At 67.4% G+C, this 55,535-nt stretch carries 53 protein-coding genes and 1 riboswitch (1 of these 54 running past the window's edge); of the genes, 19 read left to right on the top strand and 34 right to left on the bottom strand.

All coding sequences use genetic code 11. The annotated features are described in order from the left end of the window. The 3 genes in view from IEX25_RS08980 to IEX25_RS08970 are tightly spaced (at most 5 nt apart) and all read left to right on the top strand, a layout consistent with a single transcriptional unit that may run on beyond the window. Positions 1–1,229 carry the 3' portion of a nitric oxide reductase activation protein NorD gene (locus IEX25_RS08980; RefSeq protein ID WP_188714787.1) on the top strand. The gene continues 694 nt to the left of window position 1, outside the view, so only the last 1,229 of its 1,923 coding nucleotides appear in the window; its start codon lies beyond the left edge, outside the window; it ends in the stop codon at positions 1,227–1,229. Further along, complete coding sequence (locus IEX25_RS08975) at positions 1,229–1,765, top strand: cytochrome c oxidase subunit 3 (protein WP_188714785.1); 537 nt, start codon at positions 1,229–1,231, stop codon at positions 1,763–1,765. Before IEX25_RS08980 ends, IEX25_RS08975 begins: the two co-directional genes overlap by 1 nt. 5 nt (positions 1,766–1,770) lie before the next feature. After that, positions 1,771–2,010 (top strand): cytochrome C oxidase subunit IV family protein, encoded by a 240-nt coding sequence (locus IEX25_RS08970; protein ID WP_188714784.1) that lies wholly within the window; start codon positions 1,771–1,773, stop codon positions 2,008–2,010. On the opposite strand, the gene IEX25_RS08965 is transcribed toward IEX25_RS08970, so the two are convergent. The 5 genes from IEX25_RS08965 to nirK all read right to left on the bottom strand — a co-directional run bounded on the left by IEX25_RS08965 (position 2,003) and on the right by nirK (position 6,144). Further along, on the bottom strand, positions 2,003–2,719 hold the full coding sequence (locus IEX25_RS08965) for a Crp/Fnr family transcriptional regulator (protein ID WP_103172431.1): 717 nt from the start codon (positions 2,717–2,719) through the stop codon (positions 2,003–2,005). The genes IEX25_RS08970 and IEX25_RS08965 overlap by 8 nt on opposite strands. A 100-nt stretch (positions 2,720–2,819) precedes the next feature. Next, on the bottom strand, positions 2,820–3,257 hold the full coding sequence (locus tag IEX25_RS08960; RefSeq protein ID WP_188714782.1) for a pseudoazurin: 438 nt from the start codon (positions 3,255–3,257) through the stop codon (positions 2,820–2,822). 101 nt (positions 3,258–3,358) lie between these two features. Continuing rightward, the gene (locus IEX25_RS08955) at positions 3,359–4,069 is read right to left on the bottom strand and encodes a Crp/Fnr family transcriptional regulator (protein ID WP_229665117.1); all 711 of its coding nucleotides are present in this window, start codon (positions 4,067–4,069) and stop codon (positions 3,359–3,361) included. Positions 4,070–4,127: 58 nt separating this feature from the next. Further along, the gene (locus tag IEX25_RS08950; RefSeq protein WP_188714776.1) at positions 4,128–4,940 is read right to left on the bottom strand and encodes an SUMF1/EgtB/PvdO family nonheme iron enzyme; all 813 of its coding nucleotides are present in this window, start codon (positions 4,938–4,940) and stop codon (positions 4,128–4,130) included. Positions 4,941–5,004: 64 nt separating this feature from the next. Further along, positions 5,005–6,144: a copper-containing nitrite reductase gene (gene nirK, locus IEX25_RS08945; protein WP_188714769.1), complete on the bottom strand. Its 1,140-nt coding sequence runs from the start codon at positions 6,142–6,144 to the stop codon at positions 5,005–5,007. A gap of 196 nt (positions 6,145–6,340) precedes the next feature. Here nirK and IEX25_RS08940 point away from each other — a divergent pair, with 196 nt between their 5' ends. Continuing rightward, on the top strand, positions 6,341–7,555 hold the full coding sequence (locus tag IEX25_RS08940; protein ID WP_188714767.1) for an NnrS family protein: 1,215 nt from the start codon (positions 6,341–6,343) through the stop codon (positions 7,553–7,555). A gap of 7 nt (positions 7,556–7,562) precedes the next feature. On the opposite strand, the gene IEX25_RS08935 is transcribed toward IEX25_RS08940, so the two are convergent. Genes IEX25_RS08935 through IEX25_RS08925 form a run of 3 tightly spaced genes read right to left on the bottom strand, consistent with a single transcriptional unit; the run spans position 7,563 to position 9,713 of the window. Beyond that, complete coding sequence (locus IEX25_RS08935) at positions 7,563–7,853, bottom strand: metal-sulfur cluster assembly factor (RefSeq protein WP_188714766.1); 291 nt, start codon at positions 7,851–7,853, stop codon at positions 7,563–7,565. Positions 7,854–7,867: 14 nt separating this feature from the next. Further along, on the bottom strand, positions 7,868–8,386 hold the full coding sequence (locus tag IEX25_RS08930) for a DUF2249 domain-containing protein (RefSeq protein WP_188714764.1): 519 nt from the start codon (positions 8,384–8,386) through the stop codon (positions 7,868–7,870). Then, positions 8,358–9,713 (bottom strand): hypothetical protein, encoded by a 1,356-nt coding sequence (locus IEX25_RS08925; protein WP_188714762.1) that lies wholly within the window; start codon positions 9,711–9,713, stop codon positions 8,358–8,360. The genes IEX25_RS08930 and IEX25_RS08925 overlap by 29 nt, the downstream gene beginning before the upstream one ends. 205 nt (positions 9,714–9,918) lie before the next feature. Between IEX25_RS08925 and IEX25_RS08920 the strand changes: the two genes are divergently transcribed. Further along, the gene (locus IEX25_RS08920) at positions 9,919–10,488 is read left to right on the top strand and encodes a PRC-barrel domain-containing protein (protein WP_188714760.1); all 570 of its coding nucleotides are present in this window, start codon (positions 9,919–9,921) and stop codon (positions 10,486–10,488) included. Between the two features lie 51 nt (positions 10,489–10,539). Here the strand turns inward: IEX25_RS08920 and ggt are convergent, their stop codons facing one another. After that, entirely contained in the window at positions 10,540–12,342 is a 1,803-nt protein-coding gene (ggt, locus tag IEX25_RS08915; protein WP_188714758.1) for a gamma-glutamyltransferase, read from the bottom strand. Between the two features lie 112 nt (positions 12,343–12,454). Beyond that, positions 12,455–12,561, top strand: a riboswitch (TPP riboswitch). A gap of 82 nt (positions 12,562–12,643) precedes the next feature. Between ggt and thiD the strand changes: the two genes are divergently transcribed. Genes thiD through IEX25_RS08885 form a run of 6 tightly spaced genes read left to right on the top strand, consistent with a single transcriptional unit; the run spans position 12,644 to position 16,875 of the window. After that, positions 12,644–13,462 carry a bifunctional hydroxymethylpyrimidine kinase/phosphomethylpyrimidine kinase gene (gene thiD / locus IEX25_RS08910; RefSeq protein ID WP_188714756.1) on the top strand — a complete coding sequence of 273 codons (819 nt, stop codon included), beginning with the start codon at positions 12,644–12,646 and terminating at the stop codon, positions 13,460–13,462. Then, entirely contained in the window at positions 13,459–14,406 is a 948-nt protein-coding gene (locus tag IEX25_RS08905) for an FAD-dependent oxidoreductase (protein ID WP_188714754.1), read from the top strand. Before thiD ends, IEX25_RS08905 begins: the two co-directional genes overlap by 4 nt. Next, positions 14,390–14,584: a sulfur carrier protein ThiS gene (gene thiS / locus IEX25_RS08900; RefSeq protein ID WP_188714752.1), complete on the top strand. Its 195-nt coding sequence runs from the start codon at positions 14,390–14,392 to the stop codon at positions 14,582–14,584. Before IEX25_RS08905 ends, thiS begins: the two co-directional genes overlap by 17 nt. A gap of 1 nt (position 14,585) precedes the next feature. Further along, positions 14,586–15,347, top strand: a complete 762-nt coding sequence (locus IEX25_RS08895; RefSeq protein WP_188714750.1) for a thiazole synthase — start codon at positions 14,586–14,588, stop codon at positions 15,345–15,347. Further along, positions 15,344–15,940, top strand: a complete 597-nt coding sequence (locus IEX25_RS08890; protein ID WP_188714748.1) for a thiamine phosphate synthase — start codon at positions 15,344–15,346, stop codon at positions 15,938–15,940. The genes IEX25_RS08895 and IEX25_RS08890 overlap by 4 nt, the downstream gene beginning before the upstream one ends. Continuing rightward, a complete protein-coding gene (locus IEX25_RS08885) occupies positions 15,937–16,875 on the top strand; it encodes a HesA/MoeB/ThiF family protein (protein ID WP_229665116.1) in 939 nt (312 codons plus the stop codon). Before IEX25_RS08890 ends, IEX25_RS08885 begins: the two co-directional genes overlap by 4 nt. A 160-nt stretch (positions 16,876–17,035) precedes the next feature. On the opposite strand, the gene IEX25_RS08880 is transcribed toward IEX25_RS08885, so the two are convergent. Then, entirely contained in the window at positions 17,036–17,509 is a 474-nt protein-coding gene (locus IEX25_RS08880; protein WP_188714745.1) for a 6,7-dimethyl-8-ribityllumazine synthase, read from the bottom strand. Positions 17,510–17,513: 4 nt separating this feature from the next. Then, positions 17,514–18,629 carry a 3,4-dihydroxy-2-butanone-4-phosphate synthase gene (ribB, locus tag IEX25_RS08875; RefSeq protein WP_188714743.1) on the bottom strand — a complete coding sequence of 372 codons (1,116 nt, stop codon included), beginning with the start codon at positions 18,627–18,629 and terminating at the stop codon, positions 17,514–17,516. A 327-nt stretch (positions 18,630–18,956) separates the two neighbouring features. Between ribB and IEX25_RS08870 the strand changes: the two genes are divergently transcribed. Then, positions 18,957–20,642: a thiamine pyrophosphate-binding protein gene (locus tag IEX25_RS08870; RefSeq protein WP_188714741.1), complete on the top strand. Its 1,686-nt coding sequence runs from the start codon at positions 18,957–18,959 to the stop codon at positions 20,640–20,642. Positions 20,643–21,602: 960 nt separating this feature from the next. Here IEX25_RS08870 and IEX25_RS08865 read toward each other — a convergent pair. From IEX25_RS08865 to IEX25_RS08830, 8 genes are all read right to left on the bottom strand, one after another. Next, positions 21,603–22,409 carry a CatB-related O-acetyltransferase gene (locus tag IEX25_RS08865; RefSeq protein ID WP_188714739.1) on the bottom strand — a complete coding sequence of 269 codons (807 nt, stop codon included), beginning with the start codon at positions 22,407–22,409 and terminating at the stop codon, positions 21,603–21,605. Positions 22,410–22,460: 51 nt separating this feature from the next. After that, positions 22,461–23,750 (bottom strand): HlyD family type I secretion periplasmic adaptor subunit, encoded by a 1,290-nt coding sequence (locus IEX25_RS08860; RefSeq protein ID WP_229665115.1) that lies wholly within the window; start codon positions 23,748–23,750, stop codon positions 22,461–22,463. Continuing rightward, the gene (locus IEX25_RS08855; protein ID WP_188714735.1) at positions 23,747–25,468 is read right to left on the bottom strand and encodes a type I secretion system permease/ATPase; all 1,722 of its coding nucleotides are present in this window, start codon (positions 25,466–25,468) and stop codon (positions 23,747–23,749) included. Before IEX25_RS08855 ends, IEX25_RS08860 begins: the two co-directional genes overlap by 4 nt. Further along, a complete protein-coding gene (locus IEX25_RS08850; protein ID WP_188714734.1) occupies positions 25,461–26,741 on the bottom strand; it encodes a glycosyltransferase family 4 protein in 1,281 nt (426 codons plus the stop codon). The genes IEX25_RS08855 and IEX25_RS08850 overlap by 8 nt, the downstream gene beginning before the upstream one ends. Next, positions 26,738–28,876, bottom strand: coding sequence for a hypothetical protein (locus tag IEX25_RS08845; protein ID WP_188714732.1), 2,139 nt, complete (start codon positions 28,874–28,876; stop codon positions 26,738–26,740). The genes IEX25_RS08850 and IEX25_RS08845 overlap by 4 nt, the downstream gene beginning before the upstream one ends. Next, a complete protein-coding gene (locus IEX25_RS08840; protein WP_188714730.1) occupies positions 28,873–30,114 on the bottom strand; it encodes a glycosyltransferase in 1,242 nt (413 codons plus the stop codon). Before IEX25_RS08840 ends, IEX25_RS08845 begins: the two co-directional genes overlap by 4 nt. Next, complete coding sequence (locus tag IEX25_RS08835) at positions 30,111–32,078, bottom strand: hypothetical protein (protein ID WP_188714729.1); 1,968 nt, start codon at positions 32,076–32,078, stop codon at positions 30,111–30,113. The genes IEX25_RS08840 and IEX25_RS08835 overlap by 4 nt, the downstream gene beginning before the upstream one ends. Before the next feature lie 78 nt (positions 32,079–32,156). Further along, positions 32,157–32,999 carry a calcium-binding protein gene (locus IEX25_RS08830; RefSeq protein WP_188714727.1) on the bottom strand — a complete coding sequence of 281 codons (843 nt, stop codon included), beginning with the start codon at positions 32,997–32,999 and terminating at the stop codon, positions 32,157–32,159. Positions 33,000–33,198: 199 nt separating this feature from the next. On the opposite strand from IEX25_RS08830, the gene IEX25_RS08825 reads away from it, so the two are divergent. Together IEX25_RS08825 and IEX25_RS08815 are read left to right on the top strand one after the other, a co-directional pair. Further along, on the top strand, positions 33,199–34,395 hold the full coding sequence (locus IEX25_RS08825; RefSeq protein WP_229665114.1) for a calcium-binding protein: 1,197 nt from the start codon (positions 33,199–33,201) through the stop codon (positions 34,393–34,395). A gap of 328 nt (positions 34,396–34,723) precedes the next feature. Then, the gene (locus IEX25_RS08815; RefSeq protein ID WP_188714721.1) at positions 34,724–35,206 is read left to right on the top strand and encodes a hypothetical protein; all 483 of its coding nucleotides are present in this window, start codon (positions 34,724–34,726) and stop codon (positions 35,204–35,206) included. A 53-nt stretch (positions 35,207–35,259) separates the two neighbouring features. Here the strand turns inward: IEX25_RS08815 and IEX25_RS08810 are convergent, their stop codons facing one another. From IEX25_RS08810 to IEX25_RS08780, 7 genes are all read right to left on the bottom strand, one after another. After that, a complete protein-coding gene (locus tag IEX25_RS08810; RefSeq protein WP_188714719.1) occupies positions 35,260–36,171 on the bottom strand; it encodes a diguanylate cyclase in 912 nt (303 codons plus the stop codon). Then, positions 36,168–38,969, bottom strand: coding sequence for a response regulator (locus IEX25_RS08805; protein ID WP_188714717.1), 2,802 nt, complete (start codon positions 38,967–38,969; stop codon positions 36,168–36,170). Before IEX25_RS08805 ends, IEX25_RS08810 begins: the two co-directional genes overlap by 4 nt. Further along, the gene (locus tag IEX25_RS08800) at positions 38,966–39,349 is read right to left on the bottom strand and encodes a hypothetical protein (RefSeq protein WP_188714715.1); all 384 of its coding nucleotides are present in this window, start codon (positions 39,347–39,349) and stop codon (positions 38,966–38,968) included. The genes IEX25_RS08805 and IEX25_RS08800 overlap by 4 nt, the downstream gene beginning before the upstream one ends. A gap of 63 nt (positions 39,350–39,412) precedes the next feature. Then, positions 39,413–39,562, bottom strand: coding sequence for a hypothetical protein (locus IEX25_RS08795; protein WP_188714713.1), 150 nt, complete (start codon positions 39,560–39,562; stop codon positions 39,413–39,415). Next, positions 39,562–40,647, bottom strand: a complete 1,086-nt coding sequence (locus IEX25_RS08790; RefSeq protein WP_188714712.1) for a DUF475 domain-containing protein — start codon at positions 40,645–40,647, stop codon at positions 39,562–39,564. The genes IEX25_RS08795 and IEX25_RS08790 overlap by 1 nt, the downstream gene beginning before the upstream one ends. A 255-nt stretch (positions 40,648–40,902) precedes the next feature. Further along, on the bottom strand, positions 40,903–41,430 hold the full coding sequence (locus tag IEX25_RS08785; RefSeq protein WP_188714711.1) for a hypothetical protein: 528 nt from the start codon (positions 41,428–41,430) through the stop codon (positions 40,903–40,905). Between the two features lie 13 nt (positions 41,431–41,443). Next, entirely contained in the window at positions 41,444–42,595 is a 1,152-nt protein-coding gene (locus IEX25_RS08780; RefSeq protein ID WP_103172463.1) for a zinc-dependent alcohol dehydrogenase, read from the bottom strand. A gap of 342 nt (positions 42,596–42,937) precedes the next feature. On the opposite strand from IEX25_RS08780, the gene IEX25_RS08775 reads away from it, so the two are divergent. Then, a complete protein-coding gene (locus IEX25_RS08775) occupies positions 42,938–43,435 on the top strand; it encodes a response regulator (protein ID WP_188714710.1) in 498 nt (165 codons plus the stop codon). 38 nt (positions 43,436–43,473) lie between these two features. Then, positions 43,474–43,677, top strand: coding sequence for a hypothetical protein (locus tag IEX25_RS08770; protein ID WP_188714709.1), 204 nt, complete (start codon positions 43,474–43,476; stop codon positions 43,675–43,677). Between the two features lie 224 nt (positions 43,678–43,901). On the opposite strand, the gene IEX25_RS08765 is transcribed toward IEX25_RS08770, so the two are convergent. Beyond that, positions 43,902–44,492, bottom strand: coding sequence for a helix-turn-helix domain-containing protein (locus tag IEX25_RS08765; RefSeq protein ID WP_229665113.1), 591 nt, complete (start codon positions 44,490–44,492; stop codon positions 43,902–43,904). A 150-nt stretch (positions 44,493–44,642) separates the two neighbouring features. On the opposite strand from IEX25_RS08765, the gene IEX25_RS08760 reads away from it, so the two are divergent. Beyond that, positions 44,643–45,125 carry a fasciclin domain-containing protein gene (locus tag IEX25_RS08760; RefSeq protein ID WP_188714707.1) on the top strand — a complete coding sequence of 161 codons (483 nt, stop codon included), beginning with the start codon at positions 44,643–44,645 and terminating at the stop codon, positions 45,123–45,125. A gap of 187 nt (positions 45,126–45,312) precedes the next feature. Here IEX25_RS08760 and IEX25_RS08755 read toward each other — a convergent pair whose 3' ends face one another. After that, positions 45,313–45,942, bottom strand: a complete 630-nt coding sequence (locus IEX25_RS08755; RefSeq protein WP_188714706.1) for a hypothetical protein — start codon at positions 45,940–45,942, stop codon at positions 45,313–45,315. Between the two features lie 189 nt (positions 45,943–46,131). Between IEX25_RS08755 and IEX25_RS08750 the strand changes: the two genes are divergently transcribed. Continuing rightward, positions 46,132–46,314, top strand: a complete 183-nt coding sequence (locus IEX25_RS08750; RefSeq protein ID WP_103172469.1) for a hypothetical protein — start codon at positions 46,132–46,134, stop codon at positions 46,312–46,314. Positions 46,315–46,359: 45 nt separating this feature from the next. Here IEX25_RS08750 and IEX25_RS08745 read toward each other — a convergent pair whose 3' ends face one another. Beyond that, positions 46,360–48,870 (bottom strand): ABC transporter permease, encoded by a 2,511-nt coding sequence (locus tag IEX25_RS08745; RefSeq protein WP_188714705.1) that lies wholly within the window; start codon positions 48,868–48,870, stop codon positions 46,360–46,362. Then, positions 48,867–49,565, bottom strand: coding sequence for an ABC transporter ATP-binding protein (locus IEX25_RS08740; RefSeq protein ID WP_188714704.1), 699 nt, complete (start codon positions 49,563–49,565; stop codon positions 48,867–48,869). Before IEX25_RS08740 ends, IEX25_RS08745 begins: the two co-directional genes overlap by 4 nt. On the opposite strand from IEX25_RS08740, the gene IEX25_RS08735 reads away from it, so the two are divergent. Then, entirely contained in the window at positions 49,564–50,274 is a 711-nt protein-coding gene (locus IEX25_RS08735) for an arylesterase (protein ID WP_188714703.1), read from the top strand. The genes IEX25_RS08740 and IEX25_RS08735 overlap by 2 nt on opposite strands. Before the next feature lie 62 nt (positions 50,275–50,336). Here IEX25_RS08735 and IEX25_RS08730 read toward each other — a convergent pair whose 3' ends face one another. The 4 genes from IEX25_RS08730 to IEX25_RS08715 form a co-directional block, all read right to left on the bottom strand. Continuing rightward, positions 50,337–51,995, bottom strand: a complete 1,659-nt coding sequence (locus tag IEX25_RS08730; RefSeq protein WP_229665130.1) for an ABC transporter permease — start codon at positions 51,993–51,995, stop codon at positions 50,337–50,339. 40 nt (positions 51,996–52,035) lie between these two features. Next, positions 52,036–53,061 carry a Fe(3+) ABC transporter substrate-binding protein gene (locus tag IEX25_RS08725; RefSeq protein WP_188714702.1) on the bottom strand — a complete coding sequence of 342 codons (1,026 nt, stop codon included), beginning with the start codon at positions 53,059–53,061 and terminating at the stop codon, positions 52,036–52,038. Between the two features lie 75 nt (positions 53,062–53,136). Continuing rightward, positions 53,137–53,736, bottom strand: a complete 600-nt coding sequence (locus IEX25_RS08720) for a TOBE domain-containing protein (RefSeq protein WP_188714701.1) — start codon at positions 53,734–53,736, stop codon at positions 53,137–53,139. Next, positions 53,736–54,203 carry an ATP-binding cassette domain-containing protein gene (locus IEX25_RS08715; protein WP_188714700.1) on the bottom strand — a complete coding sequence of 156 codons (468 nt, stop codon included), beginning with the start codon at positions 54,201–54,203 and terminating at the stop codon, positions 53,736–53,738. The genes IEX25_RS08720 and IEX25_RS08715 overlap by 1 nt, the downstream gene beginning before the upstream one ends. Between the last annotated feature and the right edge of the window lie 1,332 nt (positions 54,204–55,535).

Raw genomic sequence — 55,535 nt, 5'->3', positions numbered from 1 at the left:
ACCTGCGCGGGTTGACCAGCGGCATCGCCTCCGACGTGGCAAGCCTGCCCACCGACGGCACGCCCGAGGAATCCGGCGACGGCACCGCCCGCAAGACGCGGCGGATCAAGGCCGACCAGGCCGAACGCAAGGACAGCCTGATCCTTTACAAGTTCGAGGCCATGCTGACCTGGGCCGAGATGCTGAACATCAACCGCCGGGTGGAAGACGACGACCTGGACAATGCCAAGAAGGCCGCCGACGACCACGAGGAGATCGTGCTGGGCCAGATCAGCAAGGCGCCGGCCACCAAGCTGAAGCTGCACCTGGATCTCGCGCCCGAGGATGTGGACCGCGAACGGGTCGCGGGCAAGCACACCTATCCCGAATGGGAGGCGCGGGGCGGCGTCTGGATGCCCGATCATTGCCGCGTGCTGGCAGCCCCCGTCGAACCCGCGCCCGATTACGCGGGCATCGCCGACCCTGCCGCCCGCCGCCGGATCGACGCGGTGCGCCGCCAGTTCCAGGCCCTCCGCCCGGCCCGGCTGATCCGCCATGCCCAGCCGGATGGCGACGACCTGGATCTGGACGCCACGCTGCGGTCCGTCACCGACCTGCGCGCATCGGGTCGCGGCAGCGACCGCATCTGGCGCCAAGCCCGGCCGGAAGACCGCGACCTTGCCGTGTCGATCCTGCTGGACGTCTCGCGTTCGACCGAAAGCGCCGTGACCGGACGCCCCGTCATCGACATCGCGCGCGAGGCGCTGACCGCGCTTGCCTGGGGCCTGGACGCCTGCGGCGACCGCTTCGCGATCCAGGGGTTCTCCTCGCTCAAGCGCGACAGGGTCTGGATCCATGACTGCAAGTCCTTCGACGAACCCATGGCCCAGCGGATCGAGGCCCGCATCCATGCCCTGCGCCCCGGCTTCTATACAAGGCTGGGCGCGGCGATCCGCCATGCCTCGGCAGGTCTTGCCAAGGAAGGCCGGTCGCGGCGGCTGATGATCGTCATCACCGACGGCAAGCCCAACGACCTGGACCATTACGAAGGCCGCCACGGCATCGAGGACAGCGCCATGGCCGTGCGCGAGGCGCGGCGGGCGGGCCATTCGGTCTTCGGCATCACCATCGACAAGGGCGCGCAAAGCTGGTTCCCGCGCATCTTCGGCCAGGGCGGCTTTTCCGTGATCCGCGACCCCGACCGGCTGATCGGCACCCTGCCCCAGATCTATCGCCAGCTGGTGATGTGATGGACCTGGAGGACCTGCCGGGCGAGTTGATCATGTGGATCCTGATCGGGTCCGAGATCCTGGTCTTCGCGGCTGGCATCACTGCCATGTCGGCCATGCGCCTGACCGATCCGACGGGCTTTGCGGATGCGCAGGCCATGCTGGACGGGCGGATGGCGGCGCTGAACACGGTCGTGCTGGTCACGTCCGGGCTGTTCGCCGCCCGCGCCGAACGCGCGGCGGCAGGGGGCGACCGGCGCGGGGCGCGGCGGGGGCTGATGCTGGCGGCGCTTGGCGGCGCGGTCTTCCTGGCCGTGAAGGGCGTGGAATACGCCCATGACCTGTCGGCGGGGATCGGCATCGACGCCCATCCCTTCTTCACCTTCTATTTCCTGCTGACGGGCTTTCACGCGGCCCATGTGGCGGCGGGCGTGGTCTTGCTGGCGATGGTCGCCATCCGCGCCAGGCCCGATGCGGTGCAGGCGGGGGCGATGTTCTGGCACATGGTCGATCTGGTCTGGGTGCTGATCCTGCCGCCCATCTATCTGCTGGGGTGACGATGATGGACCGGCTGACCCGCAACTGGCTGGTGCTGATCGCCCTGATCCTGGCGACCACCGCGCTTGCCGCCGCCGACGGGCGCATCGCCGCAGCCGGGCTGCTGGCCCTGGCCTGGGCCAAGTCGCGCGCGATCCTGGGCGGGTTCCTGCACCTGGACCGCGCGCCGGGATGGCTGTCGGCCTTCCTGGTGCCGCTGGGATTGTGGCTGTGCCTGGTCTGGGCTTTGACTGCGGTCAGATGACCTTGCTCATGGCCCCGAACGCATCGGCCTGGGCCAGATCCTGAAGGCGCGACACGGACGAGATCGCGGCGCTCGATTGGTTCACCTTGACACCTAACTCGCGCAGCTTGGCAAAGGCACGGGACAGGCTTTCGGGCTTCATGCCCAAGCGGCCCGCGATCAGCGCCTTGTCATAGGGCAGGACCACCGTGGCGCTTTCCGCGCCCTCGGGGCAGAGTTCCAGGAGGAATTCCGCCACCCGCTGCGCGCCGGACCGGGCCTTCAGCTGCTCGATCTGCTCGACCAGGCCCTGCAGGTGCATGAAGGTCGCCGACAGGATGGAAATCGCCGCCTCGGGTCGGGTCTGCAGCATGTCGAGAAAGGCCCGCGCGGGCACCGCGACCAGGTCGCAGGCCGTCGTTGCCTCGGCCGATACCGGATAGGCGGCGCGGCGCAGCGCGATCGGCTCGCCAAAGCTTTGGCCGCGCGTCATCACGCCCACCACCGCCTCGGCCCCGTTGGGGGCGATGCGGTAAAGCTTCATCCAGCCATCCGCGACGATATGGATCGCCTGGGCGTCGTCGCCATGCTGGAACAGGACCTGCCCGCGCCGCAACTGCACCAGATGGGCCGCGTCCAGCAGCCCGTCGCGCAGTTCCGGCGGCAGGGTTGCGAAAAGCCGCGACTGGCAGGCGATCTGGCGCTGCGCGGCGGACAGTTTCAGGCTCATCGGAACGGTCCTTCCTGAAAAAGGGAAACCGGGGTGCGGTGGCAGCCGCCGCCCCGGATCGGCCCTGGGGCGGCAAGCGCCGCCCCATCGGGATAAACGGTCACTGGACCTGGGCGATTTCCGCGTCCATGCGCTCGCGCGCCTTTTTCGACATCTTGGCGGTCTTGGCGGCGTCCAGGTTCGCGGGCGCATCGCCCACCTGGATCAGCCCCACCATGCCCATCGCGTAATGCGGGGTGCATTTGACGCCGTAAAGGCCGGGCTCGGTCACGGTCAGCGCATATTCCTCGTTGATCTTGCTTTTGAAGGTCTCGACGCCCTCGGGCAGGATCTCCTTGATCGCTTCGACGTTGTGGCTCTTGTCGGTGGGCACGAAGCGGATCACGTCGCCCGGCTCGGCCTTCACATAGGCGGGTTCGAACACCATCATTCCGGCCTCGCCCTTGTTCAGCATGTGGACCTCGTGTTCGGCCGCGAAGGCGGTGCCTGCGAGGGCCAGGACAAGGGCGGGGGCTGCAAGGAAGAATGCGCGTTTCATCTGTTATCTCCTGAGTCTGCGGGTCGATTGTTGAACCCGCTGGTCAGGAATTAGCCCCCCGGTCCCCCTTCTACTTTGACATAACGCAAAGAGCAGGGCGTTTACTCCGAAGGATCGGCGATGCGCGCCAAACCCTCGGCATCGACGACGGTCAGCTTCTGTCGCCCGCCCTCGACCAGGCCCTGCGCCTCCCATGAGGACAGCAGGCGCGACACGGTGTGCAGCGTTGTGCCCGTCATCTCGGCAATGTCCTGGCGGGTGATGGGAAAGTCGATGCGGGTGCCCGCGGCCTCGATCCGGCCGGCCTTTTCGGCCAGGCGCAGGACGGCATGCGCCACGCGGCGCTCGACCTCTTGGGTGGACATCTCGCGCAGGCGGGTATGGGCCTCGTCCAGGCGCTGCCCGATGGTCTGCATGGCGTTGATGGCCAGGCGGGGGTTGTTTTCCACCACCGCGTCCCAGTCGGCCATGGGCCAGCCGACCACGATGGATTCGACGGCGGCGCGCGCGGTGCCCGGATAGTCGGGCCGGGCCAGGGCGCGGGCAAAGCCGAACAGGTCGCCCGGATGGACGACGCGGACCATGACCTGCTGGCCGTCGGGCGTGACCTGCGTCACCTTCAGCCGCCCGTGCAGCAGCAGATAGAAGGCCACCGCCTGCGCGCCCTGTTCGAAGACAAGGCCGCCCGGCAGAACCCGGCGCGGCGTGGCGCGGGCCATCAGCCGCGACAGGGCGGCGGGCTCCATCTGCCGGAACAAGGGCAGGTTGCGGACCTGGGATATGTCAACGGCCACGTCTTGCGCCTTCACCATGGGTTTCTCCGTGTGTGCCGCAAAACGACAAGGGACGCAAAGCTTTCGGGAATATCGGTCAGCCTGCCACCTCTCGGACAAGGCGGAAGCCCAGGTTGGCGGGCGGCACGCCCACGGAACAGCCGCCCGATTTCGGATCGCGGACGAAATCGGCCACGGCGGCGCGATGCAGCCCCTCGACGATGAAGATGCCGCAGGTCTCGTCCTGCCGCTGGATCCGGCCTTCGGCGTCCAGATCGACCCGGCGCAGGCAGGTCGAGGTCCATTCCCAGACCGCGCCCCCGATGTCGCGGATGCCGCGCGAATTGACGTTCAGGCTGCCCACCGGGCGGATCTCCCGGTCCAGGTCGCGGCTGCGGGCCGCGTCGGCCGCGTATTCCGCCAGCCAAAGCACGGCCGGGTTGTCGGGATCGGCTTCCACGCCAAGCGCGTCGTCGCGAAACATCTCGGCCGCGGCAAAGGCCCATTCGGCGTCGGAAGGCAGCCGCCAGGTCTGGCCGGTCCGTTCAGACAGCCATTCGGCAAAGGCCACCGCGTCCAGCCAGCTGATCCCCGTCACCGGCAGGTCGGGCCGATCGGTGGGACCGCCGGGGGGCAGGCAGGCGCCTGCCGCCACGCAATCCAGCCACTGCCCGGTGCTGACGGGGGTTTCCATGATCTCGACCGGGGCGGGAAGCTGCGTGGTTCGGATGGGGGCGTCGGTGGACCGGCCCGCCTGCCGCCAGTCGCCGTCCAGGCGGTGTTCGAAAGGCCGGGGATCAAGGCGCACCATCCGGGGCAGGTCGGGCAGGTCGCGACGGTCCTGCGGCCACAGGGTCAGGCCCAAGGCGCCGGCAACGGCCCCGGCCAGCATGAAGGCGGTCGCGTGCATGGTCTTCGCCCTGCGTCAGGAAAAGGTGCCGCCCGCGCGGGATGCGCGGGCGGCGGTGTCGCAGTCAGGCGCCGGCGGCGGTGGGGGCCACGACCTGCTTCATCAGATCGTCGTTCCAGTCGCCCTTGACGACCACATGGGCTGCCGCGCCAAGCTCGAAGGCCTCGATCAGGTTGTGGTTCACATAGGCGTAAACGCCCGGCTGTTCGAAGGTATAGACCATCAGGCCCGCCGTGCCGCCCGGGATGAACCAGGTTTCAAGGCCGGTTTCGGGGGGGTTGTTGAACTTGCCCGTGGCCCAGACGTAATCGCCATGCCCGCCGATCAGGTGGGGCCGGGTGTCGCGATTGGCCTGGCTGTGGACGAAGGCCACCGTTTCCCCGACATTCGCGGTCAACGCATTGTCGCCGGTCAGGGCGCCCACGCCGCCGTTGAAGACCACATGGGTCGGCGTCAGGGTCTTCATGACGGTCACGACATCTTCGTAGCTTTCGCCGGGGCTGTCATAGGTCTTCCAGTTGCCCGCCTCGTCGCGCGGCACATAGAAGTCCTGCTCGCCGATGTAATAGACCTTGTCATAGCTGACCAGCTTGCCGTCGCGGTCCTTCAGCCCGTCGCGCGGCAGCACCATGATGGCGCCGTTCATGCCCGACACGACGTGCCAGGCCACCATGCCCGGAGGAGCGCAGTGATAGACAAAGACGCCCGGCTTGGTGGCCTTGAAGCGCAGCACGCAGCGTTCGCCGGGGTTCACCTGGGTCAGCGCGCCCCCGCCCAGGGCGCCGGTCGCGCTGTGGAAGTCGATGTTGTGCATCAGCTCGTTCGAGGGCGGGTTGATCAGGGTCAGTTCGACATAATCGCCTTCGTGGACCACCATCAGCGGGCCGGGCACGGTGCCGTTGAAGGTGGATGCCCAGTATTCGGCGCCATTGTCGTCCAGGGCGATCTTCTTCTCGATGATGTTCATCGTGAACTCGACCACCTTCGGGCCGCCGGTCGCGACCTGGTCATGGGCGTGGACGAAGGGCGGATCGACCAGGTCCACCTTGACGCGCGGCAGGCTGTCCACGTCCAGGGCGGTGGCGGGGGTCAGCACCTTGGCGGCCTCGGCGGTTTCGGCGGCGGCGACGCGCACCTGGCTCAGCGCGCCAGCGATGGCGGCGCCTGCAAGGATCGTGCGGCGGCTGACGGACAGGTTGGTCATGGCTGGTTTCCCTTGTACTCGATGACTGATCGAACCCGGTTCATCCCGGTTGAGTGAAGATTGCCACGCCACGTCCCGCCAAACGTTGTGCTGGATCAACCAAGTGCCGCCCATTCGTCCCGATGCTTGCGGCAACGCAAAGATCGGGCGCTTTTCCGGCCTATCGGTCAGGTGAGAGCGACGAAAGGAATGCGCCATGACCGATGCGAAACGTCCCCGAATCCCCCGAGGCCTGCGGCCCGACGGCGCCGCGCTGTGGTCATACGGGTTCCGGCCCTTCTTTCTGGGCGGCGCCGTCTGGGCGGTCGTCGCCATGGTGCTGTGGATCGCGGCCTTGATCCACGGCTTGCCCCTGGGCGGGGGTTACGGCGCCCCCCTGTGGCACGCGCATGAGATGGTCTTCGGCTTTGCCCCCGCGGTGCTGGCGGGCTTCCTGCTGACCGCGATCCCGAACTGGACCGGCAGCCTGCCGGTGTCGGGCCGTGCGCTGATCGGGCTGTTCTCGGTCTGGGCGGCGGGCCGCGTGGCGATGGCTGCGGCGGCGCTGACCGGGACTTGGGTCGCGGCGCTGATCGACGCCGCCTTCCTGCCCCTGCTGCTGGCCATCGCCGCCCGAGAGATCGTGGCGGGCCGCAAGTGGAACGACCTCAAGGTCCTGGGGGGCGTCGCGGCGATCATGGCGGGCAACCTGGGCTTTCACGCGGCGGCGCTTCTGGGCGGCGATCCGGCGCTGTGGATGCGCGCGGCGGTGGCGGGATATGTGATGCTGGTGCTGATCATCGGCGGACGCATCATCCCCAGCTTCACCCGCAACTGGCTGAACCGGCAGGGGGCCAAGGCGATGCCCGTGCCCCATGACCGCTTCGACATGGGGGTGATCATCGCCTCCGCCCTGGCGCTTGGCACCTGGACGGTTGCCCCCGAAACCTCGCCCGCCGCCCTGGGCTGCGCCCTGGCCGCCGGGCTGAACGCCGCCCGGCTGGCCCGGTGGCGGGGGCTTGCCACCCGCCCGGAGCCGCTGCTGTGGGTGCTGCATCTGTCCTATGCCTTCGTGCCGCTGGGCTTCCTGGCCGTCACGGCATCGGCCCTGGGGATCGTGCAGGCGGCATCGGCGCTGCATGTGCTGACGGTGGGGGTGATCGGCACCATGATGCTGGCCGTGATGACGCGCGCCACGCGCGGGCATACCGGGCGCGACCTGACCGCCTCGCGCGTGACCACGCTGTCCTATCTGTGCCTGTTCGCAGCCGCCCTGGCGCGCCCCCTGGCCGACCTGACCGGATCGGCGGGCCTGATGGAGGCCGCGGGCCTGTTGTGGATCCTGTCCTTCGGGCTGTTCGTCGCGGAACACGGCGCGATGCTGGTCCTGCAACGCCGCCAGGCGGGACGGTTGCAGGCGGCGCGTGCCTGACGGGGCCTCAGGCCCCTGCCCGGACCGGCTCCATCCGGTCCGGCGTCCAGGCCGGTTCCCAGACCAGCCGCACATCCACGGATGCCACGCCTTCCAGCGATTGCAACGCCGTCTCGACCCCCAGGCGCAGGAAATCCGCCAGGGGGCAGCCGCGCGTGGTGGTCGTCATCTGCACCCGGACATGGCCGCCCTGCACGTCGATGGCATAGATCATTCCCATGGCCACCAGATCGCGGCCGGTTTCCGGGTCCAGCACGGTCCGCAGCCTGTCGCGAACACGATCATGCAAGTCGGCCATGTCCGTCCCCCCTTTCAGATCCCGCGCCGCACCAGCAGCCGATAGGTCGCGCCGTCCGTCGCGAAGTTTCCCGCCCATTCGTGATGGCGCATCGCCAGTTCGGGGAACAGGAACATCGGTTCGCGGTCAAGCGTGGCGAACAGCACCTCGCCCGGCGCCATGCGGTCGATGGTTTCCAGGATGCGCACCATCGGCTCGGGCGGCATTAGGCCCGACAGGTCCAGCGTCCGGGCCGGATCGGGCCACAGCGCCGCGCCCGACGCCGATCCAGGGGCCAGGCCTTCCTCGACCGTCTCGCCCGCGACGGGGGTGAATTCCACCTGCCAGCCGCCATCGGGCAATTGCCGGTCGCGCGCCGAAAAGCCCCGGTTGGCCATCACGTTGAACAGGGGCACCGGCCGGAACGGCGCGATCAGCAGCAGGGGCTGGCCCGGCTGAAGGCCGTCCACGGCCTGCATGATCAGCGCAAAGGGATCCTGGCCCTGGGCCAGCGAGGGGCGCACGTCAAGCCGATGCGGGGCGGGGGATGTCATGGTGGGATCTCCGGTCGGTCGGGGGAAGGATCATCGGCGGCAATCCTGCGGGACGCGCCGTTTCGGAAAGGTGACGCAGGCGGCGGATCGCGATCAGTTCGCGCCCATGCAGCAGCGCCGCAAGCAAAAGCGCAAGGGCCGCCATGTCGAACAGCGCCGGAACCTGAAGGGCTAGGGCCAGCGTGCCGGCAAGGACGCCCGCGACCCACAGCGCCAGGCTGCGCCCGGCGGCGCGGGCGTCGGTCAGGTCATGGACCATCGGCACCTTCGCGCGCCCGATCAGGGGGGCGAAGACCTGGATCCAGGTCAGGAAGCTGGTGATCTTGACCATCTGGGCCAGCGTCAGCGTGGACAGCCACCCCGCAAGGGCCACGAAGATCGCCGCCTCGGCCCAAGGCCCGCCCAGGATCAGCCCGGGGGCGGTCAGCAGGGCGGCCATGGCCAGGAAGCCCAGGGCCGCGCGGCTCCATTGCATGTTCGTCTCGGGCACGGGGGCGCGGCGGCTTTGCCAGATGCGGCGGATCTCGGCCAGATACAGCCCCGTCGCAAGCGTGCAGGCCAGGCCGCAACCCGCGGTCAAAGGCAAGGGATCGCCGCCCGCCAGCAGCACGCCAAGCGCGCCAAGCAACAGCACCAGGGCAAGAACGGCCGCAATCAGCGCCGCGCGGCGCAGGGGGCCGCTTCGGTCAGGGGCGATCAGGAACATCGGAAACAGGCGATAGCTGACCCCCATACCCGCCAGCGTCAGCCATAAGCCCGCGCCCAGCAGCACATGCAGGGACAGCCCGTCGGGCAGCAGGGCCGCGCCCCAGGCAATGCCGCCGAAGGCCCAGCCCATGCCCGCACCCGTCGCCCACAGCAGCGGCAGCGCCAGAAGCGCAAGCAGCACCGTGGATCCGTCCCCCGTGCGCCAGGCTCGCGCGGCGATCAGCGTGCCCCCCAGCATCAGCATCGCCAGCCCGAAGGCCAGCCCCAGCAGCACCGGCCCCATCGCCAGCAGCGCGCCCGTGGGCCAGCCCTCCAGCGCCAGAAAGCCCCCTGCCAGCGACAGCGTGCCCGCGCCGCACAGAACCAGCGCGGGCAGCGCCAGCCGGGGCAGGACAAGGGGCCGGGCGGTCAGGACCGGAACGAACTGGATCAGCGATCCCAGCATCATCTGGCACAGCCAGCCCAGGGCGAACAGATGGACCGCCGCCAGGGCCCAACCCTCGGACCAGCGGCCCGGTCCGGCAAGGCCGAACGCAGCCATCGCCAGGGCCGCCAGCAGAAACGCCAGACCCGAGGCGAACCAAGCCAATGTCCATCGTGAAAGCGCCTTGCCCAGCATGTCGGACCCCCGAAACCGTGACGGACAGCATCCTGCACCCTGGGCACGACGTCGTTGATCGAACGCAAAGAGGCCGCGCATTTGCGATCCGCCGCGTGGACGCCGTTGCCGGGATCGTGTGGGAACCTTGGCCCGCCCCGCCTGTTGTCTGAACAGCCGGCTCATGCCGGACACCGAAAATGCAAACAAGAACCGGAGATTGACCATGACCAAGCTGCTCGCCTCGACCGCCCTTGTCGCCATGCTTGCCGCACCCGCCATGGCGCAAACGGCAACCGATGCCACGACCGCACCCGCGACCGATGCCACCACCGCGCCCGCCACAACGGATGCGCCGATGACGACCGAGGGCACCGCCGCCGCGCCTGCCGACGCCACCGCGACCACCACGATGCCGGCCGGCGGCGCCGCGGGCGAGATGGGCTTCGGCTATACCGCGATGGCGGGCGACATGTCGGCCGAAACCTTCATCGGCAAGCGTCTTTATGCGTCGGAAGCCGATGTGGACACCAACGCCACCATCAACGAGGCGGACGAGAACTGGGACGACATCGGCGAAATCAGCGACCTGGTGCTGAGCCAGGACGGCCAGGTCAAGGCGGTTCTGACCGATATCGGCGGCTTCCTGGGCCTGGGCGAACGGACCGTGGCCGTGTCGATGGACCAGTTGCAGGTCATCCGCGACGGGGATTCGGAAGACGAATACTTCATCGTCTTCACCGCCAACCAGGAAGCGTTGGAAAACGCGCCGGAATTCGAATGGATGGACGAATAAGACCCCGTCCCGTTCCGGCAAGGGGCGCGCGACAGCGCGCCCTTTTTCGTGTCAGCCGCCCAGCGCGATCCCTTCCCGCCGCGGGTCGGCGCCGCCCGTCAGCCCGTCAGGCCCGATCACGATGCCCTGCAGGCCCGATGTCAGGTCCGTTTCGTTCAACTCGAACCCCATGTCGGCCAAGCCCTGCGTCAGGGTGGCAGGCAGCCCGGCCTCGACATCCATGGGGCCGAAGCGGTTCACGATGTTGGGCGCGGCCAGGGCGGCCTGGATGTCCATGCCCCAGTCCAGATGGGCGATGATGGCGCGGGCGACATAGCCGATGATCCGGCTGCCACCCGGCGATCCGATCACCATCACCGGCGACCCGTCCTTCAGCACGATGGTGGGCGCCATCGAGGACCGGGGCCGCTTGCCCGGCGCCACAGCATTGGCGATGGGCCAGCCGTCCGCGTCATGGGTCTCGAAGCTGAAATCAGTCAGTTCGTTGTTCAGAAGGAAGCCCCCGGTCATGATGCGGGATCCGAAGCCGTTCTCGATCGTGGTGGTCATCGACAAGGCGTTGCCATAACTGTCCACGATCGAGATATGCGTGGTGGATGGCAGTTCGGGCGATGCGTCCTGTCCCCACAGCATGGCATGGGACCAGCCGGGCTGGCCCGCGCTGACCTCGGGCAGGCTGTCGTCGCCCCCCAGCAGCTTGCCCCGTTCCGCCAGATAGGCCGGGTCGATCAGCCCCTGCGTCGGCATCGGCACATGGTCGCTGTCGGCCATGAACCGCCCGCGGTCGGCAAAGGCCAGGCGGGACGCATCGCCGATCAGCCGCCAGCTTTCGGGGCTTTCCGCCCCCAGCGCGGCCAGGTCGTATCCGCCCAGCATCCCCAGGATCTGCCCCACGGTCAGCCCGCCCGATGACGGCGGCCCCATGCCGCAGACATCATGGCTGCGATATTCGACGCAGACGGCCGGGCGTTCGACCACCCGGTAACCCGCCAGATCCTGCATGGACAGCAGGCCGGGATTGCCGGCGTCGCGCACGGCCGCGACGATGCCTTCCACGACGCCGCCGTGGTAAAATCCCGCCGCGCCCTCGGATGCCAGGCGGCGCAGGGTTTCGGCATAGGCCGGGTTGGTCAGCCTTGCCCCCGCCGCGACCGGCTGGCCATCTGGAAAGAAATAGGCGGTCGTCGCGGGATGGGCCTGCAACGCCTCGCCTTCCTCGGCCACCAGCGTCGCCAGGCGCGGAGAGACGGTGAAGCCTTCCTCGGCCAGGCCTATGCCGTCGTCGAACAGGCCCGCCCAATTCGCGCGGCCCCATTTGCGATGCGCGGCCTCCAGCAGGGCGGGCGTGCCGGGGGTGCCGACCGACAGGCCGCCCACCACCGCCTCCATGAAGTCCAGCGGCTGGCCTTCCCCGTCCAGAAACAGCCTGGGCGTGGCCGCCATGGGGGCGGTCTCGCGGCCGTCCAGCGTGGTCAGCTCGCCCGTTTCGGCGTCGTGCCAGACCAGAAAGGCCCCGCCCCCCAGGCCCGAGCTTTGCGGCTCGACCAGGCCCAGCACCACCTGCACCGCGACCATGGCGTCGGCCGCGCTGCCGCCGGCGGCCAGGACCTTGGCGCCCGCCTCGGACGCCAGGGGATGGGCCGCGCTGATCATCCAGTCCTGCCCGGCGACGGGTTCGCCCCGCGCCTTGGCGTCAAGCGCATCGCGCGCGGCCTGGGTCAGCGGGCCGAAATCGTCGGCCTGGACGTCGGAACCCGACGCCGCCTCGGGCGCCACCGCGTCGGTGGCCTGCTGGGCAAAGGCCATGGCGGACCCGCCCAGGAACAGCGCGACCGCAACTGCCGATTGTTTCATACCCGCCTCCCTGCGTTTCGATGACCCACTGTGCGCCCCCGGGGCGAATGGCGCAAGCCGCGGGGTTTTCCCGCTGGACGCTCGCCCCCGACGCCGCTAGGGTTCCTGCCAACACTATCCGTTGGGGCGTCCCGTCGCGGGGCTGAGAGGTGCAATGCGCACCGACCCATCGAACCTGATCCGGGTCATGCCGGCGGAGGGAACGGATAGGCTGACATGCGTCGTCCGCCGGACCGATCCGCCTGTCTGCCGCCCCGTCCCCCCTCGCATGTCCCGGATGCGACAGAAAAGGGGAAGGGACATGACCAGGACCATTCTGACCATTGCCGGATCCGACAGCGGCGGCGGCGCGGGATTGCAGGCGGATATCAAGACCTTGTCGGCGCTTGGCGTTTATTCCGCCAGCGTGGTCACGGCCGTGACCGCCCAGAACACCCGGCGCGTGACGGCGATCCATCCCGTCCCCCCGGCCCTGATCCGTGCCCAGATCGACGCGGTCCTGGACGATATCGCCGTCCATGCCATCAAAATCGGCATGATCGGGTCGCCGGAGGCGGTCTCCGCGGTCGCGGCATCGTTGCGCGGTTGCGCCATCCCCGTCGTGCTGGACCCGGTCATGGTCGCGAAGTCGGGCGATGTCCTGGCATCGGAGGACGCCGTGGCCGCGCTGATCCGCGATTTGCTGCCACTGGCCCATGTCCTGACCCCCAACCTGCCCGAGGCTGCGCGCCTGCTGGGCCAGGCCCCTGCCGGTTCCGACGCCCAGGCGATCACGCAGGGCCGGGCGCTTTGCGCGCTTGGCCCGCGCCATGTGCTGATGAAGGGCGGTCATGCAGGGGGAAGCCACTGCACCGATCTTCTGGTCGGGCCGGACGGGGTGGCGCGCTTCGCATCGGCGCGGATCGACACCCGGCACACGCATGGCACGGGATGTTCGCTGGCCTCGGCCATCGCGGCGGGACTGGCGCAGGGGCTTCCGGCCGCGGATGCGGCGGGCCGGGCGCATGACTGGCTGCACCGTGCGATCCGGGCCGCGGACGATCTGTCCATCGGAGGGGGGCATGGGCCGGTGCATCACTTCCACGCGCTGTGGCCGCAACCTGTCGAGGCTGCCCTGTGACCGTCACCGTCATCGGCGGGGGCGTGATGGGCCTGTGCGTCGCCACGGAACTGACCCGGCGCGGCATCCCGGCGGCTGTCCGCGACGGCGCCCCCGGCCCGCAGGCCTGTTCCTGGTGGGCGGGCGGGATGCTGGCCCCCCATTGCGAAGGCGAAAGCGCCGAGGAAGCGGTGACCCGGCACGGCCTTGCCTCGGCCGACTGGTGGCAGGGCCAGGGCGTGCCGGTGTCCCGGAACGGCACCTTGGTCGTCAGCGCCGCGCGGGACGGGGCGTCCCTGGACCGCTTCGCGCGGCGCAGCACCGGGCACCGGATGCTGGACGACCAGGGCCTGGCCGCCCTGGAACCGGATCTGGCCGGCCGGTTCGGGCGCGCCCTGTTCTTCGCGGACGAGGCGCATCTGGATCCCCGGCAGGCGCTGTCCATCCTGTCGGCCCGCCTGCCCCGGACCGAGGTCCTGTCGGGCAGGATCATCGACTGCCGGGGCCTTGCCGCCCGCGACGCCTTGCCAGACCTGCGCGGCGTGCGTGGAGAGATGGTGGTGATCCGCTGCCGCGAAGTCACGCTGTCGCGTCCCGTGCGGCTGCTGCATCCGCGCATTCCGCTTTACCTGGTGCCGCGCGGGGACGGGGTCTTCATGCTGGGCGCGACGATGCTGGAAAGCGACCGGCGCGGCCCGCCGACCGTGCGCGCGGTCCTGGAACTGCTGGGCGCGGCCTTTGCGCTGCATCCCGCCCTGGCCGAGGCCGAGGTTCTGGAACTGGGCGCGGATGCCCGCCCCGCCTTTCCCGACAACCTGCCCCGCATTCGCCGGATCGGCGGCACGCTTCATGCGAACGGGCTTTACCGCCACGGCTTCCTGCTGGCCCCCGCCGTCGCCCGCATGGTCGCCGATCACCTTCAACACGGAACCAGACCGGAGTTCATGGATGCAGATCATTCTTAACGGCAGTCCCTGCCACACCAATGCCGCCACCCTGGCCGATGCCCTGGCCCAGGCAGGCGTCACGGGCCACATCGCCACCGCCCTGAACGGCAGCTTCGTCCCTGCCGCGCTGCGCGACCAGACCCCGATCCGCGACGGCGACCGGATCGAGGCCCAGGCACCCATGCAGGGGGGCTGAGATGCCGGTCCTTTACGGCACCCATGTCGAAAGCGCCCTGATGCTGGGCACCGCCGGCTATCCCTCTCCCCGGATCCTGGCGGATGCCTTTGCCCGGTCGGGCGCGGGCATCGCCACCGTGTCCCTGAGGCGGGAAACCGGCGGCGGCCAGGATTTCTGGACCCTGGTCCAGTCCCTGGGCGCGCGCCTGCTGCCCAACACCGCCGGATGCCACAGCGCGCGGGAAGCCGTCACCACCGCCCATATGGCGCGCGAGGTCTTCGCCACCGACTGGATCAAGCTGGAGGTGATCGGCCACGCCGACACGCTGCAACCCGATGTCTTCGAACTGGTCCAGGCGGCGCGCATCCTGGCGGCCGAGGGGTTCAAGGTCTTTCCCTATTGCACCGAGGATCTGACCGCCTGCGAACGCCTGCTGGACGCGGGCTGCCAGGTGCTGATGCCCTGGGGCGCGCCCATCGGGTCGGGGCTGGGGCTGAACAACCCCCATGGCCTGCGGGCGTTGCGGGCGGCCTTTCCCGATGTGCCGCTGGTCATCGACGCGGGGATCGGCCTGCCCAGCCATGCCGCCGCCGCGATGGAAATGGGCTATGACGCGGTCCTGCTGAACAGCGCCGTGGCCCGCGCGGGCGATCCGGTCCAGATGGCCGGGGCGATGGCGGATGCGGTCCGGGCCGGACGCGCCGCCTATCTGGCCGACCCGATGGAACGGACGGACATGGCCGTCCCCTCGACCCCGGTTCTGGGAAAGGCGTTCCTGTGATCTGGCCGCGCTTTTATCCGATCCTGGACAGCGCCGACTGGATCGCGCGCGTCCTGCCCCTGGGGGTGCGGCTTGTGCAACTGCGCATCAAGGACCGTCCCCCGGCGGACCTGCGCGGCCAGATTGCCCGGGCCCGCGACCTGTGTCGCCGCCAGGGCGCGATCCTTGTCGTCAACGACCACTGGCAACTGGCGATCGAGGAAGGCTGCGGGGCGGTGCATCTGGGCCAGGAAGACCTGGACGGAGCCGACCTGCCGGCGATCCGCAGGGCGGGCCTGTGCCTGGGCATTTCCACCCATGACGGGGCCGAACTGGACCGCGCCCTGGCCTGCGACCCCGATTATGTGGCGCTTGGCCCGGTCTGGCCCACGATCCTGAAGGCGATGCCCTGGGCGCCGCAGGGCACCGACAGGCTGGCCGAATGGAAGGCGCAGATAGGGGATATCCCGCTTTGCGCCATCGGCGGTCTGACCCCGGAACGCGCCCGGCTTGCCATGGCTGCGGGTGCCGACATGGTGGCGGCCGTCACCGACATCACCCTGGCCGCCGATCCCGACCGGCGCATCCGCGAATGGCTGGAGGTCGCGCCATGAGATATGCGCGCCAGACCATCCTGCCCGGCTTTGGCGCGGCGGGCCAGGCCCGCCTTGCCGATGCGCAGCTTCTGGTCGTGGGCGCGGGGGGCCTGGGTGTTCCCGTCCTGCAATATCTGGCCGGGGCCGGGATCGGCCGGATCACCCTGGTCGATCCCGACCGGGCCGAGGTGTCGAACCTGCATCGCCAGCCCATCTTTGGCCGCCATATCGGCAGGCCCAAGGCCGAAGCCGCCGCCGTTGAACTGGCCGCGCTGAACCCCGATTGTCGCATAAGCCCCCTGGTGACGCGGCTGGATCCCGCCAACGCGCCCGATCTGGTGGCGCGCGCGGATCTGGTGCTGGATTGCGCCGATAGCTTCGCGGTCACCTATACGCTGTCCGATGCCTGCCTTGCCGCGGGGCGCCCCCTGATCGCCGGTTCCGTCCTGGGCATCCAGGGCTTTGCAGGGGGCTTCTGCGCGGGCGCGCCTTCGGTCAGGGCAGTATTCCCGGATCTTCCGGCGCAGGCGGGCAATTGCGCGACAACGGGCGTGATGGGGCCGATGGCAGGCCTGATCGGCGCCATCCAGGCGCAGATGGCGCTGACCGTCCTGCTGGGAATGACGCCGTCGTCCCTGGGCCAGATGATCCGCTTCGACGGATTGCGCCCGGCCAGCTTCCGCTTCGACGGCGCCCCCGAACCCCAAACGGGCCATCGCTTCATCGCCCCCGGCCAGATGCGGCCGGACGACATCGCGGTGGACCTGCGCGGCATGGACGAGGCCCCCTTGCCCTTCGTGCCCCATGCCCTGCGCGGCCCCGACCTGCCGCGCCCCCAGGACGGGCGGCGGGTTGTCCTTGCCTGCCGTTCGGGCCTGCGAGCCTGGGCGGCCGCCGAACGCCTGCGCCGCGACTGGCCGGGCGAGATCGCCCTGATCGCCACCGGAGACTGACACGAGACTGCTGCCCGCACCAACGGCATCTTCAGGTCCACGAGGGGCTGCCCCTGACGCGCATCGCAGGGCGCAGGCCCTGGCATCATCGCGACCAGCGGGCAGGGTGGCATGGGCGGCGAGCCGTCACGTCGACGGGAAGTCGCACCCCGCCGCGCCGTCAGGAAGGGTTCCAGCGGCGCTTCAGCGCGATCAGGTGCAGCGCCGCCGCCGCCGCGCCGCCGCCCTTGTTCTGGCCCTGAGGATCGGCGCGGACCTCGGCCTGGTGGATGTTTTCCACCGTCAGGATGCCGTTGCCGATGCAATGGCCCTGCAGGCCCAGCAGGGTCAGCCCGCGGGAACTGTCGTTGCAGACCGTGTCGTAATGCGTCGTCTCGCCCCGAACCACGCAGCCAAGCGCCACATAGCCGTCGTAAAGACCGCCGCCGGCGGCAAGCGCGATGGCGGTGGGGATTTCCAAGGCGCCCGGCACCTCGACCAGTTCGACGCTGGCGCCTGCCTGTGCCGCCACGGCCTGCGCCCCGGCGACCAGTCCCTCGGCGATCTGGCGGTAATAGGGCGCGACCACGATCAGCAGGCGGGCGCCTTCGATGCGGGGCAGCGGCAGTTGGTGATGTTCGATGCTGGCAGCCATGGCGTCATTCCCTGATCGGACGGGTCGAGTGGATGGACAGGCCATAGGCGTCGAGACCGATCACCCGGACCGGCGCCGAATTCGTCAGCAGCACCAGTTCCGACAAGCCCAGCGCGGACAGGATCTGCGCCCCCAGCCCGTAATGGCGGATGACATGGGACGACACCTCGTCCTGGCGCGGCAGGCGCGGCTCGATGTCGCGGAACAGCACCACGACGCCCCTGCCTTCTTCCGCGATCATCCGCATCGCCTGGCCCAGCGTGCCCGCGTTCTTGCGCCCGATGCCCAGGACGTCGTGCAGCGGATCCAGCACATGCATCCGCACCATGACCGGGCCGGGCGCCGTCAGGTCGCCCTTGGTCAGCACGATATGTTCCGCGCCCGAGGTGTCGTCGGCAAAGACCCGCATCATCCAGTCGCCGCCGTGTTCGGAATGCACGGCCATCTGCCCGCGTTCGGCGATCAGGTTGTCGTGGCGGCGGCGATAGGCGATCAGCTGGCTGATGGTGCCGATCTTCAGCCCGTGTTTCTGGGCAAAGGCCACCAGGTCGGGCAGCCGGGCCATGGTACCGTCGTCGTTCATGATCTCGCAGATCACGCCCGAAGGGTTCAGCCCCGCCAGCCGCGCGACATCGACCGCGGCCTCGGTATGGCCGGCGCGGACCAGAACGCCGCCCTCGCGGGCGCGCAGCGGAAAGATGTGGCCGGGAGTGGCGATGTCGGCCGGTCCCTTGGTGGGGTCGATGGCGACCGCGACGGTCAGCGCCCGGTCCTGTGCGGAAATCCCGGTGGTCACGCCTTCGCGCGCCTCGATCGACATGGTGAAGGCGGTCTCGTGGCGGCTGGAGTTCTTGGCGCTCAGCAGGGGCAGGCCCAGCGCGTCGATGCGTGCCCCGGTCATCGACAGGCAGATCAGGCCCCGGCCGTGGGTGGCCATGAAGTTGATGACCTCGGGCGTGGCCATCTGCGCGGGGATGACCAGATCGCCTTCGTTTTCCCGATCCTCGTGATCGACCAGGATGAACATGCGGCCGTTGCGGGCCTCGTTGATGATCTCCTCGATGGGAGAGATCGCGTCGGACCAGTTGCGTTCGACCGGGCCGGGCTTGTCATCGGGCATCCGCTGCTCCTGCACCAAAAGGCGGCCGCGGCACATCCCCGGCCTGCCGTGATCATTTCACGCCCAAGGCCCGGAATGGCCGGTCATGGGCGCCCTGTCCCGCACCTGATGCGACATCCTCGACGGAGACATCCTCGGATTTGCACCGCGCGCAGGCGCGATACAAGCCCCGGCAGGCATTCCGATTGCCGCAGGCCGCGCGCGACATGCCCCGCCCGGCTGCCCGGCCTTGCGGTCTTGCGCCTTGCGCATCGGCGCCGCGCCCGGCACCATCCCGCCGCCACGCATGGCGCCGACAATCAGCACCGCCCCGGAAAGGACAGGATCATGACCACCAGCACTTCTTTCAGGACCGGGGCCGCGCATCTGGTCGATGGCCTTGTGGCGCAGGGGGTGGACCGGGTCTGGTGCGTGCCGGGCGAAAGTTATCTGGCGGTGCTTGACGCATTGGCGGACGTGTCGGACCGGGTGCAGACGGTGACCTGCCGCCACGAAGGCGCCGCCGCCATGATGGCCGAGGCCGACGGCAAGATGACCGGACGGCCGGGCATCTGCATGGTCACGCGCGGCCCCGGCGCCACCAATGCCAGCGCCGGGCTGCATGTGGCCTTCCAGGATTCGACGCCGATGATCCTGTTCATCGGCCAGATCGCCCGCGACGCGGCCGAGCGCGAGGCATTCCAGGAAATCGACTATCGCCGGATGTTCGGACAGGTGGCGAAATGGGTGGCCCAGATCGACGATCCGGCGCGCGTTCCCGAATTCCTGTCCCGCGCCTTTTCGGTCGCCATGGCCGGGCGGCCCGGCCCGGTGGTGCTGGCCCTGCCCGAGGACATGCTGGTCGAAGAAGCCGCCGCCGCCCTGCCCCGCCGGGTCGAACCGGTCGGCACTGGCCCGGCTGCGGGCGCCATGCAGGATTTCGCCCGGCGGCTTGCGGCTGCGGAACGCCCCGTCCTGATCCTCGGCGGCAGCCGCTGGGACAGGGGCGCGAAAACGGCGGTCGAACGCTTCGCCGGCCGCACCCATCTTCCCGTCGCCGCCGTCTTCCGTCGCCAGGACCGCTTCGACAATGAGCATCCCTGCTATGTGGGCGAACTGGGCCTTGGGGCCAATCCCGCCTTGCGGGCGATGATCGGCGATGCCGATCTGGTGATCCTGCTGGGCACCCGGATGGGCGACATCGCCTCGGACGACTATGAGACCCTGGAGATCCCCTGTCCCCGGCAGTCGCTGATCCACATCCATGCCGATCCGCAGGAACTGGGCCGCCTTTACCAGCCCGACCTGGCGATCAATGCCACGCCGGGGGATTTCGCCGCCCTGCTGGACGATGTCGCTGTTCCCGCCGTTCCCGCCTGGGCCGAACGCACCCGCGCCGCCCGCGCGTCCTATGAGGATTGGCAAAAACCCCGCCCGTGCCCAGGTCATGTGAACATGTCCGAGATCATCCTGTGGCTGCGCGATCATCTGCCCCAAGACGCCATCCTAACCAACGGCGCGGGCAATTTCGCGGCCTGGCTGCACCGCTTCCACCGCCACCGGGAACTGGGCACCCAGCTTGCGCCGACCTCGGGGTCGATGGGCTATGGCGTGCCTGCCGCGGTGGCCGCGTCAATGCGCCATCCCGGCAGGCGGGTCGTCTGCATCGCAGGGGACGGCGACTTCATGATGACCATCCAGGAAATGGCGACGGCGGCGCAATATGGCGCGACACCGATCTTCGTGGTCGTTGACAACGGAATGCTGGGAACGATCCGAATGCACCAGGAAACCCGCTATCCGGCGCGCGTTTCGGCCACCGACCTGGTCAACCCGGATTTCTGCCTGATCGGCACGGCCTGCGGCGCGCATGTCGAATTCGTGGACCGAACCACGGATTTCGCGGCCGCCTTCCAGCGCGCCGAGGCAAGCGGCCGGATGGCGCTGATCCACGTGAAGGTCGATCCAGAGGCCCTGACGGCGAACCGTTCGCTTTCGCAGATCCGGAAGGCTGCCGAACTGGCAGGGCAATGAAGTCACGGCCGATGGCAGGGGAATGACCGCACGACGGGTCTCGCCTGCCGATGGCAGGGATGCCAGCCCCATGGCCGCGCGAGAGGAACGATCCTATCCACGCCCGACTGTTCGCGGCAGGCTTTCCCTCACCCTCTGAATGCGTCGGCGCCCATCTGCTGGATGCCGAAACCTCCCTCATCTGGCAAGCGGGACCAGAACCCCTGGTCCCGCTCGCGGAACGCCGCAGCCTGGCCTGAGCAAGGCGGCTGCAAGCACGCCGCCCCCGTCGGGTCACAGCCTGCCATATCGGTCTGCCGGACGACCTTCCGGCAAGGGCGGCTGTCCGCCCGGACCATGTCCGCCTGCGCGGATCTTCGCAGCCTGCGTCAAGGATCTGCCGTGACAGGCCCTTCACCCAGGTGGCGGGGGCATGCAGGACATCAGGGGGGGATGCAGCCCGTCCCGACCACCTGCGCCTTGCCACGTGCCTGATTGGCGGATGCAGCAACAGTCCCAGATCGGCATCAGACCGTTGAAAGGCTTCGACGGCAACAAGGGCCGATGCTCCGGTCAAAGCGATGCTGCACATGCCCGCAAGTTCCGTGTCGGCAACCTTCCCCTGCGGCCGCAACGCCGTCGGGCAGGCCGTCACCAACCGCCACGGACCGACCGGTGCCCGATGATGGCTTCGGAACCCTAGGCCACGCACATGATTTCCATGCTGCCACCCACCCTTGATGCTGGGCGATCCAAGCCGGAACTGGCTGACCTGCGCCATGGCTCCGCAGCCGGTCATCGTGGAATGAGCCCAATCACCCTGACCTGCCGAAAGCTGCCTTCCAGAAGGCAGACATGGGCCGCACAGGCGCCGCCGCCTGACTGCGGCACGCCGGGGCCGAAAATGCAGGTCCGGCCTGTTGCAACCATCCCACCGGCATGACGGCACCCAAGGCCCGGGGCCTGCCTTGAACTGTCCGATCAACTGGCCTGGGCCATCGGCGGCGTGAAGTGGGCCGCAAGCCGCGCGGCCAAAGCTTGCGGATCCCGAAGGTCTTCGGCCGTTACGACCGGACCTTCATAGGGGGAAACCATGCCGGACCCGACCATCTCCTCGATCCGGTCCAAGGCCGCCTCGATGTCGTCCATGGGCGCCGAGAACAGGTCAAAGATCGAATACCGCCACCATTGCAGCGCAAGCAGCCGTTCCACCGCATGGTCGGAGAATCGCGACCGCACGACCCGTCCGGGCGTTCCGACGACAATGGAATAGGGCGGAACATCGCGCAGCACGATCGCGCGCGCGCCGATGATCGACCCGGTGCCGATCCTGACGCCCGACTTGATGAAGGCCCCCTGTCCGATCCAGACATCGTCGCCGATTTCGGTGATCGGACAGCTGTCCCTGAACGGGCGCAGGCCGCGGCGGATTTCATCCTTCCGATCCCGGGCGACAAGCTCTCTCCAACCGTTGACCTGTGGGAAATAGGCGGTGCGAGAGGTCGTCAGCCAGTCGGTGGGATGTTCGTGCATCCCGATGACCGCCCCTGCCGCCAATGAACAGTATCGCCCGAAGCGGACATTGTTCACCGTGCCGCCGCTGAGGTTGCAGAACGCGCCGATATCCAGGAACGCCCCTGGCGTGACCGTGCAGATGATCGAGGTCGGCCCCTCAATCCGCGACCCGGCGGCCAGCCTGCCCGTCTGGACAAGGCCCGGCAGGCGCAGCCCCGTGCGGTCAAGCGCCGGAAGGTCGGCATGTTTCAACGTGAACTGTCCGTCGCTCATTTCTGATCCATCCTGTTTTCCCCGGCAGTCTTGCGCGAAAGGATTAATAATTCACTCATCCCGCATCGCCTTGCGCAGATGCCTCAAGATCGGCTCCAGCAGATAGTCGCCGGCGCGGCGTTCCCCGGTCTGGATCGCCAGTTCCACCGGCATCCCCGCCGTCAGGGCCACCTCCGGGTGCATCTCCAGTTCGGTCGCGTTCAGCCTTGCGCGGACTTCGAAGTAACGGCTGCCATCGCGCGGCTCCTCCAGCAGGTCGGCGGAGACATAGGTCACTTCGCCGTCGATGGTCGGGGCCGTGGCGCGACGATAGGCGGTCAGCCTGACCCGTGCCTTGCGGCCCACATGAACCGTGTCGATGGCCTCGGGCGGAAGGCGAGCCTGGATCACCAAGGCATCGGCATCGGGCAGGATCTCCATCACGACGGCGCCCGAACCGATCACGGCACCGGGCGTCACGACGGGAATATCGACAACAAGGCCGTCCTGCGGCGCGCGCAGCGTGCGCCGGTCAAGGACATCCTCGGCCGCGCTGATCTGCGCCTCGAGCGCGGGAAGGCTGCGCCGGGCCTGGGCCAGCAACTCGTTCGCCTCGGCCACGCGCTGCCGGCGAAGGGTGACGATATCGGCGGCGATGCGCGCGCCATCCTGTTCGTTCGCCCGGGCCAGGGCGGCATATTCGTCACGCTCGCCTTCCAGCACAGACAGGTTGCGGCTGATTTCACGCACCTTCTGCCGGGTCGCCGCCCCACGTTCGACCAGGGCTTCGGTATTGTCCAGTTCCTGCGTCCAGCTTTCGATCTGGCGCTGCGAGGCGCGGGCCTGGGCATGATTGGCTACGGCCTGCGCGGCAAGGTGATCCGCCTGACGCATCATCGATGCGATCTGACCCTGATGCAGGGCAAGGCGCGCCTCATAGAGTTCGGCCTGTGCCTCGGTCAGCACGGGATCGTCCTGCGGGGCCTGCGCCATGTCCAGCGGAAGCCCCCGCGCCTCGGCCCCAAGTCGCCATATGTCAAGGACCAGTGCGCGGCGTTCGGCCTGCATCTGCGCCAGACGCGCCCGGTCCTGGGTGATGTCCAGTTGTGCGACCGGCTGGCCCGCCCGAACACGGTCCCCCGGCGCCACCAGAAGATCGGACAGGATCCCGCCCTCCAGATTCTCGACCGTCTTGCGCTTGCTTTCCGCAAGGACGACGCCCTGCGTCACCACCGCGCCGTCCAGCCGGGCATAGATCCCCCATCCACCCAGGGTGCAGGTCATGAACAGGATCATCGCGACGGCGGTCAGGAAGACAGGCCGATAGGCAGGCAAGGCTTCGTCGGCAATCGTCATGCTCATGACAGGTACGCCTTTTCTGCAATCGCGGCCTTGCGCCGCCGAGGCCCAAGCGCCGACAGAACCTCGGCCTTGTCGCCGTATTGGGCGGGCGCCCCGTCGCGCAGCAAAAGCAGGCGGTCGGCCTTGTTCAGGATCGACATGCGCTGAGCCACGATCAGAACCGCCGCGCCGGAAGCACGGGCGGTTTCCACCGCCTCGATCAGCGCTGCCTCGCCATCGGCGTCCAGCGAGGAATTGGGTTCGTCCAGGACCAGAAGCTTCGGCATCCCGAAGACCGCGCGCGCCAGGGCGATCCGCTGCCGCTGCCCGCCGGACAGGCGCGCGCCGCCATCGACCAAGGGGGTTTCATAACCCTTGGGCAGACGGCCGATCATGTCGTGAACCCCCGCCTGACGCGCGGCGGCGACGACATCGTCAATGGGAGCGTCGCGGAAGCGGGCGATGTTTTCCCGAACCGTCCCGTCCAGAAGCAGCGGTTCCTGTGGAAGATAGCCGACAGCCTCGCCGAAGCTGGCCCTTTCATGCTGGAAGGTGGATTGTCCATCCAGGAAAATCCCGCCCGTCGTCGGCGCCCAAAGCCCCACCACCAACCGTGCCAGGGTCGATTTCCCGGCGCCTGAAGGGCCGATCACGCCCACCATCTCGCCGGGGGCGATCGAAAAGCTGACATTGCGCAGAAGCGGCGCCTCCTGGCCCGGCGGCACATAACTGAGCCGGTCCACCACGATCATGGCCTGCCCGACGGGCACCCTGGCGGCCGACCGGATGCGCGCCCCGTCATGCAGAAGATCCCGCAGCCGCCGCGCGATGGCGAAGGCGTTGACCCATTGACGCCACCCGTCGATCAGATGCTCGAAAGGTGCCAGCATCCGCGAGGTGATCACCGCTGCCGCAAGGATGGTGCCGGGGCTCGCCTCTTGCCGGATGACCAGGGCAGCACCCAGGCAGATCACCGCGATCTGAAGCCCGACCCGCGAGGCACGCGCGAAGGATGCCAGGAACTTGGCCGTGGTCCCCCCTGCCTCGATGCTGTCAAGGGACATGGCTTGGCCGCGCCGCCATCGCCGCGACAGTTCCGGCAGCATGCCCATGGCCGCGATCACTTCGGAATTGCGGATGGCATTGGCGGTATCGGCCTGCAGCAGGACGTTCTTGCGAATGGCATCGGCGGCCGGGCGCCGTGCCAGAACTTCGGTCGTCACGGCGATCATCGTCAGCAGGGCCGCGCCGCACAGCCCGGCCACCCCATAATATGGATGCAGCAGGGTCAGCACGACCAGCAGGATGGGCGTGAAGGCCATGTCCATCGGCAGGGTGATCGCGCCCCCGGCGACAAAGCTGCGAAACCCGTTCAGGTCGCGCATCGCCGTGGCCGCAGAAGCCGCGCCGGATCGCAGCGCGGTTTCGACGGCGGCTTCGAAGACCGGCCCGCCAAGCGCCATCGAAAGGCGCGCCGCAATGACCAGAAGCAGCCGCGAACGCAGGAAGTCCAGTGCGGCCTGGAACACGAAAATCAGGCCCACGATCAGGGTCAGGGCGGCCAGTGTGTCGAAGTTTCCCGACGAAATCACCCGGTCGAAGATCTGCGCCTGGTACAGGGGCAACGACAGGTAAAGAAGGTTGACGAAGAAGCCGATGAAGGCTGCCGCCGCCACCCCCTTTGCCAGGTCGGCCAAGGCGGCGCGCCAAGGCGTATGATCGACCGCGGCGTCAGCCATGGCGAAGCGCCAGGGCAGGCGCCGATTTCCGGGCCAGAAGCTTGTCGAACAGGTCGGAATGCAGGCGGGCGGATTCCGCTGCCGTGGTGGGCGGCCGGATGCCGGCGTTCAGGTGGTCCCAAAGGGCGGGATCCATCGCGCGCGTCATCGCCTCGGCCAGGCTTTCGGGGTTCGAGACCCGGAAATGCAGCCCGTCGATGCCATCGCGCACCTTTTCCGCCATTCCGCCAATGTCGGATGCGATGATCGGGCGGCGGTGGTGGAAGGCTTCCTGGATGACAACAGGGGCGTTTTCCCACCAGGTCGAGGGGACGATGGTCCAGTCCACCTCGCGCATCAGATGGGGCAGGTCGGCGCTTTTGTAGGATCCCATGAAGCGCAGCCTTCGGCCCGACAGGCGGAACAGTTCCTTGACCTGGGCCTGGAAATCCTCTGGCTGGTGTTCCAGGTTGCCGCCGAAGACATAAAGGATCCCGTCGCCCCAGGTCTTTTCCGGAATGCGCGTCACGGCCTCGACCAGGACCTTGATGCCCTTGAAGGGGTTCAACTGGCCGAAATAGGCAAAGCGGTTGCGACGTCCACCCCCGGGCAAAGGGCGGATCGGCGCGACAGGACCGCCGTCGAGGCCGTTTTCGATCATCACCAGCTTCTCGCGCGGCAGGCCCCAGTCCTGGAACCGCCTCAGCAGAAATCGCGAGGGCGAGACGAAGGCATCCACCTGGTCGAAGAAGGACTTTATGAACAATTCGCGCCGCAGCATGTTCGCGGCGCCGATATCGGGAAAGCACATCCCGCAATCGGATGCCGAGGCCTTCATGCACAGCGCGCCGGACCTGGCCTTGATCATCTGGCCGTGATGGGCGCAGATTGGCAGGTATTCGTGAAGGGTATAGACGATCGGCACATCGCCCAAGGCGCGCCTTGCCGCGCGGATCGCCTGGATGCCGAAGCCCATGACGTGATGGAAGTTCACGACATCGGGCCGCAGGTCGGCAAGGAAGCGTTCGAAATGCCCCACAAGGGCATCGGTGTCGTTCAGCCCCAGGTGAAACCAGTCATAGTCGTTGGTCCAGAACAGGGTTTCATCCGGTGCCTGGCCCAGCGACATCAGCGGGGTTGCGGCATGGCGCGCAACCGGGGGCCCGACACCCGCCATGTAATGCGCGGTCCAGCCCTGCTGCTGCTTCAAGCCCTGGAACAGGTTGCATGAGGCGACCTGTGCCCCGCCGATGGAAAAGGCGGGATGGGCATGGCTGAGGACAAGGGCTTTCATGAGAATCGGCCTGTGCTGAATAGACCCGCAGTCTTACCGATCAATGCTGAATCAATCCTTTCCAGCAGCGCCGCCATGGCATCGGCGGCGCGCGGCACATCCTCGAGCATCCAGAAATCCACGCTGCGCGACGACCAGGTTCCGAAACCCTGTTCATTCAGGCGGCGGGCCAGATCCCTGTGCGCCAATCCGTTGGAATAAAGGCGGCCCGCAAATCCCCCCGCCTGGGCCATCGCCTGACGGTCGATCAGGGCAAGCTGTGCCGCGCCGGCGGCCATGGAACGCGGCGCCCCGCCGGTCAGCCATCCACGCGGATAGCCCAGCATCGGGGCGCTGTCCCCGACAACCCCATCGCCGCCATAGAAAACCGACCCGTCTTCATAGACCAGCGTGGGAGAGATCAGGCCCGGCTTGCCAAGGCCATCAAGCTCCGCCTCCAGCAGGTCCAGCCATCCAGGGGCCATGGGAAGGGCAGAGGGCTGCCAGATCAGCACCCGTGCCCCCTTGGCCAAGGCAAGCCCCGCCTCGATCCGGGCGCAGAGGTCAGCCTGATCGACAACCAGCAGCCGCCCCCGGATGCCATAGAAGGGGAACAGGTCCCGCAGCCGCCTTGCAGCCTCGGCCGCCGCGGCCCGCGTCATGACGATCGCCAGATCAAGCCGTTCCGCCTCGGGCGTGCCGGACAGCAGCGCCATCATGGGCTGAAGATGGTCCAGCCGGTCGAGGGGGACCACGGCGGTCATGTCCCCGGCGGTTCCGGAAAGCGGAACGGGCCGCTGCGTCCCGCGGGTTTTCCGTGCTGGGGCGGGCAGTTGCGCCAGGAACGGCGCCACCATCTCCTCGACGATCCGGTCCAGGGAGGGATCGTGCAACGGCAGGTCGGAGAGGATCTGGGGCAGCATCTCGCGGCCGTCGACAGCGGTGATCTGCAAGGGGTGGAACAGGCAGCTTTTATCGGCAAGCACCAGTTCCAGATAGAATTCCTCATCCCCTCGGCGGGGGGTGCCTTCGGCGAAGGCCACAAAGCCATGCAAGGTATCGGCCGGATCCAGCAGCCGGGCAAAGCGCGGATCGCCCCCAAACCCCTGGTTCAGGTCCCCGCGCGGCAGGGGGGTCCAGCAATCCTGCAGGGGCGCGTAAAGCCCGGCCGTGCTCTTGACGATCACGCGCTCTACCTGCCGCAGCGGATCGAGCAGCCATCCCGTCGCCAGAAGCCCGCCCGAGGGCGCCTGGAACACCGAATCGAAGGCGGCGGCGATGGGCAGGGTGGTCAGGGAAAGCGTATCCATCCCCTGATACCGGGGGCGGCAGATGCGGCGATAGATGCCGATGCCCCCTTCGTCGCCAGCCAGTCGGGGCAGCATGTGGCGAACATGGTCGATGGCCGCCTCGCCCGACAGCCGCAGGACGCTGCCCCGCACGACCTCGAGCCGCTTGAGGGTGCCGTCCTGTTCGTAGAACAGGCAATCGAGGCCCCTGAGATCGGTTTCCCAGTCCAGGCTGAACAGGCAGAAGCCCATGCCGGGCGGCGGGATGTCGTCACGCGCGAACAATGCCACATCGGCGTCGCACTGGGTCAGCGTGCCGTCCAGCCGCATCAGGCGGTGACGGCCCGCGCCAAGCGACATCGCCCAGCCTTGCGCGAAAAGCCCCTTGGTGCCGGGGCAGGCAAGGATTTCGACAAAGCCGCCCGCCTCGGCCGCAAGCGACAGGAAGCGGGCTGCGAAGTCGCCGTCGCCGGATGGGGCATCGTCGGCCAGGGTGGCGGCAAGGAAATCAAGGACCTCGCGGCTGTTCAGGCCATGTCGCCTGACGAATTCGGCCAATGGCGCAGGGGCGACGTCCAGGGCGCGCGGGGCGGCGATCTCGCGTTCCTCACCATTGGGCGCGCGCAACCAGTAGGTGCCGACCAATGGCGCCCGGACCAGGGCCAGGCCGGCGCGGCCGTTCTGGACGGGCCAGCAGACCGCCTGCCATGGCGCATCGCCGCATGAGCCCTGCGATGGCAAGGCATCGGCCAGGCCGGAAATCGCCAGCAGCGTCCGCCCACCGGGCAGGATGATCGCCAGATCCGGCACCAGGGCCGCAGGGGCTTCCGCGGCAAGTCCGAAGAATGCGCCGTCGGCGGGACTCATGCGCTGATCCTTCCCGTCAGGGTTCGATAAAGGTCCAGATGACTGTGGACAAAGCTGCGATAGGCGTCCTGTCCCTGCCGGGCGCGTTGCGCGGCGGCCATGCGTGCCTGCCCGGCGCGATCGCCGGCGGCTGCGCGCATCGTTTCCGCCAAGGCACGGGGATCGCCGGGGGGAACATGAAGGCCGGTGACGCCGTGTTCCACCATCTCGGCCATGCCGCCGATCCCCGAGCAGATCACCGGTAGGCCTGCCGCCCTTGCCTCGAGCAGGACAAGGGGGGCGTTTTCCCACCAGATCGACGGCATGACGACCCAATCGGCACGCGCCATCAGCGCAGGCAGATCCGCGCGTGCATAGGGTCCGTGGTGATGGGCATTGGGCGTGGCCGCCAGCGCATCGGCAAAGGCGCGGCGGAACCCGTCCTCGGCATGGCCCAGCCCGCCGTGCAGGTCCAGCGTCACCCTTTCCCCTGCGAGACGTGCCGCCGCCAGCAACGGCAGGACGCCCTTGTGCGGGGCGATGTTGCCGAAGAAGGCAAGGCGGTTCGGGCGCGGGCGCGACCCGCGCGGCGGCTGCGCGACGGCCTGAACCTGATTGGGCAGAACCGTGATCCGGTCCGCCTCAAGGCCCCATTCGACAAACCGTTCGGCAAGGAAGCGCGAAGGCGCGACAAAGGCATCGACCATCGACAGAAGTGCCGTCAGATGGGCCTTGCGCAACAGATGCGCCGCCGCCGGCATCGCCGGATAGCAACCCCGGCAGCGGTCGGGCCCGGCCGTCCGGCACCGCGCCCCGTCCTGCACCGTCAGCATCAGCCCGTCATTGGGGCACAGGATCTGGTAATCATGCAGCGTCAGGACCATCCGCGCCTTTGGGGCCAGGCGGCGGATGACCGCCAGAACCTCGGCCCCGATGCGGTCCAGACCATGCAGATGCACGACATCGGGGCGGAAGCTGTCTAGAAGCCGCCCCATCGAGGCGACCCAGTCGGTGCCGTCCTGCCGCAGCATCGAGAACCGGTCATAGCGTCCGGTGCGCAGCAGGTGGTCCCCACCCTCGATGCCCAGCGATCCCGGCGCGTCGTCGGGGCGTTGCAGCGACGTCGTAGCGGCCAGGAACCTGGCGCGGACCCCGCCTGCGGCGTTCAATGCCGCGGTCAGGTCATGGGCCAGAAACTCGGTCCCGCCGCTGGTATGGGCGGGGTGGTCGTGGGCAATCTGCAAGACCTGAAGGGTCATTCGCGAACCTTTTCGATCAGGGAAAACTCGGCTTCGGACAGGGCGGCCGCGAAACCGTCCGACATGGGTGCGGGGCCAAAGCGGCGGAACGGGTGGCGCGTCTCGGACCGGGCGCAGCCTTGCAGGGCCCGGGCGATCCAGATCGCCGGATCGGGATGCGGCACGCTGTCCAGAAGCCGCGCGATTCCTTGCGGGGCAAGCGCCAGGCAGGTGGGCAAGGGCCGGCCGACCCCCTGCCCCGCCTGGGGCAGATGTTCGGCAGGCAATCCCCGGCAGGGATCGAAGCCTTCGCGCGTCGCAGAGATGGATCCATCCTGCGCCAGCAGCGCCGGGGCCAAGGCCGCACGTCTGCGAAGCCGTTGCTGCCAGAACCTGATCCAGCCCGGCATCTCAGGCAGGACATCGCCGCCCAGCAGCAGGGCGGGGGCATCCTTCGCATCCGAAAGGGCAGCGTGCATCCGTTCGGCAGGGGTGGCGGAAGCAGGCAACAGCACCAGGCGATGCGGGACGCCATAGATCGCGGCAGTCTGGGCCAAGGCCTGGCGCGCGCCGATGGCCAGCGGCCCCTCCGTCATGGTGCAGACCACCTCGACCGGGACACCCTGGCCTTCAGCCAGGATCATGGCGGCACGCGCCCGGATCATGTCCGCCGAATCACCCACCGCAGTGACGATCCTGAGCCGCGGCTTCTGCGAAGGTCCGAAATGCTGCACGGTGCAGGGCGGCATCATCCGCCGAAAGCCCGCACGGACCCGTGCCAGGGACCGCAGGGCATCGTTCCCCACCATCCAGGCATCCCGGAAGCCGTCAGGAATGCCACCGTCATAGGCCGGGACCGCCGGTTCGGCCAACAGGTGCGACTGGCCGGAACGATCGACGATGCGGATCCGGCAGGTATCGTCGCCCCCCGCATCTGGGGGCAGGTCGGCCAGCCCCACCAGGATCGCGGTTCCGTCCGCCCTGTGAAGCGTCTGAAGTTCCGCTTGCCGACCCTGCCATTCCAGAACGATCTTGCCCCCCATGCGCGAGGGGTCCGTCAGCGTCAGGGCATAAAGGATGCCCTCGGCAGTCGAGGAAAGATGCCTGATCGCGATATTCGGCTTCTCCATCCTTGCAGAAGGGGTGGGCGCAGTATCGGCGATCGTTCCGGCAAGGCCGGACAACCAGTCCCTGCAAGCCTGGCTGCGGGCGCGCATCCAGGTCGCGACAGGCAGGCGGCGCAGCAGGGCATCCCCCGCCGCCAGCCGCAGCGGCGTATCGGCCAATGCCAGGATCTGCGAACGGCCCATACCGGCGGGCAGCAGCACATGCAGCAGTTCCCCTTCGGCAAGGCAGTCGAAATCCTTCAGGCGGACCAGCCGCCCGTCCAGGAACGCGGCAGCTTCGGCCGGATGGCCCATGCCGGGAAGGCCGGGCACGGCATAGCTGACAAGCAGCCGCCCGGCGATTCGGGTTTCCGCCATCGGCACGCAGGCCGGGATGGCGCAGACATCCATCAGACGGACGATCGCATCGGCAAGGCCCGCCTGGGCTGGCGCGGCAAACAGCGACGCCCCCGTCATCATCGCCCGCAGAAGCTTGCGCAGACCGGGGGCCGAGAGTTGCGCGGTCAGGGCCGGCAACTCCCCCTCGGGCGGCTGCAGCCATCTTGGGTCCGATTCGGCCACCGCGATGCCGTCCAGCCGCACCACAAGATGGCGCGCCTGCAAGGCCTCGATCCCTTGGGGAACAAGAAGGACATGTCGCGTGCCGCCGGTCCGAAGGGCAAGCTGGGCCCCGATCAGCGGGCGCGGAATGGGCAGACCGTCCTGTTCCACCTGCATCCGGGTCCGTGCGCCCGCGGGACGATCGAAGAAGACCGCGCTGAGCATCGGGCCCATGGGGATCACCGTCGCCTCGACAGGCGAGGCAGCAAGGGGGTGCGGGCCGGGACGGAAAAGCTTTCGATCGGCGGGGATGTTCATGCCGTTTGGAACCTGGGGCAGGATGACAGGAAGGTCTCGATACGGTCCGGGCGCGCCAGGGCGCCCGGATCATCAGAATCAGACGACGGTGAAGAACCGGCCCGGATCCGAGGTCACGTCGTCAAAGGCCACGCCATGCAGCAGGACGCTGTCGCCCTGGCCAAAGTCGATCAGCGTGCCGGCATCGCCAAGATCGATGGCGAAGTCGGCCACTTCCTCGGCCGATGCCAGGCTGACGCCTTCCAGGCGCGAGGAAATCTGCAGGATGTCGCCATCGGTGAAATCCATGATGACATCCCCGCCCCCCGAAAAGATGAACAGGTCGTCCCCGGCGCCGCCATAAAGGTTGTCGTCGCCCGCGCCCCCATCCAGCGTGTCTTCGCCGCTGTCGCCTTGCAGGAAATCGTCGCCCGCGCCGCCCAGCAGCAGGTCGTCCCCTGCGGCACCATAAAGCCGGTCATCCCCGGCGCCGCCTTCCATCGTGTCGCGACCGGCGCCGCCGGACAGGGTGTCGTCGCCCGCGCCGCCCAGCAGCAGATCGTCGCCTGCATCGCCGGTCAGGGCATCGTCGCCCGAGCCGCCCGACAACGTGTCGTCGCCCGCGCCGCCGGACAGAAGGTCGTCGCCCGAACCGCCCAACATCAGATCGTCGCCCGCGCCGCCGGACAGGGTGTCGTTCCCCTCGCCGCCGTCGAGCGTATCATCGCCCGATCCGCCCAGCAGTTGATCCGCCCCCGCCTCTCCCAACAGGCGGTCGTCGCCCGAGCCGCCATTCAGAAGATCGTTGCCCGTGCCGCCATAGACGATGTCGTCGCCTGAATTGGCCATGACGGTGTCATTGCCGCCGCCCGCTGTGATGAAGTCCGAGAGCGACGTCCCGAACAGGAAATCGCTGAATGCGCCGCCTGGTATCGTGGCCATGATGAACCCTTCCTTGCTGTTGATCTTATGGCGCACAACCTATGCGAAAGCCCGTTAACGGCCGACCGCTAATTACTTAAAATTGCATCCATTTCGGGGGTCGTAGGAAGGCGGCCCCTGGATAACATGCAGCCGATGGCCCGGCATGGGCCGGTTCCGGGCAGAAGGCATCGGGTTATTTCAAACTGGAAAAGCACCCATGACGACCTATTCAGACCCCAGTCCCCCCCTTCTGACCGATGGCCCGGCGCAAGTGCCGCCGATCACCGCGAACCTGGCAGAGGCCCTGGCCGCACGGCAGGATTTCCTGGAAGCCGCCATCGCCATCTTCGCCGAAAGCCTGGCCTCGGGCCTGTGGCTGGGCGGGGCTGGCGACGATGCGATCCAGACCGGCATCGGCAACCACATCCTTGCCGGCTTTGCGGGCAATGATTCCCTTCATGGCGGCGCGGGATGGAACCTGCTCATCGGCGGTGCGGGCGACGATGTGCTGGATGTCCGCTGGGCCAGCGATCCGGCACGCGGGGGACTGTCCTATGCCGACTGGTCGGCGGCCAAGCGCGTCTCGTCGGACTGGCTGTTCGGCGGGGCAGGAAACGACGCGCTGTTCGGTTCCTTCGGATCGGACCTGATGCATAGCGGGACCGGGAACGACACGCTTGACGGTCAGGACGGGGACGACATCCTGTTCGGCGGGGCGGGCAACGACCTGCTGGAAGGGGATGCGGGGCGTGATGTCCTGTCGGGCGGGGACGGCCGCGACACGCTGGACGGCGGGCTGGGCAACGACCTGATGTCAGGCGGGGACGGAAACGACCGCCTGAACGGCGGCAACGGCAACGACACCATGGAGGGCGGCACGGGGAACGACACCATCCATGGCGGCTTTGGCGACGACAGCATCCAGGGCGGGGCCGGCAACGACTGGGTGGACACCGGCGGGGGCGACGACATCGTCGACCTGGGCGACGGGAACGACTTCGTCGCCGCCGTGGAGGATTTCGGCCGTGGCGACGATGTGTTGCTGGGTCGGGCAGGCAACGACACGCTGCACGGTGGCCGCGGCAATGACATGCTGGATGGCGGCACCGGGGACGACGTGCTGAACGGCGGGGCGGGCGACGACTTCCTGACAGGCGGCAGCGGGGCGGATGTGTTCCAGTTCCGCAGCAGCCACGGAACCGACATCATCGCCGATTTCGGCCTGGACGACCGCCTTGTCCTGACCAGCAGCATCAATGGCCAGACAATCGACCTTGCATCCCTTGCGGACCGGATGCTGGATCTTGGCGATGCGACCCTGCTGGATCTTGGGAACGGAAATGGCGCCATCTTCCTGAACCAGGATCCCGACACGCTGGCCCAGCTTTTGCAGACGAGAGTCGATTTCTGGTAGCCGCGCCCCGATCCTCGCCTGCCGAAACAGGGCCGGATGCGCTCGTCGAAGGCGCATCCGGCCATGAACCGCTTAGAGGCCTGCCAGGATGTCGATCGTTCCCGTGGGGTTCACGCTGCCGGCCAGCCTTGTGGGCCTGCAGGGAAACAAGGTGGCGACCGCAAGGACCGGCAGGATCGCCCGCAAAAGGGCAGTTCTTGAAAGGCTCTGCCAAAATCCCGTGATTTCAACTTCATCCATCATCACGGGGCTTGACCTGCAGCAGGACTGAGGCAAGATTTTCCTGTGCGATGGACGTTTGGTGGTCTGGATACCAGGGGATATCGTGATGGATACCTATCTTTCCGCAGCGCGGGATCTGGTGGTCGAGGGGATGCGCGAAAGCCGGGTCGCGCTTTCTGCGGATCTCGAATACCACCTCGCCTCGACCCTGGCACGCTACATGCATCGACCCCTTGCGCCCGACCGGCTGACGGTCAGGCTGATGGACGCCGCCAGCCGCCGCGCCCGACAGGGTGAATCGCGCCAGATCGGCGACGAATGCCTGATTTCCTGTGCCTTCTTTTCGGCCCGGCTGGTGCGGCAAGGGGGAACCATCGTCCACTATGCCGGCCTGGGGCAAGCCGCCTATGCGGTGGCCGGGATGCCGGACATCGCCAGCGGCTTTCCCGACATGCTGGATGTCCTGCAAGCAAGCCGCCCGCAGGTCGAGGAACGGCGCCTCTCCCGGGCCGATGGCACCGGCGCCGCGCCGGAAGCCGACGGGGACGACCGCAAGATCCTGATCATCTCGTCAAGGTTCAGGCACTGACATCCCAGCCCCCCGACCAACCGCCGATCCTTCCTGCAAGGACGGTCCTGCCATCACAGGGCAGAAGAACTTCCCGTGACGCGGTTCCGACCGGCGTTCTTGCTGCGGTAAAGCATCAGGTCGGCGTCCCGGAGCCAGCGTTCGGACAAGGCACCCCGCGCCGGACGACCGGCCGCGACGCCCAGGCTGATCGTCACCGATCCCGCGACACGCGATCCTGCATGGGGGATCGCCAGGGCTTCAACGCCGGCGCGAATTGATTCCGCCACGGCCATGCCCCCGGCCAGATCCGGGCCGTTCAGGATGCAGGCGAATTCCTCGCCGCCATAGCGGGCGGCAAGATCGCGTCCGCGGCGCATGTGCCGGTCAAGCACATCGGCGACGCGCTGAAGGCAACGGTCGCCCTCGGGATGGCCGTAAAGATCGTTGAACTGCTTGAAATGGTCGATATCCAGCAGGATCAGCGCCAGATTGCCGCCATCCCGGCCCGTCTGGCGCAATTCCTGTTGCAGACGCTGTTCCAGCAGGCGACGGTTGCCGAGACCCGTCAGATGGTCCTGCATCGCCAATCCGGCAAGCTGGTCGCGCATCCGCTTCATCTGGACATGGTTACCCACGCGCTGCCGCAGGGCGCCCGGCTGAAAGGGCTTGGTCACATAGTCGATGGCCCCGGCGGACAGGCCCAGCAACTCGGCCTCGGGGGTCTGGAGACTGGTGGTGAAGATGACCGGAACATCCGAAAGGGCCGGATCCTGCTTGAGCAGCCTGCACAGATCATAGCCGTTCAGACCCGGCATCATGACATCCAGCAGGATCAGGTCCGGTCCGGCGGCCTGGGCCACCTCCAGCGCCTGGTGGCCTGACAGGGCGAAGCTGATCTCGTATCCGTCCTCAAGCGCGGCGCTTGCGATCTCGATGTTGAGGATCTCGTCATCGACGATCAGGACAACGGGCTTGGTGGTCATACGGCGATCCCCTGCGCGGGGCCGGCGAATTCGGCGTCGATCAGGGCCGAGGCTGCGGCATAGTCCAGCCTTTGCAGGGCCATGTGCAGCGGATGGGCCTGCCGGGCCGCGTCATCCAGCCGCAACAGATCGGCCAGCCGTCCAAAGCCCTGGCGGGCGGACAGGCTGCGGCGCCGGATCTGATCGCGCAGGGTGTCCAGGGCTTCGGCCAGCATGATCGGATCGGCAGCGGGTTGGACGGAGGCAGGGCGGATCGGGATCGCAGCAGGGCCCGCCGGCCGCAACTGCGCCGCAGCGGCAATCGCATCGGCCAAGGGCGGTCCCAACAGGGCCAGCAGGGCCGCGACATCCCCTTGTCCACCGGGTGACAGGGCCTGTTCCAACCGTCCCGCCGCAGCAGCGACCAAGGGCAGTTCCAGCGAGGCGGCCACGCCCCTGAGGGTATGGGCCAGCCGATGCGCATCCTCGGCCCTGCCCCCGTCCAGCAAGGCGGACAGGTCGTCGCAGGCACGGGCATGGCTGTCGGCGAAGGACAGGATCAGCCGCAGCAAAAGGTCGCGGTTTTCGTTGACCCGCGCCAGGGCTGCGGGAATGTCGAAGGGCGGCAAGTCATCGGGCAGGCTGGGCATGGCGGGAACCGCCTGGCGGCCCAGGACCAGCCAGCGTTCCAGCGTGGCGATCAGATGCGCGGGATCGACGGGCTTCGTCAGGTGATCATCCATCCCGGCGGCCAGGCAGCCCTGCCGTTCCTCGGCAAAGGCATGGGCGGTCATGGCGATGATGGGAAGCTGTGCCGACGACCAGGTCTTGCGGATCTGCCGGGTGGCGGCCATGCCGTCCATTTCTGGCATCTGGATGTCCATCAGGACGGCGGAATAGGCCCCGCCCGCCTGATCCACCATGCGGCAGGCGATGCTGCCGTCGGCGGCGCAATCGACCACCAGCCCGGCATCGGACAGGATCTGGGCGGCGATTTCGCGGTTGATCTCGTTATCCTCGACCAGCAGGACACGCAGCCCTCGCAGGGCAGGCGGCAGGCCGGGTCCGTGTGCGGGGGCGTTCCGGATGGGCTGATCGGCGCGCATCAGGGACAACTGGTTCAGCGCCTGCAGCAGGCTTGCTGCATCGATCGGCTTGGCAAGGAACAGATCCACGCCCCTGCCGCTGGCATCCTGCCGCACCTCGTCGATGTCGTAGGAGGTCATCATCAGCACGAAGGGGGCAAAATCCGTGCCCATCACCGCTCGCATGGCATGAAGGGTCTGAAGCCCGTCCATGCCGGGCATCTTCCAGTCCATGATCACAAGATCATGGCGCCGGCCGGCCTGAAGTTCGCGCCTGGCCATCGCCAAGGCGACGCTGCCGCCATCGGCAATGTCGATGGTCATGCCCCATTGCAGGAAGATTTCCTGGATGATCCGGCAGGTGATGGGATTGTCGTCCACCAGCAGGACATGCAGCCGCCTTATCGATTCCGAAGGCAGGGCATCGGGCAGCACCTGCTGTTCGGGGATCCGCAAGGGCGTCATGACCGTGAAGGTGCTGCCGCGGCCCGGTTCGCTTTCCGCCCGGATCCAGCCGCCCATCTGTTCGACGATCTGGCGGCAGATCGCCAGGCCCAGGCCGGTACCGCCGAAGCGGCGCGTGGTCGAGCTGTCGGCCTGCATGAAGGGCGTGAACATCCGGGACAGCTGTTCGGCCGTCATGCCGATGCCATTGTCGCTGATCGACGATTCGATCACCGCGATGTCGCCTTTCCGTTCGACCAGCCGCGCCGCGATGGTGATCGTCCCCTCGCTTGTGAACTTGATGGCATTGCCAAGCAGGTTGGTCAGAACCTGGTTCAGCCGCGTGATGTCGCCCGACAGCAGCGAAGGGATGCGCGGATCGATGTCGATCCTGATGTCGAGGTTCTTCCTGTGCAGCGGCTCGGACAGAAACTGGACCTGACGCGACAGCTCGGCACGGGGGTCGAAAACCTCGTCCTCCAGTGTCAGATGCCCGGCCTCGCCTTTCGACAGATCCAGGATGTCGTTCACCAGCCGCAGCAACGTGGTCCCGGCGCTGCTGATCTTGCCGATCTGGTCGCGCTGCCGCGCATCCAGCGGCGTGCGCTGGATCAGGTGGCAAAAGCCGATGATCGCGTTGATCGGGGTGCGGATCTCATGGCTCATGTTGGCAAGGAACATGCCCTTTGCGCGGCTGGCCTGCTCGGCCTCGTGGCTGCGCAGCTTCAGCGTCTCGCTTTGCGCCACAAGCCTTGTGCCCATCCGTTCGATGCGGCGGAAGGATTCGACGACCTTGTCGCTGACCCAGATCAGCACGACCGTCTGGAACAGCACGATCACCGCGTGCAGGGCGACGCGCAGAAGATCGCCCTCGGACGAGAAGACGGCAATCGGCAGGAAATACAGAAGCACCAGGTGATGCAGCGCCGTGACCGTCGCCGCGACGACCAGGGCCGTGCGGTCGAACCAGGCTATGTTCAGCGCGATCATCGCAAAGAAATACATGTGCATGTCCATCTGCCACATGTGACCTTGCAGAAGCAGCAAAAGCAGCGACGGCTGCCCGATCAGCAGCACGGCGGCGACATAGCGCGTCATGGGCGCGGTGCCGGCGCGATACCATGTCACCTGATAGATCGCGGCCATGACCGCGCCGATCAGCATGGCACCCGCCACCGGCATGGCCCCGGTCAGCAGCGCGACGACGCCCAGAAGCGGAACATGGCACCAGAAGACCAGCACCAGCAGTTGTCCGAAACGCTGCCGCAGGTGGTTCAACTGGTCGGTCATCGCCCGCGCCCCCCGCCCGCCGACCCGCAGCCCGCAAAGCCCGCGGTCGGCAGCACAAGCCAGGCGCCCTGCGCCCGCGCGGCGGCAGGGAAATCCCCATCCTCGGACCAGGCGACGGCGATGTTGGGCAGGAAGCCCGACGCGACCAGCCCGGCCCCGGCGCGGTGAATCCCGTCCGCGACGCCCGCCCGGTCCGTCCAGGGGGCGGCGATCACCACATATTGCCCCCTGCCCTCGCCCAAGGTCAGGGCAAGCAGCACCAGGACCGGAAGCCCCAGAAGGGCCACGGCCACGGCCGGCCAAAGGCTGGCAAGCGTCGGCCGTTCAGTGGCCTTGTTCCCCGTCTGGAAGCCGGCCGAGGGATGCGGAAGGTCGGACACGTCGTTACCCTGACAAGAAGCGGTTTTCTTGAACATAGGGAACCATAGCTGCCGTTACGTTTATCAACGCGCCAAAAGCAGCTTAATTTTTAAACAATGAAATGACAGTTGGTTGCAAAGTGCCTGGCAGGAAGGAAATGCGCTGCCATCTTCATGCCCGGCATGACCCAGGGACATGACCGGCCGCAGATAGTGCTGCGGCCGGTCGATCATCATTCCCCCGGGGCCCGCGTGTTGCGGTTCCAGCGGATCGAGGACCATAGCGACACGCCGATCAGCGCGGCGCCGCCCAGGCCGGTGATGACCTCGGGGATGTGGACGAAGGATTGCAGGAACATGATCACCGACAGCGCGATGATCGCATAGAAGGCGCCATGTTCCAGATAGCGGTACTGCGCCAGCGTGCCCTTTTCGACCAGCATGATGGTCATGGAGCGCACATACATGGCGCCGATCCCCAGGCCGATGGCGATGATGAACAGGTTCTGGGTCAGCGCGAAGGCCCCGATCACGCCGTCGAAGCTGAAGGAGGCGTCCAGAACCTCGAGGTAAAGGAACGCCCCCAGGCCGCCCTTGGCCCCGGCCGCCAGGGCTTCCTGGCTGCTGTCCAGCAGGCCGCCCAGAACCTCGACCAGAAGAAAGGTCAGAAGGCCCCAGATCGCGGCCCTGAAGAAGATCTGCGATTCGACCGGATCCAGGAAGCGCGAGAAGATAAGGATCAGCGACAGCACCACCGCAACCTCGATCCCGCGGATCGTGGCGTATTTCTGCATCTTGGCTTCCAGCCAGCGGACCCAGTGGACGTCCTTTTCATGGTCGAAGAAGAAGGACAGGCCCACCATCATCAGGAAGGTGCCCCCGAAGGCTGCGATGGGCAGGTGGGCGTCGTGCATGATCCTGGCGTATTCCTCGGGCCGCGCGGCGGCCAGCACCATGGCGTCCCACGGCCCGATCTTGGCGGCGATCACCACGATCAGCAGCGGAAAGACGATCCGCATCCCGAAGACGGCGATCAGGATGCCCCAGGTCAGGAAACGCCGCTGCCATTCCGGCGTCATTTCCTTCAACTTGTTCGCGTTGACGATCGCGTTGTCGAAGGACAACGAGATTTCCAGGACGGCCAGCACCGCGCAGATGAAGAAGATGGTCAGCATTCCGCCAACCGTGCCGGTCATCTGCCAGCCCAGAAAGGCGCCCAGGATCAGGCCCAGGGCAGTGACAATGAAGGCCCAGGTGAAATAGCGAAGGGTCGGCCGCGTATCTGCGCCGAGGCCAGAGGAAGGGAGTCCGTTTTCCATGAGAAAAGGTCCAGGCGGCTGGTTCAGGATCAGTGCCGACATCACGAATGTGCCGCCACATCCGCCAGAGGGACCCGGTCACCCAGTCTGCATCCGCCCGGCGGATAACGCGCATTTGAAGGATGTTGGGCCTTCACGCAAGTGTCTTATGCCCGCAAGCGGCAGAAACGGCCCGATCCCGCCGGGCCGTTGCCTTGTTCCGAAGCGGTCGGACAGCCGCAGGCCATGCGGCACGCCTTTGGCCCGCAGCCCTTCTTATCGGATGCGGCGCGAGGGCCGCGCATGGCTGCGGCGGTCGTTCCGGCCCAGCAGCGCCACCGCGACCACGGCGACGGCCGCGCCGATGGCGACCTTTCGGGCAAGGCCGCCCCTGTTGTACTGCCATTCGGCCCCCAGGCCCATTTCGGCGGGAACGTTGGGGACATGGCCCCGGCCAAGATCCTGGGCCAAGCCCTCGATCATGTTGATGCGGTCTGCCCCCAGCAGCATCAGCCAATGCCGCCAATCCGATTCGCTGAAGCCGAAGGCCGCCCGGCGAACCATGCCGCTGATCCCCGACGGGGGCGAGGATGTGCCGAAGACCGCCGGGCGGCGGTTATGTTCCACGGATTGCAGCAGCTCGACCTCGGGGCGCTGCAAGGGCGGGCGCTTCCAGGCCATGTGCGTTTCGGTATCGGCGGATCGGTCGCGCATCGGATAGGTCGGATCGTTCCGGGGGTCGGCATCGACCCCCCAGCCGTTCACGGTGGCAGGGTCGATCGTCTGGCTGGAATTCTGCTTCATCCTGTGCGTCCTTTCAGCGTCCGCCATTGGGATAGAGAACGGGCTTGATACATTCATCGAGCTTGGAGGAAAAAAGATGATAGGCGTCGGGCAGATCCTCCAGCGGCACCCGGTGGGTGATCATGGCCTTGGGATCGATCCGGCCTTCGCGCACATGTTCGATCAGCCGGGGCAACAGCCGCTTGACCGAGGCCTGGTTGGCCCGGATCGTGATGCCCTTGTTCAGGACATTGCCCATGGGAACCATGTTGCCGGTCGGTCCATAGACGCCGACGATAGACACCACGCCGCCCTTCTTGACGGAGTTGATCGCCCAGTGAAGGACGATGGCCGAACCCGCCTCGATCTTCATCTTCTTGCCCAGGACCGTGCGCAAGGGACTGCCCGAGGCGTCGCCGCCCACGGCATCGATGCAGACATCCGCGCCCAGCGAATCCGTCTGCTTCTTGATGAACACCGCCATGTCGTCGATGGACTTGAAGTTATAGACCTCGGCCGGGCAGTACCGGCGCGCGAAATCCAGGCGGTAATCCAGGTGGTCGATCACGATCACCCGGCCCGCGCCGAACAGCCAGGCGCAACGCGCGGCCATGATGCCCACCGGGCCCGCGCCGAAGACGACAACGGTGTCGCCCTTTTGGATGCCGCCCATCTCGGCCGCCTGGTATCCCGTGGGCACCACATCGGTCAGCAGCACCGCGTCGTCGGGATCCATCCAGCCGGGGATCAGCGTCGGCCCGACATCGGCATAGGGCACGCGCACATATTCCGCCTGCCCCCCGTCATAGCCGCCCGCCGTGTGCGAATAGCCGAAGATGCCCCCGACCGCCGTGGCCTGGGGGTTGGCCTCGTGGCAGTTGCCGAACAGGCCCTGCTTGCAGAAATGGCATTGTCCGCAAGCGATGTTGAAGGGGACCAGCACATGATCGCCGGGCTTCAGGTTGGCGACCTCGGACCCGACCTCCTCGACGATGCCGCAGAATTCGTGGCCGAAGGTCGTCCCGATCCGGGTGTCGGGCACCATCCCGTGATACAGGTGCAGATCCGATCCGCAGACGCAGGACCGGGTGACGCGAACGATGGCATCGCGCGGATGATGGATCATGGGGTCGCGCTTGGAACTGACCCGCATACGGCGCGGGCCGCGATAATCGGCAGCTAGCACGGCAATTCTCCTCGCAGACTGCCGGGGCAACATCCGCCGGGGGACAGTTGTTCCAATCCGGGGGCAAAAGCGGGCGGCAGATGAACAAAGATCAAACGCGGGAACATTGCGATGATCCTGCGGTTGAACGGCTTGCATGGGGGAAAGCCGGAAGTGGCACTGCGACCCGGTCGCGACGCCACGATGTCCAGCCCGCGCAACGGCATCATTTCTGAAGGACGCGATGGCCATCCGCCATTGCAGGAGGATTTTCGACATGGGTATCGGGGCAAGACTGGAGGGAACCGCGGTTCTGTTGGTCGAAGGCGACGTCCGGCTTGCGGCCCGTGCCCATCATGCCCTGTGCAGGCGGGCGCCCAGGTCATCGGCCCGGCGGCACGGGAAGACCAGGCGATTGCCCTGATCGAAAGCCGGTCCCTGTCCTGCGCGATCCTCGAGATCGACCTGGGCCAGGGGGTGCGGTTCAAGGTGGCGGATGCCCTTCGGGCGCGCGGCCTGCCCTTCGTCTTCATGACCGCGCATGACGACGTGATGATCCCGCGCCGTTTCGACGACATCGGCCGCATCCGCAAACCCTCGGGCTTCCGCCTGGCTGTCGAGGCGATCGCCTTGATGTGTCCCGCACCGCCCGCCTGGATGTCGCAGGCGCCGATCACCCCCGAGAAGTCCCTGGGACGCATCGCCGGGCCGCGGGCGCAGCTTGCCCTGCCGGGCGGGATGCGCATGCCTGCCGATGTGGTCCTGCCCGACGCGCTGCCTTCGGATGCGGTCCGGATGGCGCATGACGATCTTGCGCTGCCCCCCATGCGCCCCGGCATGACCAGCCGGCCCGCAGCGTAAGGCCGCCCGGCCCCTCGGCCAGCGGGTTCGAACAGCCCGTGGCGCGCCTTTACCGCGATCATGTGCAGTCCTTTGCCCATCAGGTCACAACCGATGTCCTGGGCAATGTCAGCGCCGTCATCAATCCCGACTCGGCGTTCCGCTTCATGTATGCCGGCCACCTGGGCAGGCTGGATCTGGGCAAGGGGCCGGGGATCTCTCAGGGGGGGGCAATACCATCCCGGTGGTCTTCGACATGCTGATCGCATCCGCTCAGGACCGGGCCATCCCTTTCCAGCGCTAGGCGACCGGCGTCATCTCGGTGCCCCCGCGCTATATGCACACCCCGTCCGAGGTGGTCTGCCTGGCCGACATGGGGGCGACAATCGACCTGATCCACGAATTCTGCCGCCGTCTGCGCCCGGACATCGAGTTCAGGCCGGTCTAGAAAGCTTGGCCAGGCTCTATGGATCGTCTGTGCAGGGCGTCATGCCAGCGCCACCACAAGCGCGAGGCATTCCTTGTCGCCCTGCCCTTGATAGCTGTGCAGAAGGCTGGGATCGAAGGACATGGCATCCCCTTCGCCAAGCGTCACCGTTTCCTCGTCCACGACCACCGCAAGGCTGCCCTCGATCACATAGATCATCTCCTCGACCCCATGCTGGTGGGGTTCGGAGGGAGGCGCACCGGAAGGGAAATGGGCCAGGAACGCCTCCATCCGTCGCTCTGCCAAGGGATAGTCAAGGCTTTCGAACAGATAGGACGCCGGCGAGGTGCCGCCCGGGATGGCCAGGCGGATGCGTTCGTCCCTGCGCGTCACGGCGATCCTCGCCTCGGTCTTCTTGAAGAAGTAATCCAGATCGACCCTGAACACCAAGGCGATCCGCAGCAGCGTGGGCAAGGTGGGAAAGACCTGCCCCCGTTCGATCTTGGACAGCATGGCAGGCGAAAGACCGGTATGTTCCGCAAGCTGGACCAGCCCCAGCTTCTTTCGCAGGCGCAGTTCCCGCATCCGCGGTCCGATGCGGTATTTTTCCAGTTCTTCCGTCAGCGTATCCGACATGGCACCCCCGGACATCTTTCACCCCAGGATAATGATCGAAGCTTCGTTTTCTCGTCAAGAAAAACCGCTTTCTCATCATGAAAATTTGATTGGGCTGAAAACGCTTTGTCACGTTATGAACATGCACGGACCTTCGTGACACTTTTGCAACCCAAGGAGACGACCATGAAAATGATGCCCGCCATTGCCGCCGCCCTGATCGGTTTTGCTGCCGTGCCCGCCTTTGCCGCTGAAAAGGATATCGTCGACACGGCCGTGGAGGCCGGTACCTTCAACACCCTTGCCCAGGCCCTGGAGGCTGCCGGTCTGGTGGAAACGCTGAAGGGCGAAGGCCCCTTCACCGTCTTCGCCCCCACCGACGAGGCCTTTGCCAAGCTTCCCGCCGGCACGGTGGAAACCCTGCTGCAGCCCGAGAACAAGCAGCAGCTTGTGGATGTGCTGACCTATCACGTCGTGCCGGGCGAAGTGATGGCGGCCGATGTGGTCGGACTGGACGAAGCCCCGACCGTCAACGGCAAGATGATCGACGTGCAGGTCGATGGCAGCGCCGTCAAGGTGAACGAGGCGAATGTCACCGCGACCGACGTGGCCGCCAGCAACGGCGTCATCCATGTCATCGACCAGGTGATCCTGCCGCCGGAAAGCTGATCCCGACAGGCGATACAGGCCCTGTCACCGGGTCATGGGACGGAGAGGGGCGCTTCCCTCTCCGTTCGTCATTCAAGGCGCGAGAACCGCAGCCGGGCGCGGGAAGCGAAGTCCGCCGTCTAAGGCTGCTGCCATCGGACAGGGCTTCTTGATCCCGGCGGTCCCAGACCCGCAGGCCCAGCCCAGGTCACCCCGCGAAAAGCGAAAAGATCCCGATCGCCAGCGATCCGACGGCAATGACGGCGCCGCCTATGGCGACTGCGGCAAGCCAGCCGGACTGAGTGGCCGGAGGCGCGGCCATGGCCGATACCGCCGTTTCAATCCGCAACTGGACAAGCTCCAGCCGTTCCTGGAACGTCTGGCGGCCCTGTTCGGCCGATGCCAGGTTCCGCTGCAAATCACTGATATCGTCGCGCAGATCCGCCAGTTCCCCCAGGATGCGGCCAAGCGCCCGCTTTTCGGCCGAGATCGTCCGGGCAGCATTGGCGACCGGCTGCAACACCAGTTCAGCCCCATCCCGGGATCTGGCCTTCACCGCGACCGTGAACTCCATCGCCTCCTCCAGCGGCGGATCGAAGGCGAAGGCGAAGCCATAGGCTCCGGTCCCGACCGCCTGGCGTTCCAGATCCTTGCGCGGGCGGTTGGCGGTGACGGTCCCGATCAGCCTTCCTTCGCGGCGGATTTCGACGGTGGCATTGCGGGCGGGATCGGTCCGGTCGATCACCCAGCCCGCCACCCGGTCGGCGCGCAGGACATCCACCACGCCGTAAAGCAGCGGCTCCCTGATGGCTGGCGGAATGGGTGTCTGGTCGGTCATGCGGCGAATCCTGCGGCGATGCGGCTGAAAACATGCCTAGAGGATGCCCCTTAAGATAGGGTTTACGGCCCTGCGTCATCGGCCCGCGCCCCTGCGGATCAGGAACAAAAGCCGCCCCGGCATCGTTTTGCCTGTCCGTGGCCGGCCGTCCCGGTGGCCGCTGGCTCAAGGAACACCCGGAGGAAAACCATGGCCCAGGACAAGGACATCCAGACGACCCGCGACGATCGCCCCCCGAAGAACGAGGGCGTCCTGCCGGACGGCGTGCGGGGAACGACGCGGGACACCGGACACACCGTTCCCGCCGACGAACATGCGGGATACAGGGACCCGACCAAGCCGGAACTGCGCAAGCCGTCGTCAGAGCTTTGATGACCATGGTCCCGGTCAAGTCGGGGCCATGACGATCCCCGTCGGTTATTCCTGCGCGCGCAGCACGCGGGCGGGACGGGCCGACAGGGGACGAAGGGCAAAGACCAGGCCCGCGGCCAAGGTGGCCAGCACGCCCCCCGCAATGACCGCCAGCGCGGATCCGGGGGCAAAGCGATAGTCCAGTTCCATCACCTGCGTCAGGATCGCCCAGGCTGACAGGGCGGCGACCAGAACCGCGACCAGCCCGGCCGCCGCGCCCATCAGCGCGGATCGCAGGGCAAAGCTTGCCAGCACCGTGGCCCGCGTGGCGCCCAGGGTCTTCAGCACAGCCACCTCGAATACGCGGGCGCGTTCGCCTGCCGCCGCAGCGCCAATCAGCACGACAAAGCCCGTCGCCAGCACCGCAAGCGCCGCAAGCGACGTGGCGGATGCAAGGGCGCCCATCGCCTCGGCCACGCGGTCGGCCACGTCGCGCACGCGGATCGCGGTGACGTTCGGAAAGGCCGCGCCGATATCGCGCAGGATCGCAGCTTCGGATGCGGGATCGGTATGAACGGTGGCGATATGGGTCTGGGGGGCGCCGGCCAGGGCGGCGCTGTCGAAGATCATCACGAAGCCGATCCCGCCGCTGCGGAAATCAAGGCGCCTCAAATTCGCGACGGTGCCGGTGATGTCGCGACCCAGGATGTTCACCGTCACCCGGTCCCCCAGCGACAGGCCGATCTCTGCGGCCTCGTCCGCGCCAAAGCTGATCAGCGGGGGGCCAGCGTAATCCTCGGGCCACCACTCGCCGGCGGTCAGTTCCGTGCCGGGGGGCGGCGCGGCGGCGTGGCTGACGCCGCGGTCGCCTCGCAGCACCCAATGGTCGCCCCAGTCGCGGGCGGGAATGTCGTTGATGGCGGTGACGATCCCGCGCAGCGAGGGCGCGGTATCGACAGCCCCCACGCCCGGATCGCCGTCCAGCCGGTCAAGAACGCCCGCCAACTGGTCGGGCTGGATATCGATGAAGAAGAAGGACGGCGCCTGGTCGGGCAGTTCGGCCGCGATGGCGCGGCGCATGTTGGCGTCGATCTGGCCCACCGTGGCCAGCACCGACAGGCCCAGACCCAGCGACAGGACGACCGCCGCCACGCCTTCGCGCGGATTGCCGACCGCCGCCACCGCCAGCCGCAGCACGGGGCGTCCGCGCAGGGCGGGCTGGCGCGCCAGCCGCCGGGCAAGGGCGCGCAATCCCTGCGCCGCCAGCCACAGCGCCGCAAGCGCCGCGACCACCCCGCCCGCCACCGACAAGGCCAGCCACGGCAGCGAGGCCAGCGACGCCGCCGTTCCGATCAGCGCCAGCACCGCAGCCGCCAGCGCCGCCAGATGCCGCTTGCGGGGCCAGGTTCGGGCATCGGCGCCGATGCCCCGGAACAGGGCAGCCGCACGCACCCGTTCGACGCGGGCCAGCGGCAGCAGGGTGAAGATCAGCGCGGTCAGGATGCCATAGGCCCCGGCCTCGGCCAGGGGGGCAATATGAAGCGTGAACTCGGCCGGGATCGGCAGGCGCGATTGCAGCCAGGGGGCTGCGGCCAGGGGCGCAAGCCCCCCCAGGGCCAGCCCCGCAAGAACCCCCAGCAGGGTCAGTGCGCCGATCTGGAGGAAATAGATCGCGAAGATCGTCCGCCCTTCGGCCCCCAGGGTCTTCAGCGTGGCAATGACCGGGGTTTTCGCGTCCAGATAGCTGCGCACCGCCGCCGACACGCCCACGCCGCCCACGGCCAGCCCGGCAAGACCCACCAGGACCAGGAACGATCCCAGCCGTTCGACGAAGGTTTCCACCCCTGGCGCGCCCCGGCGGCTGTCGCGCCATCGCATCCCGGCATCGAAATACTGGGTCGCTTCGGCCCGCAGCCCATCGAGGCTGTCGCCCGGGCGCAACGTCAGGCGATAGCTGGATTCGAACAGCGTGCCCGGCGACAGCAGCCCCGAATCCGCCAGCGCCCGGGTGGCGACAAGCGTGCGCGGGCCAAGGCCGAAGCTGCCGCTCAGCGCGTCGGGTTCGCGGGTCAGCGCGGCGGTCAGCACGAAATCCTGCACCCCAAGGCGAAAGCGGTCGCCGATCCGCAAGCCCAGCCGGTCGATCAGAAGCGGATCCATCGCCGCGCCCGGCAGACCGTCGCGGCCTGCCAGGACCTCGGCCACGGTCAGGGGCGGCTCGAACCGGGCCTGCCCCCGCAGCGGCCAGGCATCGTCGATGCCCTTCACCTGGGTCAGGGCGCGATCCTCGCCCACCACGGCCATGGACCGGAAATCCACCACCTCGGACACCTGCCGGGCATGGTCCGCCATCCAGTCGCGTTCGGCATCGGTGGCAAGGCGATAGGTCAGGCGCAGCGCGGCGTCGCCCCCCAGCAGCACCGACCCCTGCCGCGCAAGCCCCGATTCAAGCGCCGCGCGCACCGATCCGACTGCGGCGATGGCACCCACGCCCAGCGTCAGGCACAGAAGAAAGATCCAGAAGCCCGACAGGCCGCCTCGCAATTCGCGCCGGGCGATGCGCCAGCCGGGCGTCATTGGGCCGCCTGCTGCTGACGATCCTCGCCTTCGATCCGGCCGTCGCGCAGGCGCATGACGCGGTCGCAGCGCAGCGCCAGATCGGACGCGTGCGTGACCAGAACCAGGGTCGCCCCGTGCCGGTCGCGCAAACCGAACAGCGAATCCATGATCGCCTCTCCGGTGGTGCCGTCCAGATTGCCCGTGGGTTCGTCCGCCAGAAGGATCGCGGGCCGGGGCGCAGCCGCGCGGGCCAGTGCCACCCGCTGCTGTTCGCCACCCGACATCTGCGCAGGATAATGATCCATCCGCGCGCCCAGCCCCACGGCCCGCAATTCATCCGCCGCGCGGTCGAAGGCGTCGGACTGGCCCGCCAGTTCCAGGGGCGTGGCGACGTTTTCAAGCGCGGTCATCGTCGGGATCAGGTGGAAGGACTGGAAGACCACGCCCATCCGGCCGCGCCGGAACCGGGCAAGCGCGTCTTCGTCCAGCGCTGTCATGTCATGACCCAAAGCCTGCACCGTGCCGCCGGTCGCCCGTTCCAGGCCGCCCATCAGCATCAGCAGGGACGACTTGCCCGAGCCGGACGGCCCGACCAGGCCCAGGGTCTCGCCCCGGTGGACATCCAGCGAAATGCCCCGCAAGATCGCGACCGGCCCGGCATTGCCCTGCAGGGTCAGGTGGACATCCCTCAGCGACAAAACCGGACCCATCATGACCATTCTTCCCTTAAACGTGCATTTCCTGCCATCTAAGCCTTGGCGGCGCGCGAACAAGCCAGGCTGGCGCGGGATCTTCCTGGCGCTCGGTCTGCTGGCCGCGCCCGTGGTTGCCTCGGCCCAGGAGCCGTTTCGGCTGGTGGCGCTTGGGGATTCGCTGACCCAGGGCTATGGCCTGCCCGCCGATCAGGGGCTGGTGCCGCGATTGCAGGACTGGCTGCGGAAGGCCGGCCATGACGTGATCGTGATCAACGCAGGCGTCAGCGGGGACACCACGGCGGGCGGATTGTCGCGGCTGGACTGGACGCTGGCCGATGAACCCGATGCGATGATCGTGGCGCTTGGCGGCAACGACCTGCTGCGCGGCATCGACCCGGCGACCAGCCGCGCCAACCTGGACGCGATCCTGACGCGCCTGAAGGCCGAAGGCGTGCCTGCGATGCTGGTCGGCCTGTCCGCCCCCGGCAATTTCGGGCCCGAGTTCCAACGGGATTTCGCGGCCATGTTCCCGGAAGTCGCGCAACAGCATGGCGCCGTGCTGTATCCCGACCTGCTGGCACCCATCACGGAACAATACAAGGCGGGCGAAAGCCTGGAAGATCTGATGCAGGACGACGGCCTGCATCCCGACGCCGCCGGTGTCCAGGCCATCGTCGAGGCCCTGGGTCCGGCCGTCGATGCCTGGCTGGACGGGATCGACCGTTGACGCCCCTTTCGACCTGCCCCTGTTCCTGAAGGGTCCCGCAGGCATCGCAAGGGCATGTCGCCCTATTGGATGCCGCGGCCGACCCGCGCCAGCAGGATCACCGGCAGGATGCCCACCACGACGATGGCCAGGGCCGCGATGGCGGCTTCCTCATAGGTGCCGCGGGCGGCTTCCCCGTAAAGATGCGTGGCCAGCGTCTCAAAGTTCAAGGGCCGCAGCAACAGCGTCGCGGACAGTTCCTTCATGCAATCCACGAACACCAGCAACCCGCCCGCAGCCAGGGCCGCCCTGGAAAGCGGCAGGTGGACATGGCGCAGCGTGCCGCCGATCCCATGTCCCAGGGTGCGCGCCGACTGGTCATAGCTGCGCGGGATCCGGCTGAGCCCCGCCTCGACCGAACCGATCGAGATCGCAAGGAAGCGCGCAAGATAGGCATAGCCCAGCGCCAGCCCCGATCCGATCAGCACCAGACCGGGATCCACCCCCAGCCCGTCCTTGATCATCCGCCCGATCCAGCGGTCGAACCCCCCGGCCGCGATCAGGATGCCAAGCGCCAGGATCGTGCCCGGCATGGCATAGCCCAGCGATGCCATCCGGTGAACGGCCTGCATTCCCCGCTGCGGAAAGAGGCGCGCCGTATAGGCGACGACAAGCCCGCAAAGCAGCACGGCGACGGTCGCCAGGGCGGACAGGGCAAAGGTGTTCCACGCCTCGGTCACAAGGCGGGCGGACAGGCCGGCGAACTGGAACCGTTCCCAGGCCTCGATCGCCAGATGGCTGGCGGGCAGCACGAAGCCCAGCAGCACCGGAAGCAGGCAAAGGCCCATGGCCATCCAGCGGGCCGTGCCCTTCAGCGGCTGGCGGGACATGCTGCGGGCGCGCTGCGCGCTGACGGAATAGCGCTGCTTCCGGCGCGCCCAGCGTTCCAGGGTGATCAGCGCGACCACCAGCACCAGCATCGCCAGCGCGATCTGCGCGGCCCCCGCCAGGTCGGATCGCGTGACCCAGGTGGTATAGACCGAGATCGTCAGCGAACGGACGCCCAGGAATTCGGATGCGCCGATGTCGTTCAGCGTCTCCATCAGGGCCAGGCTGACACCGACGGCAATGGCCGGACGCGCCAGGGGCAACGCGACACGCCACAGGATATGGCGCCGGGGCGTGCCAAGGGTATGGGCGACCTCGACCAGGTTCGCGGCCTGGGTCATGAACATCGCCCGCACCGGCAGATAAACGTAAGGATACAGCACAAGGCCCAGCAGCAGGATCGCCCCGGTCATGGACCGGATGTCGGGCAGGCGGAAATCCCGCGGGCTGTCAAAGCCCAGCACCGCCCTGATCGCCGACTGGAACGGTCCCAGGGGGTGCAGCATGTCCAGATAGGCATAGGCGATGATATAGGTCGGCACGGCCAGCGGCAGCAGAAGTGCCCATTCCAGCGAACGGCGGCCGGGAAAGTCATATGCGGTGACCAGCCAGGCAATGCCTGTGCCGATCGCGGCGGTCAGAAAGCCGACCCCTGCCATCAGGATCAGCGTCTGGCCCAAGGCATGGGGAAGAACGTGGCGGGACAGATGGGACCACAAGCCTTCGGAACCCTGGGCCGCCTGCCAAGCCAGGGCCAGGATGGGCACCAGGGTCAGCGCCGCGATCAGCACGCTTGCCATGGCCCAAGCCCCCCCGCGCGGGCGCAGGAGGGCGGAGGCCGTGGCGAATGCCACGGCGGACAAGGGGCGGCGGGGGGATTCCCCGCCGCGTGCGTCAGTTGTCGAAGCCGACACGGTCAACCAGTTCGCTGACTTTCTTGCGGTTCGTCACGATTTCGGTCAGCGGGGTCGGGTCAACCTGCAATTCGCCGAAGGACGCGATGATCGGATCGACCGCGGCACCGGGCTTGACCGGATATTCGAAATTCGCCTCGGCATAGATCTTCTGCGCCTCGTCCGAGACCAGGTATTCCAGCAGTTGCACGGCCTGTTCGCGGTTCGGTGCGTGCTTGGCGACGGCCGCGCCGCTGATGTTCACATGGGTGCCACCATCCTCGAAGGTCGGAAGGATCACCTTGATCGCATCGCCCCAGGCGCGCTGTTCGTCGCCGCCCCGACCCGACTGCATCAGGCCGACGTAATAGGAATTCGCAATGGCGATATCGCAGATGCCGCCCAGGATGTCCTTGGCCCCGTCGCGGTCGCCGCCGCCCGCCTGCCGTGCCAGATTGGCCTTGAGGCCGGTCAGCCATTCCTCGGTCTGCGCCGCGTCGTGATGCGACATGAAGGCCGAGAAAAGCGCGGTGTTGTAGGGATGCTGGCCCGACCGGATGCAGATGCGGCCCTTCCATTCCGGGTCGGCCAGGCTTTCATAGGTGATCTGGTCCACGTCCAGATCCTTGGCCGCATAGATCACCCGGGCGCGCATCGACAGGGCGAACCACTGGTTTTCGGGATCGCGCAGGTTTTCCGGGACGGCCGCTTCCAGGACCTCGGAGTCGACCGGCTGGGTCAGGCCCTTGTCCGCAAGGTCGGCCAGGTTTCCGGCATCGACCGCCATCAGCAGATCCGCCGGAGAGCTTTCGCCCTCGGAGGCCACGCGTTCCGCCAACCCGTCCTTGAGGAAGACCGTGTTCACCTTGATGCCCGTGGACTCGGTGAAGGCTGCCAGCAGAGGCTCGACAAGGCCCGGCTCTCTCGAAGTGTAGAGGTTCAGCTCCTGGGCCTGGGCCGCGCCCATGGCGGCAAGCATGGTGGTGGATGCCAGGGCGATGCGAATGACGACCGGTGCAGTTTTCATGTGACCTCTCGAAAACCTGTGAATCTGTCCAAGGGGGTCATATGTCAGGCAGCGCGGGTTAGTCTAGTTTTTTCGTCAACTTTGTACGACCGGATGGCTTTCGCCTTCGGGGTCATCCGGGAAGACATGGATCTGGGCGCCGTTCAGCTGCAGGCTGACCTTCTCGCCGATCGCCATCGGGATGCGCACATGGGAATGCATCCGCAACGTCTGGGCAAGCGGATGGACCATGATGTCGATCTGTTCGCTTTCCCCCGTGAAGGTCTTGCCCATGATCCGGGCCGAGATGCCCTGCCCGTCGGGACCGATCGACAGCGCCTGGGGGCGGATGCAGGCAAGTGCCAAGGCCCCATCGGGCAAGTCCAGATCGGCCAGGAAGGTGCCGATGGGCGTCTCGATCCGCCCCTTGGACCAGATGCCCGTCAGGCGGTTGCAGGGTCCCATGAATTCGGCCGCATAGGCCGAGCAGGGCTGGTCATAGATCTGGAACGGCGTGCCGGCCTGTTCGATCCGTCCATCGCGCATCAGCACGATCAGGTCGCCCACGGCAAGCGCCTCTTGCGGGTCATGGGTGACCATGATGGCCGTGGTGCCGGTCTTGCGCAGGGTGTCGACCGTTTCCCGGCGCACCCTTTCCCGCAGGCCCTGGTCCAGGTTCGAAAACGGCTCGTCCATCAGCAGAACGGCCGGCTGCGGCGCAAGCGTTCGCCCCCGGACAGGGAATGGGGATAACGGTCAAGCAGATGCGCGAGGCCGATCCGTTCGACCACCTCGACCACGCGCTCCCGACGCTGTTGCCGGGACAGATGGCGCAGGCCGAAGGCCAGGTTGTCGGCGACGGTCAGATGGGGAAACAGGGCATAATCCTGAAACATGAACCCAATCCGGCGGTTTTCGGGTTCGACGAAATGCCCCGGACCGGCCACCTCCCTCCCGCCCAGAAAGATGCGGCCGCCAGGGTCGGGACGGTCCACGCCGGAAATGATCCTGAGCAGCGTCGATTTGCCACATCCGGATTGCCCCAGAAGGCAGGTGATCCTGCCAGGAGGGATCGCAAGCGAGATGTCCGACAAGACGGCCCGGCCATCGAAATGCCGCGACACATGTTCAAGTTCAAGCGTATATGCCGGATCGGCAATCATGCATGGCCTTCCAGTTTCATCCCGGCTGCAATGCCCGGGGCGACAGCCTCACCATCGGTGCTATCCGATCGGGCAGATATTCTCCAGCCCGATGGGACAGCTGGATCAGCAGTGACATCACTGCCCTGCGGTGCCGTATCGCGGCCTGTCCGGCGCCGCACGGATGGCGCGCGGCCAGGGCCAGAGGGGCCCTCTGAAGGGAAGCTTCGGCGATCGTCCAGGATGCCCAGGTTCTGCCGGCACCGACTGCCACGCAGATCGCCAGGGCACAGGCCTTTGCCGGGCATCTCGAGGGTAGCCAGGAGGCGGCCGACAGCGCGCCACCAAGAAGGCCATGACGCAGGCGGAGGGTCCGGATCGGCAGGCACTCGGCGCATGGGGTGCGGCCCGACGGCGCAAGTATCTGCTCTGGGGGGCTGCTGCAGTGAGACAGTGCGGCGCGCTGATCGTGAGCGGCAGCGGGCGCTCCAAAGGCTACAACTGCGCAAATGCCAAGCAGAAAGGACCGGCGGTCTGCACCGGTATGCCGGGACTACGGAAGGCCGCGGTAGAGGAGATCGAGCTGGACGGGCTGCACGAGGCGCTGATGACCCGAGGAGTCTGTGGCGCAGCTCTGCAAGAACTATATGCCCGCACTTGGCCGAGCAGAACAAAGAGGCGTTCGGCTGCTCGGCAGCGCGCAACAAGGGCGCTGCGACCTGCACCAACATGACGACGATCCGCCGCGAGGTGCTGGAGCACTCGGTCCTGGAGGCTCTCGAGCATCACCTGATGGATGAAGAGGCGGTGCGGATCTTCTGTGAGGAATATGCGGCTGAGCGCAACCGCCTTCAGACTAGGGCGGATGCCGGACGCGCGGGTCTGGAGAAAGAACTGCGTCAAGTCACCGGCGATCACAAGAAGCTGGTCGACGCAAGCATCGCCGGGGTGCCTGCCGAGCAGGTGAAGGACCGGATGATCGCGCTCGATGCACGGCGCAAGGAACTAGAAAGCGTGCCGTCTTCGGCGCCTGCTCCCGATCCGGTGCGTTTCCATCCGGCGCTGGCGAAGACCTACCGCGCCTGCGTCGGCCAGTTGATCCGAGGTCTTTCCGATGCCCAGAGACAGGAGCAAGCGAAGGAGGCGCTGCGAGCCTTGGTGGAGAAGATCGTCCTGGTGCCGGTCGAGATCGAAGGCGGCGGCACGCGTCTGGCGGTTGACCTGCACGGCGCCTGCCACCCGAACGCAGAAAGCCCTCGCGTTTGGCGAGGGCTTGATGGGGAATGTTGGTTGCGGGGGCAGGATTTGAACCTGCGGCCTTCAGGTTATGAGCCTGACGAGCTACCGGGCTGC

This window comes from Paracoccus acridae, assembly GCF_014642735.1.
Classification (GTDB): domain Bacteria; phylum Pseudomonadota; class Alphaproteobacteria; order Rhodobacterales; family Rhodobacteraceae; genus Paracoccus; species Paracoccus acridae.
This window is presented reverse-complemented; position numbering and strand designations above follow the sequence as displayed.

What these genes read in the sequence shown, in the direction of transcription:
- IEX25_RS08720 (WP_188714701.1), bottom strand. Translation starts at nt 53,736, where the DNA reads ATGGACGAGCCGTTTTCGAACCTGGACCAGGGCCTGCGGGAAAGGGTG.
- IEX25_RS08930 (WP_188714764.1), bottom strand. Translation starts at nt 8,386, where the DNA reads ATGACATCCCCCGCCCCGCATCGGCTTGACGTGCGCCCCTCGCTGGCC.
- IEX25_RS08965 (WP_103172431.1), bottom strand. Translation starts at nt 2,719, where the DNA reads ATGAGCCTGAAACTGTCCGCCGCGCAGCGCCAGATCGCCTGCCAGTCG.
- IEX25_RS08740 (WP_188714704.1), bottom strand. Translation starts at nt 49,565, where the DNA reads ATGATGGGTCCGGTTTTGTCGCTGAGGGATGTCCACCTGACCCTGCAG.
- IEX25_RS08955 (WP_229665117.1), bottom strand. Translation starts at nt 4,069, where the DNA reads ATGGTGAAGGCGCAAGACGTGGCCGTTGACATATCCCAGGTCCGCAAC.
- IEX25_RS08940 (WP_188714767.1), top strand. Translation starts at nt 6,341, where the DNA reads ATGACCGATGCGAAACGTCCCCGAATCCCCCGAGGCCTGCGGCCCGAC.
- IEX25_RS08925 (WP_188714762.1), bottom strand. Translation starts at nt 9,713, where the DNA reads ATGCTGGGCAAGGCGCTTTCACGATGGACATTGGCTTGGTTCGCCTCG.
- IEX25_RS08750 (WP_103172469.1), top strand. Translation starts at nt 46,132, where the DNA reads ATGGCCCAGGACAAGGACATCCAGACGACCCGCGACGATCGCCCCCCG.
- IEX25_RS08790 (WP_188714712.1), bottom strand. Translation starts at nt 40,647, where the DNA reads ATGGAAAACGGACTCCCTTCCTCTGGCCTCGGCGCAGATACGCGGCCG.
- IEX25_RS08970 (WP_188714784.1), top strand. Translation starts at nt 1,771, where the DNA reads ATGGACCGGCTGACCCGCAACTGGCTGGTGCTGATCGCCCTGATCCTG.
- IEX25_RS08860 (WP_229665115.1), bottom strand. Translation starts at nt 23,750, where the DNA reads ATGAGCATGACGATTGCCGACGAAGCCTTGCCTGCCTATCGGCCTGTC.
- IEX25_RS08850 (WP_188714734.1), bottom strand. Translation starts at nt 26,741, where the DNA reads ATGAAAGCCCTTGTCCTCAGCCATGCCCATCCCGCCTTTTCCATCGGC.
- IEX25_RS08765 (WP_229665113.1), bottom strand. Translation starts at nt 44,492, where the DNA reads ATGTCCGGGGGTGCCATGTCGGATACGCTGACGGAAGAACTGGAAAAA.
- IEX25_RS08745 (WP_188714705.1), bottom strand. Translation starts at nt 48,870, where the DNA reads ATGACGCCCGGCTGGCGCATCGCCCGGCGCGAATTGCGAGGCGGCCTG.
- IEX25_RS08885 (WP_229665116.1), top strand. Translation starts at nt 15,937, where the DNA reads ATGAGATATGCGCGCCAGACCATCCTGCCCGGCTTTGGCGCGGCGGGC.
- thiD (WP_188714756.1), top strand. Translation starts at nt 12,644, where the DNA reads ATGACCAGGACCATTCTGACCATTGCCGGATCCGACAGCGGCGGCGGC.
- IEX25_RS08960 (WP_188714782.1), bottom strand. Translation starts at nt 3,257, where the DNA reads ATGAAACGCGCATTCTTCCTTGCAGCCCCCGCCCTTGTCCTGGCCCTC.
- IEX25_RS08870 (WP_188714741.1), top strand. Translation starts at nt 18,957, where the DNA reads ATGACCACCAGCACTTCTTTCAGGACCGGGGCCGCGCATCTGGTCGAT.
- IEX25_RS08865 (WP_188714739.1), bottom strand. Translation starts at nt 22,409, where the DNA reads ATGAGCGACGGACAGTTCACGTTGAAACATGCCGACCTTCCGGCGCTT.
- IEX25_RS08735 (WP_188714703.1), top strand. Translation starts at nt 49,564, where the DNA reads ATGACCATTCTTCCCTTAAACGTGCATTTCCTGCCATCTAAGCCTTGG.
- IEX25_RS08825 (WP_229665114.1), top strand. Translation starts at nt 33,199, where the DNA reads ATGACGACCTATTCAGACCCCAGTCCCCCCCTTCTGACCGATGGCCCG.
- IEX25_RS08895 (WP_188714750.1), top strand. Translation starts at nt 14,586, where the DNA reads ATGCCGGTCCTTTACGGCACCCATGTCGAAAGCGCCCTGATGCTGGGC.
- ribB (WP_188714743.1), bottom strand. Translation starts at nt 18,629, where the DNA reads ATGCCCGATGACAAGCCCGGCCCGGTCGAACGCAACTGGTCCGACGCG.
- IEX25_RS08725 (WP_188714702.1), bottom strand. Translation starts at nt 53,061, where the DNA reads ATGAAAACTGCACCGGTCGTCATTCGCATCGCCCTGGCATCCACCACC.
- IEX25_RS08760 (WP_188714707.1), top strand. Translation starts at nt 44,643, where the DNA reads ATGAAAATGATGCCCGCCATTGCCGCCGCCCTGATCGGTTTTGCTGCC.
- IEX25_RS08975 (WP_188714785.1), top strand. Translation starts at nt 1,229, where the DNA reads ATGGACCTGGAGGACCTGCCGGGCGAGTTGATCATGTGGATCCTGATC.
- IEX25_RS08835 (WP_188714729.1), bottom strand. Translation starts at nt 32,078, where the DNA reads ATGAACATCCCCGCCGATCGAAAGCTTTTCCGTCCCGGCCCGCACCCC.
- ggt (WP_188714758.1), bottom strand. Translation starts at nt 12,342, where the DNA reads ATGAAACAATCGGCAGTTGCGGTCGCGCTGTTCCTGGGCGGGTCCGCC.
- IEX25_RS08845 (WP_188714732.1), bottom strand. Translation starts at nt 28,876, where the DNA reads ATGAGTCCCGCCGACGGCGCATTCTTCGGACTTGCCGCGGAAGCCCCT.
- IEX25_RS08795 (WP_188714713.1), bottom strand. Translation starts at nt 39,562, where the DNA reads ATGATCGACCGGCCGCAGCACTATCTGCGGCCGGTCATGTCCCTGGGT.
- IEX25_RS08755 (WP_188714706.1), bottom strand. Translation starts at nt 45,942, where the DNA reads ATGACCGACCAGACACCCATTCCGCCAGCCATCAGGGAGCCGCTGCTT.
- IEX25_RS08810 (WP_188714719.1), bottom strand. Translation starts at nt 36,171, where the DNA reads ATGACCACCAAGCCCGTTGTCCTGATCGTCGATGACGAGATCCTCAAC.
- IEX25_RS08840 (WP_188714730.1), bottom strand. Translation starts at nt 30,114, where the DNA reads ATGACCCTTCAGGTCTTGCAGATTGCCCACGACCACCCCGCCCATACC.
- IEX25_RS08880 (WP_188714745.1), bottom strand. Translation starts at nt 17,509, where the DNA reads ATGGCTGCCAGCATCGAACATCACCAACTGCCGCTGCCCCGCATCGAA.
- IEX25_RS08785 (WP_188714711.1), bottom strand. Translation starts at nt 41,430, where the DNA reads ATGAAGCAGAATTCCAGCCAGACGATCGACCCTGCCACCGTGAACGGC.
- IEX25_RS08815 (WP_188714721.1), top strand. Translation starts at nt 34,724, where the DNA reads ATGGATACCTATCTTTCCGCAGCGCGGGATCTGGTGGTCGAGGGGATG.
- IEX25_RS08805 (WP_188714717.1), bottom strand. Translation starts at nt 38,969, where the DNA reads ATGACCGACCAGTTGAACCACCTGCGGCAGCGTTTCGGACAACTGCTG.
- IEX25_RS08950 (WP_188714776.1), bottom strand. Translation starts at nt 4,940, where the DNA reads ATGCACGCGACCGCCTTCATGCTGGCCGGGGCCGTTGCCGGCGCCTTG.
- IEX25_RS08715 (WP_188714700.1), bottom strand. Translation starts at nt 54,203, where the DNA reads ATGATTGCCGATCCGGCATATACGCTTGAACTTGAACATGTGTCGCGG.
- thiS (WP_188714752.1), top strand. Translation starts at nt 14,390, where the DNA reads ATGCAGATCATTCTTAACGGCAGTCCCTGCCACACCAATGCCGCCACC.
- IEX25_RS08830 (WP_188714727.1), bottom strand. Translation starts at nt 32,999, where the DNA reads ATGGCCACGATACCAGGCGGCGCATTCAGCGATTTCCTGTTCGGGACG.
- IEX25_RS08920 (WP_188714760.1), top strand. Translation starts at nt 9,919, where the DNA reads ATGACCAAGCTGCTCGCCTCGACCGCCCTTGTCGCCATGCTTGCCGCA.
- nirK (WP_188714769.1), bottom strand. Translation starts at nt 6,144, where the DNA reads ATGACCAACCTGTCCGTCAGCCGCCGCACGATCCTTGCAGGCGCCGCC.
- IEX25_RS08855 (WP_188714735.1), bottom strand. Translation starts at nt 25,468, where the DNA reads ATGGCTGACGCCGCGGTCGATCATACGCCTTGGCGCGCCGCCTTGGCC.
- IEX25_RS08935 (WP_188714766.1), bottom strand. Translation starts at nt 7,853, where the DNA reads ATGGCCGACTTGCATGATCGTGTTCGCGACAGGCTGCGGACCGTGCTG.